Genomic DNA, 57,671 nt, shown 5'->3' with positions numbered 1-57,671 from the left:
GGCCGCACCTTGCTCGATGGCGTGCACCTGTGCCAGTCGTACCTGCAGCTGCGCGGCATGCCGGAGCAGTGCATCGTCAGCGAAAGCGCCTTGCAGAACGGGGAAGTGGCGGACATCGTCGGCCAGCTGGAAAGCCAGCGCGCGCACGTACTGGGCTTGCCCGACGCGCTGTACCATGCGGTGAGCCAGGTCGAGCATGGCGTGGGCGTGATGTTCCTCGTCGAGACGCCGGAACGGGTCGTCACGGCACCGCTGAGCGTGTCGGCCGTGCTGCTCGATAATCTGCAAGACCCGGGCAACGTGGGCTCGATCCTGCGCAGCGCCGCCGCTGCCGGCATTACGCAGGTGTACTGCAGCGCCGGCACGGCCTTCTGCTGGTCGCCGAAAGTGCTGCGCGCGGCCATGGGCGCGCACTTCGTGCTCGACATCTTTGAGAACGTCGACCTGGCCGCGCTCGTTGCCGGCGCCAAGGTGGCCACTCTCGCCACCAGCGGCTACGCCACCCAGCGATTGTACGATGTCGACCTGCGTCAGCCGGTCGCCTGGCTGTTTGGCCATGAAGGGCAGGGCGTGGCCGACGATCTGCTGTCGATGGCGACGCACCAGGTGGTCATTCCCCACCTGGGACAGATCGAATCGCTGAACGTGGCCGCCTGCGCCGCCGTCTGCTTCTTCGAGCAGCTGCGCCAGGGCCAGTCCTGACACTTTCCAACCAATGCCCGCCATGCCTGATCATCCAGTTCTGCCTTTGCTCGCCGACGGCGCCGCACGTGACGAGGCCTGGTGGCGTCAGGCCGCCGCCTTTTATCCCGCGCCGCCGGACGCCATCGTCAATCTCGAACATGGCTATTTCGGCGCCATGGCGGCGCCCGTGCAAGCGGCCTTCGAGCAGGCGGTGCGCTATGTCAATGCGCAATTGAGTCCTTTTGTGCGCGGCGAATTCACGCACATGCGCGTCGATCTTTTACGCCAGCGCCTGGCCGCGCTGATCCATGCGGAGCCGCACGAGATCCTGCTCACGCGCAGCGGCACCGAGTCCATGCAAGTGCTGATCACGCAGTATCACGGCCTGGCGCCCGGTGATACCGTGCTGTGGAGCAATCTCGATTATCCGGCCACGCGCACGGCCATGCGCTGGCTGGCGCAGCGCCGTGGCGTCACCAGTACGCAAGTCACATTGCGCTTGCCGATCAGCGACGACGAGATCATCGCCCGCTATGCTGCGGCCATGCGCCAGGCCGTCAAACCGAAATTGCTGCTGCTGTCGCAGGTAACGCCGGCCAATGGCCAGCAGTTGCCGGTGCGCGCGTTGATTGCGCTGGCGCGCGAACACCGCATCGACGTCGTGCTCGATAGTGCCCATGCGCTGGGGCAGGTGGCGGTCGATGTGCGGGCGATGGATGTCGATTTTGCCGGTTTTAATTTACATAAATGGCTGGGTGCTCCGTCCGGACTGGGCTTTGTGTATATCCGCGCCGCGCAGCTGCACAAGATCGAGCCGCATTTCGGAGACGACGATTATCCACTGGACGATATCCGCAGTCGCCTGCACATGGGCATGCCGCCGATCAGCGCCATCCTTGCCGCGCCTGCCGCGTTGGACTTTCATGAGCGCCTGGGCGGCACGCCGGCCAAGACCGCACGCCTGGCCTGGCTGCGCAATTACTGGGTCAGCCGCGTCGCGCAATTGCCCGGCGTACGCTTGCTGTCGCCGCAGGACGCGGTGCACGGCACGGCGCTGGTGGCCTTTGCCGTCGACGGCATGAGCGCGCGCCAGCTGCAACAGGCCTTGCTGCAGCGCTTCGAGGTCTTTACCGTGCAGCGCAATATCGGCGACACCGACATCGTGCGCGCGACGGTGGCAGTCACTACCACCACCGCTGAATTGGACCGGTTGGTGGCCGCGTTGACGGAACTTTCGAGAGAAACGAACGCCTGACAAAACCGTAGCGAGCGGACGCGCAGCAGGTTTAGTCAAGTGTTCTAGTCTAGTATTCGCGGCGGTTCGGCTTAATCTCTTGCAAGATCGTCGTGGAAATCTCCTCGATCGATTTGGTGGTTGAGGAGAGCCAGTGGATACCCTCGCGTTTCATCATTTTTTCCGCCTCGTTGACCTCGTAACGGCAATTTTCGATGGCCGCATACTTGCTTCCAGCGCGTCTTTCGTTGCGTATTTCCGACAAACGTTCGGGCGTAATGCTTAATCCGAAAATTTTATTCTTAAATTCCAGCAGGGCGGACGGCAGCTTGTCTCGTTCGAAATCGTCGGGAATCAGCGGATAGTTGGCCGCCTTGATACCGTATTGCATGGCCAGATACAGGCTGGTCGGGGTCTTGCCAGAGCGCGAAACACCCACCAGAATGACATCGGCCGAGGACAGGTTCTTGTGCGACTGGCCATCGTCGTGCGCCAGCGAATAGTTGATCGCCTCGATGCGGTTCTTATACTCCTCGCTGTCGACGATATTGTGCGAGCGACCGATGGTGTGGGTCGACATCACGCCCAGTTCCTGCTCCAGCGGGGCGACAAAGGTCTGAATCAGGTCCATGTGCATGCCGCTGGACTTGCGAATTACGGCCGACAGATCGTTCTTCACCAGGGTGGAGAAAATGATCGGCCGCTGGCCATCGGTGGCGAAGGCTTCGTTGATCTTGCGCGCCGCCTCGTAGGCCTTGTCCATGGTATCGATGAAGGGCAGGCGGATCTGGCGGAAACGCAGATCGAACTGCGTCAGCACCGAGTGGCCGAAGGTCTCGGCGGTGATGCCGGTGCCGTCGGAAACAAAGAAGACGGTGCGGGCCGCGGAGGGCAGAGGGGGGCGTGGATCTTGTGTCATGGGTTTTCGGATCAAGATTGTGCGTCGTCAATTTGCGCCGCACAAGGTAAAATGGTTGCAACGGTATGATTGTGCTGCACGACGCCAAGAATAACAAGAAGACTGTCTGTGCGCCTCGCGTAAAGATTTCTATCATCAGTAAGGGTGTCATTATGACCAACGCAGTATCGCAACAGCAGGAAGACAAGGACGCGGTGTATGTTGCCTCGTTCGAGCATTTGCGCATGACGGATGTCGAATCCGTCGGCGGCAAGAACGCCTCCCTGGGCGAAATGATCAGCCAGCTGGCGGAAGCCGGCGTGCGCGTGCCCGGTGGCTTTGCCACCACGGCGCAGGCCTTCCGCGATTTCCTGTCGTATAGCGCCAATGGCGGCTTGCCGCTGGCCGAACGCATCGCCCAGCGCCTCGTAGGGCTGAACATCGATGACGTGCGCGCGCTGGCGCAAGCCGGTGCCGAGATCCGTCAGTGGATCGTGGAAACGCCATTCCAGCCACGCCTGGCCGCTGAAATCGACCAGTTCTACGCCAAGTTGGTGGCCGATTCCGAGACCGAAATGTCGTTTGCCGTGCGCTCTTCGGCCACGGCGGAAGACTTGCCGGACGCGTCTTTTGCTGGTCAGCAAGAAACCTTCCTGAACGTGGTTGGCATTGACAACGTGCTCGACGCCATGAAACAGGTGTTTGCGTCGCTGTACAACGACCGCGCCATCTCGTATCGCGTGCACAAGGGTTTTACGCACGCTGAAGTGGCCTTGTCGGCCGGCGTGCAACGCATGGTGCGTTCCGACCTGGGCGCGGCCGGCGTGATGTTTACCATCGATACCGAGTCGGGCTTCAAGGATGTGGTGTTCGTCACCTCCAGCTATGGCCTGGGCGAAACCGTGGTGCAGGGCGCCGTCAATCCCGACGAATTCTATGTGCACAAGCCGATGCTGGAAAAAGGCAAGTCGCCTGTGATCCGCCGCAATATCGGCTCAAAACTGCTGAAGATGGAATTTACGAACGAAGCGAAAGCTGGCCGTTCTGTGAAAACCGTCGACGTGCCGGTCGAAATGCGCAACCGCTACTCGCTGAACGACAGCGAAGTGGTGGAGCTGGCCAAATACGCCGTCATCATCGAGAACCACTACGGCCGTCCCATGGACATCGAGTGGGGCAAGGATGGCCGCGACGGCAAGCTGTACATCTTGCAGGCGCGTCCTGAAACCGTCAAGTCGCAGCAAAAGGCGACCGACGTGCAGGAACGCTTCAAGCTGAAAAGCACGGGCACCGTGTTGACGTCCGGCCGCGCCATCGGCCAGAAGATCGGCGCCGGCCCTGTGCGCGTGATCCACGACCCGGCCGACATGGAGCGCGTGCAGCCAGGCGACGTGCTCGTGGCCGACATGACGGACCCGAACTGGGAACCGGTCATGAAGCGCGCTGCGGCCATCGTCACCAACCGTGGCGGCCGTACTTGCCACGCTGCAATTATTGCGCGTGAACTGGGCGTTCCAGCCGTCGTCGGCTGCGGCAATGCCACCGACGTGCTGAAAGACGGCACCTTTGTGACCGTGGTGTGCTCGGAAGGCGACGAAGGCAAGATCTACGACGGCTTGCTGGAAACGGAAGTATCGGAGGTGTCGCGCGGCGAATTGCCGAAGCTCGACACCAAGATCATGCTTAACGTGGGCAACCCGCAACTGGCGTTCGACTTCCAGTCAGTGCCGAATGCCGGCGTGGGCCTGGCGCGCCTGGAATTCATCATCAATAACAATATTGGTGTGCACCCGCGCGCGATCCTGGAATACCCGAACATCGATGCCGACCTGAAAAAAGCCGTGGAATCGGTGGCGCGTGGCCATGCTTCGCCGAAAGCGTTTTATATCGACAAGCTGGCTGAAGGCATCGCCACCATCGCCGCCGCATTCTGGCCGAAAAAAGTCATTGTGCGCCTGTCCGACTTCAAGTCGAACGAGTACAAGAAGCTGATCGGCGGTTCGCGCTACGAGCCGGACGAGGAAAACCCGATGCTGGGCTTCCGCGGCGCGGCGCGCTACCTGTCGGCCGACTTCTCCGAAGCGTTCAACATGGAATGCGAAGCGATGAAGCGCGTACGCAACGACATGGGCCTGACGAACGTGGAAATCATGGTGCCATTCGTGCGCACCTTGGGTCAGGCTGAGAAAGTCATCGACCTGCTGGCGAAAAATGGGCTGAAGCGCGGTGAAAACGACTTGCGCGTCATCATGATGTGCGAAGTGCCGTCGAACGCCATCCTGGCCGACCAGTTCCTCGACCATTTTGACGGTTTCTCGATCGGTTCGAACGACCTGACCCAGCTGACCCTGGGCCTGGACCGCGATTCCGGGATGGAATTGCTGGCCGCCGACTTCGACGAGCGCGATCCTGCCGTGAAAGCCCTGCTGTCGCTGGCCATCAAGGCTTGCCTGGCGCGCGGCAAGTACATCGGCATTTGCGGCCAGGGTCCTTCGGATCACCCCGACTTCGCCGTCTGGCTGATGGAGCAGGGCATCGAATCGATGTCCCTGAATCCCGACTCAGTGATCGACACCTGGCAGAAGCTCGCTGCGCTGAAAGCGTAAGCATCTTTCTTACCCTCTGAAAACCCGCTGCCGCTCACCTGGCAGCGGGTTTTTTTACGCCTGCCATGCGGCGCACGGCAATATTCGATGGGCTTGCGCCAGATCAGCTAAAATGATTCCACCAATACATTGAAACGGGAGTTCTCATGGCAAGCAAGAAACCGAGCAAAGTTGCAAAGATCGACATCGGCATTTCCGAGGCGGATCGCGCGAAGATCGCGGAAGGCCTGTCCGGCCTGCTGGCCGACAGCTACACTTTGTACCTGATGACCCATAATTTTCATTGGAACGTCAAGGGTCCGATGTTCAACACCCTGCACCTGATGTTCATGACGCAATATACGGAGCAGTGGGGCGCGCTGGACCTGATCGCCGAGCGCATTCGCGCCCTCGGTTATCCGGCGCCGGGCACCTACAAGGAATTCGTCAAGCTCGCCTCGATCAAGGAAATCGACGGCGTGCCGCCGGCGCTCGACATGGTCAGTCACCTGGTGTCGGCACAGGAAGCGACTGCGCGCACGGCGCGTCGTTTGTTCCCGCTGCTGGAAAAAGCCAATGACCAGCCGACGGCCGATCTGATCACGCAGCGTCTCGATTTGCATGAAAAGACGGCGTGGATGCTGCGCAGCCTGCTGGAAGAATAAATGCAGGGCCGGCGGCGCTAATTCGCCCCCCTGGCTATTGACGTCATCAGGAATTGCGTTAGACTGCTTGTATATAGGTGTTTGGTAAGAAGAATATCAGGCTGTACTGCGCATTAAACCCCGTCGCTTATATAGGCTGCGGGGTTTTTTATTTTTGGAATCGCAAGAATGGAGGCATCATGGCTGAATGGGTAGGCTGGTTCGTGGCAGCTGGCGCGGTATTGATCCTGGAACTGTTTACCGGCACGTTTTATCTGCTGATGATCGCCATCGGTATCAGTGCCGGAGGACTGGTGGCGCTGGCGGGCGGCAATGGCAGCTGGCAGGCTGTGACGGCCGCCATGGTCGGCGTGGCGGCCACGCTGTTATTGCGGCGCAGCCGTTTTGGCAAGGCGGCGCGGCGCGATGTGGCGCAGGATCCGAATGTGAATCTGGATATCGGTCAAAGCGTGGCGGTCGCGCATTGGGTCGATGGCACGGCGCGCGTGATGTATCGCGGCGCCTTGTGGGACGTGGAGCTGATTCCCGGCAGCGATGCGCAGGCCGGTCATTACACCATACGTGCCGTGCGTGGCAGCCGTTTGATTGTTGGATAACCTGGAGAATAAATTATGGAAGTAAGCATCGGAAGCATGTCGCTGATCTTGTTATTGCTGGCACTGGTATTTGTCTTCAAGACGGTCAATGTGGTGCCGCAGCAGCATGCCTGGGTGGTGGAGCGCCTGGGCAAGTTCCATGCGGTATTGGGGCCTGGCCTGAATATCGTTGTGCCTTTCGTTGACCGCATTGCTTACAAGCACGTGCTCAAGGAAATTCCACTCGACGTGCCGCCGCAGGTGTGCATTACGCGTGACAATACGCAATTACAGGTCGATGGCATTCTGTATTTCCAGATTACCGATGCCATGCGTGCTTCGTATGGCTCGTCGAATTATATTGCCGCCATTACGCAACTGGCGCAAACGACCTTGCGTTCGGTCATCGGCAAAATGGAACTCGACAAGACATTTGAAGAACGCGACCATATTAATACGGCCATCGTAAATGCTATCGATGAATCGGCGGCGAATTGGGGTGTCAAGGTATTGCGTTATGAAATCAAGGATTTGACGCCGCCGAAGGAAATTTTGCATGCGATGCAGGCGCAGATTACGGCCGAGCGCGAGAAGCGCGCCCTGATTGCTGCCTCGGAAGGGCGTAAGCAAGAGCAGATTAATATCGCCACTGGCGAGCGGGAGGCGGCGATTGCCCGTTCGGAAGGCGAGAAGCAGGCCTCGATCAACCGCGCCGAAGGCCAGGCTACGGCCATCGTCGCGCTGGCGCAAGCCAGTGCCGAAGCGCTGCGCCAGGTGGGCGCCGCCATCCGCGAGCCAGGCGGTGAGGATGCCGTCAATCTGAAAGTGGCCGAGCAATATGTGGGCGCGTTCGCGCAATTGGCGAAAACGAATAACTCGATTATTGTGCCGGCCAATCTGGGCGATATGAGTGGTTTGATCGCCACAGCGATGCAGGTGGTGAAATCGCAGAAGCCGAAAGGCAGCGTAGCGATGCCCTGATTAACTGACTGGCTGGGTGAATAGCAAGCCTGTAGCAAGGTTTCGTCAATACTGCCCGCTGTATAGCGGGCAGTTTGCATTTGCGTTGCCCCGATTATCTGGCGGCGGCAGGGCTGGAGTATCGGCGGCTGAATGAATTATGTTGAAAATATTTTCTTCATGCTATGCTATGCGCACTTTAGGGAATATGTGCTGCCATGTGGTGCTTATTTCATTGACTGGCGTGACATCTGCCGCGCAGGATCCAGGATAGTGTTTACAGGCGATGCGCGATAGGCGATAGTATTGGCTCCATGTATATTTTGAATTGCAATTTATAATTACTATAAATTGCAATAAAGCAGAAAGTACTGCAAAATAAATACAGCCGATGGCGCTGTATTGAATCGCAGCCGCACAAAGCAGTGGCGCTTGCGCAAACAGTCCGTGCGCGATGCCCTCTCCCCGTGATTGGAAGCTTGTAGTGCTTGAAAGCCAGGGAAGCAGGGTTTTTGGTAAAAGAATTGTAAAAAACAATCAAATCTTAAGAAAAATCACCTCAGTCGCGTTACAATTGGATAGAATTTAACTGTTCAGTTATATTTTTCAACTCACACAAGGAAATATCATGGATCTGTCGAGCTTATCCCTGTCCGAACTGCGCACCTTGCAGGACGACATCAAGAAGCAAATGAAGAAACGCGAACAGGATGATCTGTCCAAAGCGCGTGAGCAAATCCTGGCCATTGCCCAGAGCGTCGGCGTTTCCGTAAAAGACTTGGTTGGTACAGGGATTCGCGCTAAAACGGGCACAGTCGCAGTGCGCTATCGCAATCCGGACGATGCGACGCAGCAATGGACTGGCCGTGGCCGTCAACCGAAATGGGTCAAAGAGTGGACCGATTCGGGCAAGTCGCGCGATCTGTTGAAGGTGTAATACACCGTTCATTCGGATGCTTGTCCTGTGGAGTGGTGCAGGTGCAGTACAAGGCAGCATGCAAGCATCCGGAACTTTCCTGATTTATCGTCTTTGGCCAGACAGGCAAAGCTGATTCATTCGCTTATCTCCACGGTATTTTCACTAATACTCGTCTTGTTCCCGCCGTATCTCTTCCTTTCCCTGTTTTCATCCCGCCGCGCCAGGCTTTTTCCGCTTGCCGCAGATAGTGGCAAAATAAAACCCGGCATATAGCCGGGTTGTTGGTACGGTCGCAGCACGCTGCGCGCAGTGCCAGATCAGCGACGGTGCGACTTCATTGCCGCCTGGACTTCGCGCGCGCCATCGCGGTCGCGCTCTGCGGCTCGCTTGTCATGCTGCTTCTTGCCCTTGGCCAAGCCGATTTCGCATTTCACGCGGCCGCCCTTGTAATGCAGGTTGAGCGGCACCAGCGTATAGCCGGAGCGCTCCACCTTGCCGATCAGTTTATCCATTTCCGTACGGTGCAGCAGCAGCTTGCGCGTGCGTACGGCTTCCGGGTGGATATGGGTGGAGGCGGTCGGCAGGGCGCTAATATGCGCGCCGAACAGGAAGAGTTCGTCGCCGCGGACGACAACGTAGGCTTCCTTGATTTGTACGCGAGCGTCGCGGATGGCTTTGACTTCCCAGCCTTCCAGCACGATGCCCGCTTCGTAGCGATCCTCGATAAAGTAGTCGTGGAAGGCTTTTCTGTTGTCTGCTATGGTCATGAGATGGTAAATGTGCGCGGGTCGGTTAAACTACTGTCTCGCGCAAGCGCGATAAAATCACTATATCCAACATCATAGCAAATGGTTCTTCAATGGCAGTAGTACATAAATCAGTTTTTCTCGGCTATAGCGCCGAACAAATGTTCGCGCTGGTGGCGGCGGTGGAGGATTATCCCAAATTCCTGCCCTGGTGCGGTGCGGTCGAGGTTCGCGAGAGAGGCGAGAACACGGTTGTCGCCAGCGTGGGCATACATTACCACGGCGTGCGCCAAAGCTTCACCACGTCCAACGAGAACGCGCCTTTCACCTCCATCAAGATGAAGCTGGTGGACGGTCCTTTCAAGACCCTCGACGGCGTGTGGACCTTCAAGGCCCTGCGTGAAGGTGCCTGCAAGATCGAACTGGACTTGCACTATGAGTTTTCCAGCCGCGTGCTTGAACAGATCATCGGCCCCGTCTTCGGCATGATCGCCAACAGCATGGTCGATTCTTTCTGTAAGCGCGCGGAGACTGTGTATGGCTGAAGCGGGCATCATGGTGCAGGTTTGCCACGCGCTGCCGGATAGTACGTTCCTGCGCTCCTTGCGTGTGCCTGCAGGTACCACCATCGAGCAGGCGGTGGCGCAGAGCTGCTTGCTGCAGGCCATCCCCGGCATCGACCTGGGCATCAATATGGTGGGCATCTATGGCAAGAAGAAGCCGCTCGATACCGTATTGCACGAGCATGACCGGGTGGAAGTGTACCGGCCCTTGCAGGCGGACCCGAAGGAGGCGCGCCGGCGCCGCGCCAGCGGCAAGTCGGCGAAGGGCTGAGCCGGCAGGGCGCCGGCGTGGCCGCTGTCTGGCGAGTGCGATCTTTTGCTATTTTCAAATATCTTTTCTATGCTGCAAGGACGGAGGGCGCTTTTGCTTTTAGCCACAACAAACACGCATGCATGCGGGTTCCAGTCGTTTTGCCATTTGCATGGGCGAAACGTGGGCGAAAAAGCTAAGCGACCCCTGCCTTTAGCCCATCTGTCATGGTGCGGTATTGATCTGGTAACACACCACCTTCTTGCTCAACCCAGCAGCCGTAAGTTCTCGTCATCATGGTCGTATCGGTATATCCCATTTGCTTCGCTACGTACATCGCGTTGGCCTCCGTCGAGAGCAACGTCGACGCGAACGTTGAACCCTGCCCAGTCGATCGATTCCCAGCGTAGCGCGATGTATTCGCTCGGGCGCATGCCCTTGTAGAAGGCAAACTGAAAGACGTTCCTGGCTCGGCCCTGGGCAGCATCGAGGATGAGCCATCCATGGCAGAACTGACATGGATCGATCGAAACGTGCGATGAAGAGCCGGCAATGAGCAAAATTCGAGCACCGCTCAGCATCGAGCAACTGAAGGAAATCCAGGCACGCAACACGTCGCCCGACGTGCTCGCGCTGCTGTGGGAGGTGTGCGGCGCCTGCGTAAAATTGCAGCGACGGCTGACGAGTTGGATCGCAGCCTGGGGCCGACTGGCGGTGGAGTGGGGATGATCCGTGATAGGGCCAGGCGGCGAGCCGCGCTAAGCAGCCTTGGCGATTTCCTTGAGGAACTCGACAAAGCTGTCCGCATGGCGCTCAAAACGCCATGCCCCTGCGCCGTGCTCGGCCGTATAGACGGGCGCGTCGCCATTTTCAATTGCGGAGAGATCCAGGCAATACGGATCGGCACCCGCATCGGCAATCACCACATAGTGGGCTGGCCAGTCGGCGATGACTTCTTGGTCGACGGTATTGTAGGAGTACCCGTGCTGCGCCTTGATCAGCCCCGCCGCGCCATACAGATTCAGGCCCTGGAAATACCGCTTGCTGTCGATATACACGCGCAGCGGCGAATAGCGGGCCAGGAAGCGCTGGTATTGTTCAGGCAAGGTCCAGCGCTGGTCGATGGCTGCCAGGTCGGCATTATCCGCAATGACCAGCCAGTTCGACGGGCTGGCCAGGTCCTGGTCTTTCTTGCGCTCGGCCGCCAGCTTTTTCTCCAGTTTTGCAGCCGCTTTTTCCAGTGCCGTACGTGGATCGTCCAGCGACGCATGCGTGGCCGGTGGCGCAACTCCCGCGCCGTCCGGGTAGCCGGCGCGCTGCCAGGCAAGCACATCATCGAGCCTCAGGCTCTCGGCTTTCCAGTAGTCGGGAACGGCTGGCAAGCCGGCGTCAAATGGCTGGCGGCTCAGCACGGCCAGGCTTTTCACGGCCTTGGACTTCGCCACCAGGGGCAGGGTAGCAGAGTTGGCGAGTCCCACCACGGTCTCGTAAGCATCCTTGCCCTGGCTTTTCATTAGGCCATCGATGCCCCAGTAGGCAAGCTCCGGCATTGTGACGGCCCATGTAAAAAAGTCTTTCATCTCCTGCGGTTGCATTAGGCCCACGATGGAGTTGACCAGTGAGCTGCGCCAGTGCAGCAACTGGCCTTCGCGCGCATAAGCGCTCAGTATCTCCAGTACCGCCAGCCGGTCGGTTTCGCCGTGTTTCTTGATCAGTCTGTCCTTGAGCGTGGCAAACTTGCTGCCATCGGCTTCGTCGAATAGTTTGCGGTGCAGTGCTGCCAGTGGTGTGATCGCCATCGTGTTCCTGATTATTCTGTGTTGTCTGCTGATTTTACAAGTAAAGTGATTATTCAAAAGAATGGTGTTTAAAAGTCAATATCATCTGCGTTCGATATGCATGCCTGCACAGAGACGTTGCAATGATCTGATAGTGCAGGCAGATAGAACTGGTAGGATGATGGCTGCAAGTTTGTGCCTCATTGCCGTCCTTTGAAAAAGCCTTATCTTATTGTTGTCCTTCGGGGTTCGCTGGACGTTGCGGCACCTCAGTAAGCAGTCAGCGCGCTGCGCGAAATAGGCTCGAAAACGAGGGCGAATTTTGGGCGAAAACGTAGACTTTTCCAGACATTTAGAGAGAAGTGAAAATGGCATTCCTACTATGTCTACAGAGGTTTGTGAATGTTTAAGACAGGAATCAAGAATTTCTGTATAATCTGCTTTTGCGCCAATAGGAAATGCTATGCGTCTACTTCAAAAAGCACTCACATTCGATGACGTGCTGCTCGTCCCAGCCTACTCCAACGTTCTACCCGCCGATACGTCCCTCAAAACTCGCCTGACCCGCAATATCACCCTGAATATTCCCTTGCTGTCCGCAGCCATGGATACGGTGACGGAAGCACGCCTGGCGATCGCGATGGCCCAGGAAGGTGGCATCGGCATTATCCACAAGAATTTGAATCCGAAGGACCAGGCACGTGAAGTGGCCCGCGTAAAACGTTTCGAAGCTGGCGTGCTGCGTGATCCGATCACGATTCCGCCAGAAATGAAAATCCGCGACGTGATCGCGCTGACGGAACAATACGGCATCAGCGGTTTCCCCGTCGTCAAGGGTAAGGAAGTCGTCGGCATCATCACCAACCGCGATTTGCGCTTTGAAAAGGAACTCGACGCCGAAGCCTCCGCCAAGATGACTCCGCGCGAGAAACTCGTGGTCGTCAATGAAGATGCCGATACGGCCGAAGCCAAGCGCCTGATGAACAAGCACCGTCTCGAGCGCGTGCTGGTCGTCAACGACGCCTTCGAATTGCGCGGCCTGATCACCGTCAAGGATATCCAGAAGTCGACTTCCCACCCGTTCGCGTCGAAAGACAGCCAGGGCAAGCTGCTGGTCGGCGCCGCCGTCGGCGTCGGTGCCAAGGATGAAGAGCGCATCGACCTGCTGGTCGCCGCCGGCGTCGACGTGCTGGTGGTCGACACGGCCCACGGCCACTCGCAAGGCATCCTGGACCGCGTACGCTGGATCAAGACCAAGTATCCGCAAGTGGAAGTGATTGGCGGCAATATCGCTACCGCAGCCGCTGCCAAGGCGCTGGTGGAATACGGCGCCGATGCGGTCAAGGTCGGCATCGGTCCTGGCTCGATCTGCACAACGCGTATCGTCGCCGGTGTAGGCGTACCGCAAATCACGGCCATCTCGAATGTCGCCGAAGCATTGGAAGGCACGGGTGTGCCATGTATCGCCGACGGCGGTATCCGTTACTCGGGCGATATCTCGAAGGCGCTGGCAGCCGGTGCTTCCACCGTGATGATGGGTTCCATGTTTGCCGGCACGGAAGAAGCGCCAGGCGAAGTGATCCTGTACCAGGGCCGCAGCTACAAATCGTACCGCGGCATGGGTTCGCTGGGTGCGATGTCCGATGGTTCGGCAGATCGTTACTTCCAGGACGCCACCATGAAGGCCGACAAGTTCGTACCTGAAGGTATCGAAGGCCGCGTGGCCTACAAAGGCAGCGTGCTGGCGATCATCTTCCAGTTGGTGGGCGGCGTGCGTCAATCGATGGGTTACTGCGGTTGCGCCACCATCGACGAACTGCGCGAAAAGGCGGAATTCGTGGAAATCACTTCGGCCGGCATGCGCGAGTCGCATGTCCATGATGTGCAGATCACGAAAGAAGCGCCAAACTACCGTTCAGAGTAATTAGCGACAGACCAGACCGGCGCCTAGTGCGCCGGTTTTGTAATGACCTCAGATAAAGTCCCCATCATGCATTCTAAAATCCTCATTCTCGATTTCGGTTCCCAAGTCACCCAGTTGATCGCCCGCCGTGTGCGCGATTCCGGCGTGTTTTCCGAAGTCTTCCCGTATGACGTCAGCGACGAATTCGTGCGCAACTATGGCGCCGCCGGCGTGATCCTGTCGGGCAGCCACAACTCCACCCTGGACGGCGACTCGCCGCGCGCGCCGCAAGCCGTGTTCGAGCTGGGCGTACCGGTACTGGGCATCTGCTACGGCATGCAAACCATGGCGGCCCAACTGGGCGGCAAGGTGGAAAACGGCCTGGTGCGCGAATTCGGCTACGCCGAAGTACGCGCCCGCAGCCACACCAAGTTGCTCAACGGTATTGCCGACTTCGTCACCGACGAAGGTCACGGCATGCTGAAAGTGTGGATGAGCCATGGCGACAAAGTGCTGGAAATGCCGCCAGGCTTCAAGCTGATGGGCAACACCCCGAGCTGCCCGATCGCCGCCATGGCTGACGAAGAGCGCCAGTTCTACGGCGTGCAATTCCACCCGGAAGTGACGCACACGGTGCAGGGCAAGGCCATGATCGGTCGTTTCGTGCATGAAATCTGCGGCTGCAAATCGGACTGGAATATGCCCGATTACATCAGCGAAGCGGTGGAGAAAATCCGCGCGCAAGTGGGCACCGATGACGTCATCCTGGGCCTGTCTGGCGGCGTCGATTCCTCGGTGGCCGCTGCCCTGATCCACCGCGCCATCGGCGACCAGCTGACGTGCGTCTTTGTCGACCACGGCCTGCTGCGCCTGGACGAAGGCAAGATGGTGATGGACATGTTCGCCAAGAACCTGGGCGTGAAAGTCATCCGCGTCGATGCGGAAGAGCAGTTCATGGGCCACTTGGCCGGCGTCACCGACCCCGAGCAAAAGCGCAAGATCATCGGCCGCGAATTCGTCGAAGTGTTCCAGGTCGAGTCTGGCAAGCTGGTCAACGCCAAATGGCTGGCGCAAGGCACGATTTACCCGGACGTCATCGAATCGGCCGGTAAAGGCAAGAAAGGCCAGACCATCAAGAGCCACCACAACGTGGGCGGCTTGCCGGACACCATGAAGCTCAAATTGCTCGAACCCTTGCGCGAACTGTTCAAGGACGAAGTGCGTAAGCTCGGCGTGGCCCTGGGCTTGCCGCATGACATGGTCTACCGCCACCCGTTCCCGGGCCCGGGCCTGGGCGTGCGCATCCTCGGCGAAGTCAAGAAAGACTACGCCGACCTGCTGCGCCGCGCCGACGCCATCTTCATTGAAGAACTGCGCAACACGCCATACGAATTCGTTGCCGGCCAGGCCGTCGATCCGGATGCGCTGCCAGCGAACTGGTACGAAGCCACCAGCCAGGCCTTCGCCGTATTCCTGCCCGTCAAATCGGTGGGCGTGATGGGCGATGGCCGCACCTACGAATACGTGGTGGCCCTGCGCGCCGTGCAGACGCAAGACTTCATGACGGCCCACTGGGCGCATCTGCCGCACAGCCTGCTGGGCAAGGTGTCGAACCGCATCATCAATGAAGTGCGCGGCATCAACCGCGTCGTCTACGATATCTCGGGCAAGCCGCCAGCGACCATCGAGTGGGAGTAAGTTTCCAAAAGGAAACTTTGTATGCTGAAATGATTGAGTAAGCTAAAGCCCTGTTTTTACAGGGCTTTTTTTATGCCATCGATGCCGGCTCCATTGCCTGTTCTGCTGCCACAAGACGGCGCAGCTTTTTACTAGTGGTAATTCGATAGATGAAAGACAGTTACCAAAGCAGTAAAGTTCTCAAGAAATAAATATAGTTGCCGAATAGAAATAATCAATTTATAATTTCCTTACGTAAATAATTACTTAAGGCAACATATGCACCTGCGCTTGACGCCATGGTGCGGTGTATTTTTGTTCAGCGGCACCTTGTGTGCCGCCGTGTCCGCGCAGACCCGTCCCGACATCGCACCGCCCCCTTCCAATACGCCTGGCAGCAGCCAGCGCGACGATGCCAGCCAAGAATTAATCCGCCAGCAAGAACGTGAGCGCCTCTTGCGCCAGCAGCAGGAGCGTAATCCCGACGTGCGTCTGCTCGAGGCGCCCGCAGCCGTCTCCGCCAATCGCCTGCCCACGGGCGAATCGCCGTGCTTTACCATTAATCACCTGGAATTGCGGGGCGAGGACGCCGCGCAGTTTCAATGGGCGCTGGCGGCCGCCGGCCGCGATGACTTGGGAGCGCCTGACTCTGCGCTGGGGCGCTGCCTCGGCACGCAGGCCATCAATGTACTGATGGGAAGGCTGCAAAATGCCATCATCGCGCGCGGCTATGTCACGACGCGCGTGCTGGCCGAACCGCAGGATTTGAGCCGTGGCACGCTGGCCTTGACACTGATACCGGGGCGCATCCGGCAGATCGCCTTTGCGCCCGGCACCAATGCCCGCGCCACCTGGTGGAATGCCGTGCCGGCGCGGCCGGGCGACTTGCTCAATGTGCGCGATACGGAACAGGCACTGGAAAACTTCAAGCGCGTGCCGACGGCCGAAGCCGATATCCAGATCATGCCGGCCGAGGGCGGCAACGCGAAGCCGGGCGAGAGCGACCTGCAGATCCAGTGGAAACAGGGCTTGCCATTCCGCCTGGCGCTGGGCCTCGACGATGGCGGTTCGCGCTCGACCGGCAAGCTGCAGGGCAGCGTAACCCTGTCGTATGACCACTGGCTGACCCTGAACGACCTGTTCTACCTGAGCCTGAACCAGAACGTCGATGGCAACCACCACGGTCCGCGCGGCACGGGCGGCATGGTGGCCCATTATTCGATTCCCTACGCCTACTGGTTGCTGGCCTTCACGGCCAGCGACAGCCATTACCACCAGTCCGTGGCCGGCATCAGCCAGGACTACAACTACAGCGGCGCCAGCCAGAATCGCGAAGTGAAACTGTCGCGCCTGGTCTACCGCGATGCGTCGCGCAAGACCACAGTATCCCTGCGCGGCTGGCAGCGCGCCGCGCAAAACTCCATCGATGACACGGAAGTGGAAGTGCAGCGCCGCCGCATGGCCGGTTGGGAACTCGGCATCGGCCACCGTGAATTCATGGGCCAGGCCACGTTTGACGTCAACCTGCAATACCGGCGCGGCACGGGCGCAATGGATGCGCTGGCCGCGCCCGAGGAAGCATTTGGCGAAGGCACCTCGCGCTTCAAGCTGATCCTGGCCGATGCGGCCGTATCGGCACCGTTTACGCTGGCCGGCCAGCCGCTGCGCTACTCGGGCAACTGGCGCATGCAGCACAACCGCACTCCGCTGGTGCCGCAGGACCGCTTTGCCATCGGTGGGCGCTATACCGTGCGCGGCTATGACGGCGAAAGCAGCCTGTCGGCCGAACGGGGCTGGCTGCTGCGCAATGAAGTCGGCGTGCCGCTGGGCAGCAGCGGCCAGGAAGCGTATGCGGGGCTCGACCATGGCGAAGTGGCCGGGCCATCCGCCGCCTGGCTGATCGCGCGCAACCTGACGGGCGCTTTTGTCGGCCTGCGCGGCCAGTGGCTGGGCGTGCAATACGACGCCTTTGTCGGCTGGCCCGTGCGCAAGCCCGAGCTGTTCCGCACGGCCAGTCATACGGCCGGCTTCAGCCTGAACGCCAGCTATTAAAAAATTCCGATGTGAAACGCCGCCATCCGCCAGCCGTTCTCTTCTCCCCTTATCGCATTAATTGATTGTCATTAGGACATTTCATGAACAAGAACCTGTACCGCATCATCTTCAATAAACGCCGTGGCCAACTGATGGTCGTCGCCGAAAACGCTTCTTCGCAAGGCAAGGCGGCCAAGGGCGAGGGCAGCTTGACGAATGGCGTGTTTGGTGGTGATGGGAGCGGGCTAAATGGCAGATTGCGGCCGCTGGCGTTGGCCGTGTTCGGCGCGCTGGGCATGGTGAGCTTTGTCGCCGGCCCGGCCATGGGGCAGATCGTGGCCGACCCGAATGAGCCGGGCCGCCAGCGCCCGACCGTGGTGCAAAGCGCGAATGGCGTGACGCAGGTGAATATCCAGACGCCGAGTGCGGCGGGCATCTCGCGCAATACCTACAGCCAGTTCGACGTGACGGCGAATGGCGCCATCCTGAACAATAGCCGCGGCAATGTGCAGACGCAGACGGGCGGCTGGGTGCAGGGCAATCCGTGGCTGGCGGGCGGCAGTGCGCGCGTCATCCTCAACGAGGTCAATTCGGCCAATCCTAGCCAGCTACGCGGCTATGTCGAGGTGGCGGGCCAGCGGGCCGAAGTCGTCATCGCCAATCCGGCCGGCGTGGCCATTGACGGCGGCGGTTTCATCAATGCCAGCCGGGTCACGCTGACGACGGGCACGCCTATCCTCAACGGCGGCAACCTGGACGGCTACATGGTGCAGCGCGGCGTGGTCAGCATCAACGGGCGCGGCCTGGACACGTCGCTGAGCGACTACACGGCCATCCTGGCGCGCGCTGCGCAAATCAATGGTGGCATCTGGGCACAGGAATTGAAAGTGGTGACGGGCGCGAATCAGATCGATGCGGTGCATGGCGTGGCGGGCGCTGCGTCTGGCGTGGGGCCGGCCCCAGCCTACGCGCTGGACGTGGCGCAACTGGGCGGCATGTATGCGGGCAAGATCACCCTGGTCGGCACGGAAGCGGGCCTGGGCGTGCGCAACGCGGGCGTAATGGCGGCCACGGCGGGCAACCTGGTGCTGCAATCGAACGGTTGGCTGAGCAACAATGGCAACATCCAGTCGGCAGGTAGCGGCAGCCAGACCAGCATCGCCGTCACGGGCGACGTGGCCAACAGCGGTACCGTGTATGCGGGCGGCGACAGCCAGGTGCAGGCGCAGGGCAATATTGCCAACAGCGGTGTGATTGCGGCCCAGGGCAATGTCCAGGTGCAAGCCACAGGCGCGGCAGCGCGCATCGATGCCACCGCTGGTTCCGTGCTTGCGGCAGGCTTGAATCTGGACAATACCTTGGCCGCCAGCGGCAAGTTGAGCGTTTCTGCCGGCGACACCATTGCCGTGCATGGCACGGCGGTCGCGGGCGGCGACAGCAGTCTGTCGGCGCGCCAGCTGGACCTTGCTGGGGCGCAGGTTTCTGGTGGGAACGTCAGCCTGGGTGCCAGCGCCGGCGACCTCGACGCCAGCCGCGCGCAGGTCAGTGCACGCGAGCGCCTGCAGTTGGACGCGGCGCAGACCGTGCGCAGCGATGCAGCGCAGCTGACTGGCCAGCAGCTGGACGTGACTGCGCATGACTTGTCGAACGTGGGCGGCCAGATCACACAGCTGGGTGCCGGCGACCTGTCAATTCAATTGCCGGGAGCTTTGGACAATACGCGCGGCGTCATCGCCACGAATAGCCACGCCTTGCGCCTGCATGCTGCCAGCCTGAGTAATCAGGATGGGCAGATCCAGCATGCGGGCACGGGCGCGCTGGAGATTGGCGCAGCGCACATCAACTTGCAGCGCAGCAGCATCATCAGCAATGGCGCCTTGGCGCTGACGGGAGAGCAGGTCGACCACCGCAATGCCCGTACGCTGGCGGCGAAATTAAGTATCAATGCCGGTAGCTTGGACAACCGGGGCGGCAGCCTGGCACAGACTGGCCAGGGGGTAACTGGCGTGCAGGTGCGTGACGGGCTGGATAACCGGGATGGCGCGCTGGGAAGCAATGGCACGATGACTGTGCAGGCAGCCGGCGTGCAAAACCAGAAAGGCCGCATCGTCGCCAGCGGCGATCTGGCACTGTCCACAGGCGTGCTGAACAACACCGAGGCGACCCTGGCCGCAGGCGGGGCACTGCGCCTCGATACTGGCGACGTCGACAATACGCGCGGCCAGATCCAAGCAGTGGGCGGCGACGCCAGCCTGTCCGTGGCAAAGCTGAACAATACGGCCGGCAGCATGTTTGCTGGTGGCAACCTCGCCACCCAGGCTCGTGAAGTGCTGAACAGCGGCAACCTGTACGCGGCCGGCAGCCAGGCACTGCAGGTGAGCGGCGCCGTCAGCAACAGCGGCGTCATTGCCGCGCAGGGCGATAACCGCGTCAATGCCAGCCGCATCGACAGCACGGCCGGCAGTCTGCTGGGCGCGGGCATCCGCGCCGACGGCAGCCTGGCTGGCAGCGGCCAGCTGCAACTGACGACCACGCAAGCGATCGTGGCCCATGGCCAGAATCTGGCCGCCGGCAAGACCAGCATGCACGCCGCCGTCATCGACCTGAGCGGCAGCCAGACGGGCGGTGCGGCGATCTCCCTGAATGCCAGCGCCGGCAATGTCGTCACCGATGGCGCGCTGGTGACGACCAGCGGCTTGCTGTCCGTGACGGCGGCCGGCAGCGGCCAGGTCCTGTCGAACGTGCGCGGCACCCTGAGCGCGGGGCAGCTGGACCTGACAACAGGATCGCTCGACAACCGCGGCGGCACCCTGATTCAGACGGGCAATGGCGACACGGCATTGCAAGGCAGTACCCTGGACAACACGGGCGGGCGTATCGCCGTCAACAGCGCCAACCTGGCGCTGCATGCCGACAAGGTGACTAACCGCGACGGCAGCATCGACCACGCGGGCACGGGCAGCCTGCGCATCGACGCGGCGCGTTTCGATGACGAGCGGGGCAAGGTGACGGGCAATGGTTTAGTTGATATCCAGGCGGAAACGCTCGATCATCGTCATGCCGTTACTTCCGGGCAGCAGGTAGCCTTGCAGGCCAGCCAGCTGGACAATAGCGACGGTACCCTGCAGCAGACGGGAGCGGGGCAGATGCGTGTGGATGTGGCGCAGACGCTGGACAATACGCGTGGCAACATCGCCGGCAATGGCGGCCTGCAAGTACAGGCGGGCGTGCTGGACAACAGCAAGGGCCGCATCACCTCCGCTGCCTCGGCGGACATTACTAGCAAGGGCGCGCTGAAGAATACGGATGGCGTGATCGCCGCCACGCAAGATCTACAGGCGGCAGGTATTGGAATCGACAACACCCGAGGCGTATTGCAGGCGGACAATTTACGTCTCGATGCGGCGACCTTGCTGAACCAGCAGGGGAGGGTCAGCGCCGGCATGGACCTGACGGCGAAAGTCAGCAGTGAGCTGAACAATACCGGCCTGATGTATGCAGGCCGTAACCAGCAATTGACGGTGGGTGGAGTGCTCAACAACACGGGGTCGATTGCCTCCGTCAACAACACCCATATTTTCGCCGGCAAAGTGAACAGCAGCGGCTTGCTGGGTGCCGGTGTGCAAGCCGATGGCAGCCTGGGCACGGCGGGCGACCTGACCATCAATGCCGATGGCGTCTTGCAGGCGAGCGGGCAGAACCTGGCGGCTGGCAGCGCCATGCTGACGGGCGATTCCATTGATCTGTCTGGCAGCCAGACGGGCGCGGCAAACATCGGCATCACTGCGCGCGGTGGTGACGTGCTGGCCAACAAGGCGGTCATCTCGGCCAGTAATCTGCTGGCCATTACCGCCAACGCGAATAACGCCCAGTCGTTGGTGAATACCCAGGGCCAGCTGGTAGCAGGGCAGTTGCAGTTGAATGTGGCCAACCTGAACAACGCCAGCGGTGAGATCGTGCAGACGGGCGCGGGCAACACCGTCATCACCACAGGCAAGCTGGACAACACGGCTGGCCGCATTGCCGTCAATAGCAATAATCTTGCCTTGAATGCGACGGTCTTAACAAATATCAATGGCAAGCTGGAGCATGCAGGCGCCGGTATTCTGGCGATTGATGCGGGCCAGTTCAATAACCAATACGGCAAGATCACGGGCAATGGCAAGGTGGACATTACCGCTGCTGCGCTGGACCACCGCAATGCCACCACGGTTGCTAGGCAACTGAGCGTCAACGCTGGCAGCCTGGACAACCGCGCCGGCAGCCTGACGCAGGCGGGAACCGGACTGATGACGGTAACGGCCACGGGCCAGATCGACAACACGGGCGGCAAAATCGAGGGCAATGGTGATGCACTGGTGAAAGCCGGTACCTTGCTGAACAACACGGGTCGCATCGTGGCGGTGCGCGACGCGGAGTTGAACGTGGACAGCCTGGACAACACAGACGGCACGGTCGCGGCAGGGCGTCATTTGGGATTGAGCGGTGGCGATATCGACAATACCAAAGGGCAATTGCAGGCTGTCGCTGGCGATGCGACCTTGAAGGTTGGCAAGCTGAACAACACCGCGGGCAGCGTGTTTGCCGGCGCCAACCTGAACGCCACCTTGGCTAGCCTGAACAATACCGGCAGCCTGTATGCGGCCGGAAATCAAACCCTGAACGCCAGCGGCGCCATCGTCAACACGGGCGTGATCGCGGCACAGGGCAACACCAGCCTGACAGCCAACAGTCTCGACAGCGGCGCAAGCAGTCTGATCGGCGCGGGCATCAAGGCCGATGGCAGCTTGGGCACGGCTGGAGACCTGACAGTAACCACCGCGCAAGCGCTGGCCGCGCATGGCCAGGTTCTGGCTGCAGGTAGCGCCAATTTGACCGGTGCCACGCTCGATATCGGCGGCAGCCAGACCAGCGGCGCGAACATCGGCCTGACGGCAACACAGGGCGACGTCAGCACGAACAAGGCAGTCATCACGACGTCGGGCACCTTGAACGTCGCGACCAGCGCCACCCTGCACAACACGGATGGTACCTTGCAGGCGGGCCAGCTCGATCTGCACGTAGGCAATCTGGACAACGCCAAAGGCACGGTACTGCAAACTGGGACGGGTAATACCATCCTCCAGACCAACAATCTGGATAACACGGCAGGGCGAATCGCCGTCAACAGCGGCAATCTGACTCTCGATGCGACTACGCTGATGAACCGCGATGGCAAGATCGAGCATGCGGGTGCGGGCATCCTGGCGCTGCAGGCGGGCGTGCTGGACAACAGTAAGGGCCGTATCACGTCCGCTGCGGCTGCGACCGTCATCAGCAAGGGCGCACTGAACAATATCGACGGCGTGATTGCCGCGACTGCCGACTTGCATGTTGGTGGTGTGAATATCGACAACACGCGCGGCGTCTTGCAGGCGGACAATTTGCGTCTGGATGCTGTGACCTTGCTGAACCAGCAGGGCACGGTCAGCGCCGGCAAGGACCTGACGGCGAAAGTGAGCGGTGACCTGAACAATGCCGGCCTGCTGTATGCAGGCCGCAACCAGCAATTGACGGTGGGCGGCGTGCTCAACAACACGGGTTCCATTGCCTCCGTCAACAACACCCATATTACCGCCGGCAAAGTCACCAGCAGCGGCTTGCTGGGGGCGGGCATCAAAGCCGATGGCAGCCTGGGCACGGCGGGCGACTTGACCATCAACGCGGATGGTGTCTTGCAGGCAAACGGCCAAAATCTGGCGGCGGGCAGTGCGGTCTTGGCAGGTGCGTCGGTCAATCTGTCTGGCAGCCAGACGGGCGGCTCAACTATTGCGATCACCGCACGTGATGGCGATGTGCTGACGAACAAGGCGTTGATTTCCGCCAGCAACGTGCTGGCCATCACGGCCAATGCAAACAATGCCCAGGCGCTGGTGAATACCCAGGGTCAGTTGGTGGGTGGTCAGTTGCAATTGAATGTGGCCAACCTGAACAACGCCAGCGGCGACATCGTGCAGACGGGCATGGGCGACACCGTCATCACCACTGGCAAGCTGGACAACACGGCTGGCCGCATCGCCGTCAACAGCGCTAACCTGGCCCTGAACGCGACGGTGTTGACGAACATCAATGGCAAGCTGGAGCACGCAGGTGCGGGCGTTCTGTCCATCAACGCAGGCCAGTTCAACAACCAGCACGGCAAGATCACGGGCAATGGCAAGGTGGACATTACCGCTGCCGCGCTGGACCACCGCAATGCCACCACGGTTGCTAGGCAACTGAGCGTCAACGCTGGCAGCCTGGACAACCGCGCCGGCAGCCTGACGCAGGCGGGAACCGGACTGATGACGGTAACGGCCACGGGCCAGATCGACAACACGGGCGGCAAAATCGAGGGCAATGGTGATGCGCTGGTGAAAGCCGGTACCTTGCTGAACAACACGGGTCGCATCGTGGCGGTGCGCGACGCGGAGTTGAACGTGGACAGCCTGGACAACACAGACGGCACGGTCGCGGCAGGGCGTCATTTGGCGTTGACCGGTGGTGATGTCGACAATACCAAAGGGCAATTGCAGGCTGTCGCTGGCGATGCGACCTTGAAGGTTGGCAAGCTGAACAACACCGCGGGCAGCGTGTTTGCCGGCGCCAACCTGAACGCCACCTTGGCTAGCCTGAACAATACCGGCAGCCTGTATGCGGCCGGAAATCAAACCCTGAACGCCAGCGGCGCCATCGTCAACACGGGCGTGATCGCGGCACAGGGCAACACCAGCCTGACAGCCAACAGTCTCGACAGCGGCGCAAGCAGTCTGATCGGCGCGGGCATCAAGGCCGATGGCAGCTTGGGCACGGCTGGAGACCTGACAGTAACCACCGCGCAAGCGCTGGCCGCGCATGGCCAGGTTCTGGCGGCAGGCAATGCCAATCTGACCGGCGCCACGCTCGATATCGGCGGTAGCCAGACCAGCGCCGCCAATATCGGCCTGACGGCAACACAGGGCGACGTCAGCACGAACAAGGCCTTGGTGGCGACGCCGGGCACCTTGAACGTCACGACCGGCGCCACCCTGCACAACACGGAAGGTACCTTGCAGGCGGGCCAGCTTGACCTGCACGTGGGCAATCTCGATAACGCCAAAGGCACTGTCTTGCAGACGGGGACTGGCGACACAAGCATCGTCACCGGCAATCTGGACAACACTGCCGGACGCATCGCCGTCAACAGCAAGGACTTGAATATCGATGCCGTCACGGTCACGAACCAGGATGGCAAGATCGAGCATGCAGGTACGGGCTTGCTGAGTCTGCAAGCGGGCGTGCTGGACAACAGCAAGGGCCGCATCACGTCCGCTGCGTCGGCGGACATTGTCAGCAAGGGTGTACTGAACAATACCGATGGCGTGATTGCCGCCACGAATGATCTGCAAGTCGGTGGTATCAGTGTCGACAACACGCGCGGAGTGTTGCAAGCGGACAATTTACGTCTTGATGTTGCGTCCTTGCTGAACCAGCAGGGCACGGTCAGCGCCGGCAAGGACCTGACGGCGAAAGTGAGCGGTGACCTGAACAATGTCGGCCTGCTGTATGCAGGCCGCAACCAGCAATTGACGGTGGGCGGCGTGCTCAACAACACGGGTTCCATTGCCTCCGTCAACAACACCCATATTACCGCCGGCAAAGTCACCAGCAGCGGCCTGCTGGGCGCCGGTGTGAAAGCCGATGGCAGCCTGGGCACGGTAGGCGATCTCACCATCAACGCGGATGGCGTCTTGCAGGCGAGCGGCCAAAACCTGGCGGCGGGCAGTGCGGTCTTGGCAGGTGCGTCGGTCAATCTGTCTGGCAGCCAGACGGGAGGCTCAAATATTGCGATCACCGCACGTGATGGCGATGTACTGACGAACAAGGCGGTGATTTCCGCCAGCAACGTGCTGGCCATCACGGCCAATGCAAACAACGCCCAGTCGCTGGTGAATACCCAGGGGCAGCTGGTGGCCGGTCAGTTGCAATTGAACGTCGCCAATCTGAACAACGCCAGCGGCGACATCGTGCAGACGGGCACGGGCGACACCGTCATCACCACGGGCAAGCTGGACAACACAGCCGGCCGCATCGCCGTCAACAGCGCCAACCTGGCCCTCAACGCCACCGTCTTGACGAACGTCAATGGCAAGCTGGAGCACGCAGGTGCCGGCATCCTGGCCATCAACGCGGGCCAGTTCAATAACCAGTTTGGCAAGATCACAGGCAATGGCAAGCTTGATATCACGGCGGCGGCCTTCGACCACCGCAATGCCACCACCATCGCCAATCAGCTGACGGTCAACGCAGGCAGCCTGGATAACCGCGCCGGCAACCTGGCGCAAACGGGTAGCGGCTTGATGAGCATCAATGCGACCGGCTTGCTGGACAACACGGGTGGCAAGATTGAAGGCAATGGCGATGCGCTGGTGAAAGCAGTTACCTTGCTGAACAAAACGGGCCGCATCGTGGCGGCGCAGGATACCGAGCTAAACATCGGCAGCCTGGACAACACCGATGGCACGATCGCGGCAGGCCGCAATCTGGCATTGAGCGGTGGCGACATCGATAATACCAAGGGCCAGCTGCAAGCCGTGGCGGGCGATGCGACCTTGAAGGTTGGCAAGCTGAACAACACTGCCGGCAGCGTGTTTGCCGGCGCCAACCTGAATGCCACGCTGGCCACTCTGAATAATACCGGCAGCTTGTACGCGGCCGGAAATCAAACCCTGAACACCAGCGGCGCCGTCGTGAACACGGGCGTGATCGCGGCGCAGGGCAATACCAGCCTGACAGCCAACAGCTTCGACAGCGGCGCAAGCAGCCTGATCGGTGCAGGCATGCAGGCCGATGGCAAGCTGGGCACGGTTGGCGACTTGGCGATCAGTACCGCGCAAGCCCTGGCCGCGCACGGGCAGAACTTGGCAGCGGGCAGCGCCAATCTCACCGGTGCCAATGTGGACCTCTCCGGCAGCCAGACCAGTGCGACCAGCATTGACCTGACGGCAGCACTGGGCGACATCAGCACACAGAAGGCCGTGGTCAGCACGCCTGGCGCCTTGACGATCCATGCGCAAGACAGCTTGCGCAATACGGAGGGGCAACTCAGTGCCGGCCAACTCGATCTGCATGTGGGTAACCTGGACAATACCAAGGGCACATTGATACAGACGGGCACCGGCGACACCGTCATCCAGACGGGCAAGCTGGACAACAGCGCCGGGCGCATCGCCGTCAATAGCAATGACCTGACCCTGGGCGCGGCCACCTTGACGAATGCGGGCGGCAAGATCGAGCATGCGGGTGCTGGTACTCTGGCCATCACGGCGGCGAGCTTGCAGGGCGCCGGCGGCAGCATCATCGGCAATGGCGCCGTTGATCTGAAGGCAGGCTTGTTCGACCACACCAACGCGACCACCACGGGCCGGTCCCTGAGCGTGCAGGCAGACAGCCTGAGCAACCGGGGTGGCCATTTGCTGCAGACGGGCGCGGGCGGCATGACGATCGCCGTCACAGGGCTGCTCGACAATACGAGTGGTGAAATCGCCGGCAATGGCGTGTTGTCGGTGCAGACCGGCAGCCTGGACAATACAAAGGGCAAGATTACCTCGGCAACGTCCGCCGACATCGTCAGCACTGGCGCACTCGTCAATGCCGATGGCGTGATCGCGGCGACGACTGATTTGCACCTGGGCGGCGCTATCGACAATACGCGCGGCTTGTTGCAGGCGGGCACTGGCGCCTTGAGCCTGGACGCGGCCAGCGTGCGCAATGCGCAGGGCACGCTCAGCGCGGGCACGGACATCACGGCCAAGGTCGTCGGCGACGTGCTCAACGCTGGCGTGCTGTATGCCGGACGCAACCAGTCCCTGGACATCGGCGGCTTGCTGAGCAATACAGGTAGCCTGGCTGCCCTGGGCAATACGACGATCACGGCGGGTAGCCTGGGCGGCAACGGGTTATTGGCGGCAGGCATGCGCGCCGATGGCAGCTTTGCCTCGGCTGGCGATCTGACGGTGACGGCCCGTGGCGCCTTGCAGGCCGGTGGCCAGAACATGGCGGCCGGCCAGCTGCAACTGACGGGCGCATCGGTTGACGTGGGCGGCAGCCAGACCAGCGCGGCTAACATCGGCTTGACGGCCTTGACGGGCAGTGTGACGACCAGCAAGGCGGTCGTGTCGACCAATGGCTTGCTGGCCATCACGGCGAATGCTGCCAACGGGCAGGCACTCGTCAACCAGGGCGGCAGCCTGAGCGCCGGGCAACTGTCTCTGCGCGTTGCCAACCTGGACAATACCAAGGGCACCTTGATACAGACGGGCGCTGGCGACACGGTCATCGAAACGGGCAAGCTGGACAATACGGGCGGGCGCATCGCCGTCAACAGCGCCAACCTGCGCCTGCAGGCGGGCGACTTGACGAATGTGGATGGCAAGATCGAACATGCGGGCAAGGGTGTGCTGGACATTCGCGCCACGAATCTGTACGGCCAGCGTGGCCAGCTCACGGGCAATGGCGCGCTGCAGATGGCGGCCAATTACATCGATCACCGCAACGCCAGCCTGCTGGCGCAGCAGGTGAGCGTCTCCGCGGGCATCCTCGACAATCGTCAGGGGCAGATCACGCAGCTGGGCACGAGTGCGGCAACAGTGCTGGCCAGCACGCGCCTGGACAATAGCGGCGGCAAGATCGAGGCGAACGGCAATGTGCGCGTGGAAACGGGCGAATTGCTCAACGAGCATGGTCGTATTGCGTCCGCGCAAGATGTTAGTGTGGCGGCGACGGGCAAGCTGGACAATACCAGCGGCGTGATCATTGCCGGGCGCGATTTGACCGTGGCTGGCGGCAAGGTGGACAATACCCTGGGCCAGCTGCAAGCGGCGGGCGGCAATGCGCAATTGACGATGGACGAGTTGCTCAATGCACAGGGCAGCATCGTTGCCAGCGGCAATCTGACGACGACGGCGGGCAGCGTGCGCAACAGCGGCAGCCTGTTTGCTGGTGCAGAACAGGTGCTCAGCGTGACGGGCGCGCTGGAGAATACCGGCGTGATTCTGGCCCAGGGCAACAATACGATCAGTGCCAATAGCGTCAACAGCGGCGCGGCCAGCCTGATCGGCGCGGGTGTGAAGGCCGATGGCAGCTTGCAGACGAGCGGCAATCTGCACGTCACGGCGCAGCAGGCGCTGGGCGCCCACGGGCAGGTGCTGGCGGCAGGCAATGCCGTCTTGAGCGGCGGCAGTGTCGACCTCAGCGGCAGCCGCAGCAGTGCCGGCAATATCAGCCTGACGGCCAGCTTGGGAGACGTCAGCACCAGCGGCGCCGTGGTCACCACGCCGGGCGCCCTGACGATCAACACCGGTGCGAATAGCCAGACGTGGAACAACCAGCGCGGCGATATCAGCGCCGGCCAACTGGCCGTCACAGCCGGCAACCTGAACAACCAGCAAGGCAGCATCGTGCAGACGGGTGTCGGTAATACCGTCATCGAGCTTACATCGCCAGCGGGCGTGCTGGACAACACGGGCGGCCGCATCGCCGTCAACAGCGCCAATTTGAGCCTGAAGGCAGGCACGTTGACGAACACGGATGGCAAGATCGAACATGCTGGCAGCGGCACCTTGAACCTGCAAGCGAACCAGCTGAACGATCTGCGTGGACAGATCACGGGCAATGGCGCGCTGGTCGTCACAGCCAATGTCATCGACCACCGCAACGCCAGCACCGTCGCACAGCAAATAAGCGTGACGGGCGTGACCCTGGACAATGCCGGCGGCAACCTGACGCAGCTGGGCAAAGGCGATACCAGTATTCAACTGACGACCAGTCTGGACAATCACGGCGGCACGATCGCCAGCAATGGCAACACGACGATTGTTGCACCGAGCCTCAACAACCAGGGCGGCAAGCTGCAGGCGGCTGGTACCGCCAATCTGACGGTGACGGCAAACAACGTGCTGGACAATAGCCTTGGCGGCGCCATCGCCGGCGGCGGCAATGTCGTGTTGGGCGCGGGCAGCCTGCTGAACCAGGGCGGCAGCGCCACGGCGGGCGGGCAGCTGACGGCGAATGTGGCGCAGGCATTGAACAATGCGGGCGGCTTGCTGGCTGCCACGGGCAACGTGACCGTGAACGCGGCCAGCGTCGACAACAGCGCCGGCGGCAAGCTGGCCTCGGTACAGGGCCAACTGCAGGTGATCTCTACGGGCGCCACCGTCAACAATGGCGGCACCATGCAAGCGGGTGGCGACATCATCCTGCGCAATAGCGGCCTGTCGAACGTGCAGGGCACCATTGCGGGCGCGAACGTCACGCTCGACACGCGTGGCCAGTTGTTCAACAACACGCAGGGCACCCTGGCGGGCACGGGAACCGTCAACTTGCAGACCGGCATCCTGAACAATGATGGCGGCTTGCTACAGTCGGGTGGCGCCATGAACATCGATACGCACGGCAACGCTTTACTCAACACCAATGCCGGCGCGTACGCGGTGCGCCATCCCGGCAGTGCCGGCGGCATCAGCAGCGGCGCCGGCCTCAGCCTGCAAACGGGCAGCTGGAACAATGCGGGCGGCTACCTGGGCGCGGCCGGCAACATCACGGGCAGCGTGGGCCAGCTGGATAACCGTGGCGGCCAGGTCGTCGGCAAGTCGGCGCTGGACCTGACCCTGAGCGGCTTGCAGAACCAGGGCGGACAAATCCAGGTGCTGGGTAATATCGGCCTGAACGCGGGTGGCGGCAGCGTCAACAACCAGCAAGGCTTGATCCGTTCCGGCGCTGCCGTCACCGTGACGGGCGGCGCAATCGACAATGCCAATACCCTGGGCGCGAACCAGGGTATTGAAGGCGTGCATGTGACCTTGAACAGCGCCAATGTCAGCAATGTGCAGGGCGCGGTGCGCGCCGATGGCAACCTGGCGATCAACAGCGCGGGCAGTATCAACAACACACTGGGCATGCTCAGCGCCGGCAGCACGCTGTCGCTGCAGGATAACGGCCCCGGCCGTGGCTTGGCCATCACCAACACGGGCGGCACCATCATCGGCGGCCAGCGCACCGACATCCGCGCGGGCAGCCTGAGCGGTGACGGCAAGGTGCTGTCGCAGAAAGACCTGGCGCTGGACCTGGCCGGCAACTTTACGCTGAACGCAGGCGCCGAGATCATGGCCAACGGCAATGCGGATATCGCCATCGGCGGATTGCTGACCAATGCAGGGAAAATCCAGGCACGCAGCACCCTGAACCTGGGCGCCGCCAATTTCGATAACACGGCCACGGGCGACATCAACGCGGGCACGACGCGCGTCAACGTCGGCGGCGTACTGAACAACCAGGGCGTGATCGACGGCATCAGCACACAACTGAACGTCGGCACGCTGAACAACGTCGGCACGGGCCGCATCTATGGCGACCATCTGAGCATAGCCGGCGGCACCGTCAACAACGATGTGGAAGGTGGCGTGGCGGCCACCATCGCGGCGCGCAGCCGCCTCGATATCGGCGTCACGACGCTCAACAACCGCGAACACGGCCTGATCTTCAGCGGCGGCGATATGGCCATCGGCGGCTATCTGGACGGCAACCGCATCGCCACGGGCTGGGCGGGAACGGTGACGAATGCCAGCGCGACGATTGAGGCGTTGGGGAACCTGGACCTGGCGGCGAATCAATTCCGAAATTTAAATACGCATTTCAGGATCGAAACGCTCGATAGCGGGACTGTAAGCGTCAGAGAGTATGGGAGCCTGCCTTCCGGAGGAGACCAGCGCTTTCACTATGAAGGCGGAAACCTTGTTGATGCTAAGGGGATAGTACAAAAAGAGTACGTCATATACAGACTGACCCGTACCTCACGTACGGAGACCGTGGTGGATACCGATCCGGCGAAGCTGGTGGCTGGCGGCAACGTGACGATACGGTCCAGCGATGCGCGCAACGAGCAAAGCCATGTCATAGCGGGTGGGAGGCTGTTCATGGAGGGGGCTGCGCTCGTTAATCCGCAAGTTGATCTGCATACCTACTCGAAGGAGACGGGAACGTCCGAGAATGTATTGTATTTGCCATCGAGCGCCTGGGGCGGTTATGTTCAAAAACCGATGGGAGAAAGTCCCTTGACTCCGGTCGAGCATAGCTCGGTGAATCCTGTAACACAGATTTATCAGAAAACCACCTATACCTCGCCATCGTCGACAGGCGTGAACGGCGTCAACGGCGGCACCAGTGCTGCGGGTGCCGCTAGTGCCAACGTGACTTTGACGACCGTAAACAAGACGTCGGGAGCCATTGCCGGCGTCAATGCTGCTGCAGGCAGCGGCGCCGCGGCAGCCAGCGGCACAGGGGCATTGAACGGCGCCAGCGGGACAGGCAATGCGGGGCAGGCGGGCAATGTCGGCGCGCTCAGCGGTTCAGCTGTCTCCGGCGCCACCGGTGCGGGCGGACAAACAGCCACGTCGGGCATCGACGCTGGCCGTGCCACGGTGGGCGTCAACGGCAAGAGCGCGGACGCCGTTGCCGCGCAAGGCACGCAAGATGGCAGTGGCCGGATTGGGAATGCGGGCACGACAACCGGGCACGGCGCGGTACAAGGCGGTTTCACAGGCGCGGCCACGGGCAGCGGCGCCGCCAGCACGGTTGATTCCGCACTGCTGGCGCGCGAGGCGCACGGCGGTCCGGTGGCGGTCGGTGGCGGCAGCGGCTTGCAAGGCAGTGGAGGTCTTGGCAGAGCGGGCCAGGCAGCAGGGCATGGCGGAGTGCAAGATCGCGGCGTTGATGCCGTCAGCGGAGTGGCTGGCGCCGGCAAGGTGGATGCGGGCTTGCTGGCTAAAAATGCGCAAGCCGCTGCTGCAGCGGTAGGCGGCAGCAGCGGCTTGCAGGGTAGCGAGCGTGCCGGCAGTGCTGGCCAGGCGCTCAGCCTGGGGGATGTCAAGCAGGTACTTGCGGCCGGTGCCACGGGGCCGGGCACGGCCACACAGTCGGGCATGGCCGCAGCGAATGGCGCCACTGTTTCACACTCCACCGGTGGAGCGGCGCCGGTGGCCGGCGCCGGTGGCGCGTCCGCCGGACGCATGACGGTCATCGGTCAGGTTGCATTGGCGAATCCTTCCGGCCGCGCACAGGTCGTGCGCACCACCTCGCCGTCCACGCAAATTCCTAATGCCAGCCTGTTCAGGACAAGTCCCGGACCTTCATCACGATTCCTGGTTGAAACGGATCCGCGTTTTGCCAATTACAAGGATTGGACCGGTTCGGATTACCTGACCAGCAAGGTCCAGCTCGATCCAACGGTGACGCAAAAGCGCCTGGGCGACGGTTTTTACGAGCAACGCCTGGTGCGCGAGCAGATCGCGGAATTGACGGGGCAGCGCTTTACTGGCGATTATTCCAACGATGACCATCAGTATCGCGGGCTGATGGATGCCGGCGCCGCCTTTGCCCAGACCTGGGACCTGCGCCCTGGCCTGGCGCTGACGCCGGCACAGATGGCGGCGTTGACCAGTGACATCGTCTGGCTGGTGGAACAGGATGTGACCTTGGCCGATGGCTCCACGCAAAAGGTGCTCGTGCCGCAAGTCTACGTGCGCGTGCGGGAAGATGACCTTGATGGCGCAGGCAGTCTGTTGGCAGGCAAAGAGGTCGATATCCGGTTGTCGGGCGATCTGGTGAATGGCGGCACCATTGCCGGGCGAGAAGTCGTATTGTTGAATGCCGAGAATGTCAGCAATTTGGGTGGCCGTGTCGGTGCCAATAACGTCGGCATCGCGGCGCACAACGACTTGAATAATATCGGCGGCACCATCTCGGCCAATAGTGCTCTGCAGGCGAGTGCCGGACGCGACATTAATATTTCCACCAGTACGCTGGATGACGGGCGCTATCTGGGGCGCGTGGCGGGTCTGTATGTCAACGGCGATGCCACCAGTGGCGGCAGTCTGGTGCTGTCTGCGGGAAGGGATGTCAGTATCGCCGGCGGTATTGTCAGCAATACCAATCAGGGCGGCGTCACGGCAATCTCTGCCGGGCGCGACCTGAGCGTGGAGACAGTGGTTGCCACCTCCGGTAGCGGCTTGTCAGCCAAGCGTATCGAGCAGCAGGCAGGCGAAGTGCAAGGCGACAAAGTGGCGCTGATCGCCGGTAATGACATCAATAACCACGGCGGCAGTATCGTGGCCGAATCCCAACTGCTGGCCAGCGCCGGCCGCGATATCAATGTGGTGAGCACCACCGTCAGCAACGCCAGCCAGAGATGGACGGGCAACACATCGACCAGTAGCACCATCGGCACAACGGCAGGCATGTACGTGACGGGTACAGACGAAGGCGCCGCCCTCATCGTTCAGGCCGGGCGCGATGTGACGGTGATGGGTGGCGTCATCGCCAATGCGGGCGTGGACGGCCAGACCAGCGTGATTGCAGGCAATAATCTGACCTTGAATACCGTCACCGTCACCTCCACCCACAATGAGATACGCAACGCCGACAATTACAGCAAGCAGAGCAAGACCAGCGAAGTAGGCAGCCAGATCATGGGCGCCGGCAATGTCAATTTGCAGGCGGGCCATGATTTGACGGCGCGCGCGGCGGACGTGCAGGCGCAGGGAACGTTGGGCCTGGTGGCGGGCAATGACATCAGCCTAGTCAATGGTTTCCAGAACGAAGTGACCGATGTCGCCAGCAAGTCGACGAAGAGCGGCTTCTGGAACAAGACCACGACGACCAAGCACGACGTGGTCAATACCACCACGGCAATCGGCACATCGCTTGGCGGCAGCAGCGTGACGGTGCAGGCTGGGAACGATCTGCAGGTGACTGGTTCGAGCATCTTGAGCGATGATGCGACGCGATTACTCGCGGGTAACAACATCACGATCGACGCTGCCACCAATACCGTGTACGAGCTGCACCACTCCAGCACCAAAAAAAGCGGTTTCATGAGCAGCGGCGGCATCGGCTTCAGCTACGGCACCAAGACCACGACAGTGGATCAGGAGCGTGACGCCACCTTGCAAAGCGGCGAAGCGCGCAGCTCGATCGGCGCCACGGGCGGTGCGTTGACGATGGTCGCCGGCAATAACGTGACGATAGGCGGCAGCGATATTCTTGCTGCCACCGATCTTGATATCATTGGCAAGAGCGTCACCATCAAGCCGGGGCAGGACAATGAGAAGGGCAAGTTCGAAGTCAAGACCACGCAGGATGGCTTGACCCTGGCCTTGGGCGGCAGCGTGATCAGCGCCATCCAGACCCTGCAAACCATGAGCACGGCGGCCAGCACGGCCAAGGATGGCCGCGTCACGGCCATGGCGGCGGCGACCGCGGCCATGGCGGCGAACGCTGCGGCCAAGGACATGATGAAGGAAGGCGGGCCAAGTATCAGCATCAGCCTGACGGCGGGCCATTCGGAAAGCATACAGACGCAAACAACGGCCAGCACCACGAACAGCGGCAGCGTGTTGACGGGCAACAATATCAACATCACGGCCATGGGCGGCGGCAAGGATAGCAACATTAATATCCTGGGCAGCGACCTGAATGCGAAGAACGATATCCGCCTGCATGCCGACAACAACGTCAATCTGCTGGCCGCGCAGGATACGGAAAGCCAGCATAGCAAGAGTTCAAGCATGAGCGCAGCGGCTGGCGTGGCGGCCAGCGTCAGCAGCAAGGGTATGTCTTTCGGCTTCACAGCCAGCGTCAGCGGCAGCAAGGGCCATGAGGATGGCGATGGCACGACACAACTCAATACGCATGTGAATGCGGGTGACAAGCTGGTCATCAGCAGCGGCGGCGACACGAACATCAAGGGCGCCGTGGCCAGCGCCAACCAGGTGATTGCCGACATCAAGGGTAATCTGAACCTGGAAAGCCTGCAGGACACGGCCAAGTTCGACAGCAAGAACCAGAGTTTCTCCGCCAGCGGCACGGTCGGCTATGGCGCCAGTTTCAGCGCCAGCTATAGCCAGAGCAACATGCACAACGACTACGCCAGCGTGCAGGAGCAAAGCGGCATCAAGGCGGGCGACGGCGGCTTCCAGATCAAGGTGGGTGGCAATACCGACTTGAAGGGCGCCGTCATCAGCGCCACGGAGGCAGGCAAGCTTGACAGCAGCCTGATTACGTCGACTTTGACGCACAGCGATATCGCCAATCATGCGATTTCTAAAGGTAGTAGCGTAGGCGTGTCGGGAGGAATGTCGTTCGCAGGCACGGGGCCTAAGAACGATAACCTCACCAACGTCGGCGGCGAGAAGGATGCCAAAACCGCAGGCTTGCCTATTATCGTGGGGACTAGCGAAAATGCCAGTAGCACCACGCGCAGCGGCATCAGCGGCGGCATACTCGTCATCACCGATGATGCGGCCCAGCGCGCGGCCACGAGTAAGGGAGCGGAAGAAGCTATCGCGGGTGTGAACCGCGATGTGACGACCGGAGTGGATAGCAGCGGCAAGATCGGCAATAATTTCGACAAGGCCAAGCTGCAGGCAACGATGGATGTAACGGCGGCGTTTGCGGCGGCGGCAGCAAATGAGGTGGAGGAGTACGCCAAGGACAAGCTGGCGGAAGCATTTAGTTTGAAGGATGCAGCGTTTCGTGAGCCTGACGAGACGAAAAGAAAAGAAATGTTGCTCCAAGCAGCAAAGATTGAAAGCGATTGGGCTGAGGGGGGCACTTCCCGGCTGCTGGCCTCCACGGCGATTGGCGCACTGAGCGGTGGTTTGACTGGGGCAGCAGTGAATGCGGCTGGCACCAGTGCATCCGGCTTATTGAATCGTCCAAAATTGCCGGATTCTTTCAAGTCGTTGTCATTAGAGCAGCAGGCCCAAATTGGGTATATAGGAGCTGAGTTAGGCCTCAATGCGTTTAGTTCACCTGATGAATATAAAGTATTGAAGGAAGTGACTGATCTGCAGCACGACCCTTCATTGCAAGATATTTCGCCCGCTGAAAAACTGCGCCGAGTAGACAATTATTTGAGTTTACGAGGGGCAACAGCTGAACAAATTGCGGATATCCATGAGTCTTATGTGCGGGCAGGCTTCATTAAAAATCCTAATGTAGAGGTACACACTGTTCCTGCTTCGGACGTTTCGAATGAAAATTTATCAGATGCGAGCAGTGCGATGCCAGACGCATTCTTGCTATCTCGATATCTCGACAAAGGTTCCCAGCATGTCGGTTCTGTAGTCGAAGAATTTGGTAATTTTATTGAGAGTAAGCCAGCCGCGAAACTTGCCTTGGAAGGGGCGGACTTCATGGCCGGACCTGTGATCTTTGGTGTCAAGCGGGTTCCCGTAGTAGAAAAAATGATCGACAAGGTGACAGGGGAAATGACTGATCTCCTTGCTGGAGGATTTGAGAGAGCAGGTTACGTAGGCAGCGATGTTCAACATGGCGCCAATGGCACTACTGTTATACTGTCGGTTGGCATCGGTGGTATTGTTGGTGCAGTAAAAAAACTGGGGAAATCCATTGATTTTTCGCATAATCCTGCTCAGGTAGCAGAGCGAACTATTGAAACTACTCCCATTCCTATAAAAAATGCGGAATTGATAGGCGCGGATGGACAAGTCATAGCGCGCCAGAATCCGTTGACTAATGCATGGGAGCCGAGTGTACCTGCCTTGTCGAAGGGTGGCGCAAATACCGCAGTAGAGAGCGTCGGAACAGGACCCAATAGAATATATTCGGCTCGTGAATTGCTTCGGCGTGTTGAAGAGCCTGGCCCGTTCCATAATTTCCCAGAAACCCTGAATACCGAAATTTTCAACGGAACAAAAACGACAATTAGCGATAAGTACACGCTTTATACAAAAGAAGGAACATTGAAGTTGCCGGGTGAGCCTATCTACGGACCGACTCAAATACGATTTGGAGATAAATTTAACAATCCAAGCGGTCAACGGATCCGGGAAATTATCGATTACACACCTGCTCGTATAGTAGAAGGGACCTATGAATTGGGAGTACGACCATCGGCCTCCGGTAATACCGAGGTAATTACGCATCGCTTCTTCAGACCTAAAGATCCACAATGACAATCAAATTTAATGAGTTTTTCAGTCAGCATGAATTTCATGCCGAAGCGATATCCGGTGATGAAGATGCCGACAAAATTGCTACTTTTTGTTATCCTGGGGCCATTCCTGAAGCGTGGGTCCCAGGGATTGCTATTCGCGTAAGGGACATCACAGGAGGTAGCTGGATTGGCTATTTCTTGCAGGGTAAGGAATCTCCTAATGGCGCAGAGCTTTGCTGTGCTCATCCAGGCGGCAAGCATATAGTTGTTGTGTCACGTGGCACCCCGTACATTGTGAGCGCAGCAGATCCAAGAAACTGGCAAGAAATTCCTATCCGGCCCGTCTTAGGGTATTGCGTTGCTGCAGACGAAGGTGTTTTGCTTTTATATGACTACACGAAGGTTATGGGGCTATGCGCGAATGGAAATGCCTGGTCGACACGATCGCTTTCGTGGGACGGGCTCAGGTCAGTGCGCGTCGTCAACGGAGCAGTAGAAGGTGAAGGATGGGATGCACCAACGTCCGCTTATGTGCCATTCCGCGTTGATATAAAGACAGGTGAGAGTACGGGTGGGGCCTCACCGCCGCATTGAAATCACGGGGAGGGGTCAATCACGGGGAGGGGTCCGGGGAGGGGTCAGGTCCGGCATTCGTACACGATCTCAGCTTTGGTCGTCTCGATCTGCAGCAGGTTGCGCTTTATTAAATGCCAATACGGATCGACTGACTGTCCTGCTTGAGACGTGAAAAGCTGCGGCGATGTGAGACATGGTAAAAGCGGTCGATAGATAATAGATAAGCGCGTGCCATTGCCTCGTCTCTGTTGCTATAGAGGGCTTGATATTGTACTAATGACAGGGTAGGGCCGGGGTCTAGGGCCGGGGTCAGGTCCGGCATTCGTACACGATCTCAGCCTTGGTCGTCTCGATCTGCAGCAGGTTGCGCTTTACTAAATGCCGATACGGCTCGACTGACTGTCCTGCTCGAGACGTGAAAAGCGGACGCGATGTGGGACATGGTAAAAGCGGTCGATAGATAAGCGCGTGCCATCGCCTCGTCTCTGTCGCTACAGCGCGCCCGAAACTGCGCTAATGACAGAGGGCCGGGGTCAGGTCCACCATTCGTACACGATCTCAGCCTTGGTCGTCTCGATCTGCAGCAGGTTGCGCTTTACTAAATGCCGATACGGCTCAACTAACGGAGGCCGGGGTCAGGTCCGCCATTCGTACACGATCTCAGCCTTGGTCGTCTCGATCTGCAGCAGGTTGCGCTTTACTAAATGCCAATACGGCTCGACTGACTGTCCTGCTTGAGACGTGAAAAGCGGCGGCGATGTGAGACATGGTAAAGGCGGTCGATAGATAAGCGCGTGCCATTGCCTCGTCTCTGTTGCTATAGAGGGCTTGATATTGTACTAATGACAGCGTGATGGCGCGGCGCTGCAACCTTGGCGTATCTTTGAATGCATCAGAACGCTGTGATTGTTGATGTGCTGAAATGAAGGCGTCATCGCCCAGAAGAATCTGGTGGCAGGTACGAGCAAGCGGACTAGTTTCTCCCATCCCGGCCCCGACAAACCGGTAATAAGCAGGAACTGCCTCGTCGCGGGTAGCGCCAAACTGACTCAAGAGCCAGTCACGTGCCAACCAGCACGGAGGTGCCGCGTCGTCCAAAAAGTAGCGATGACTGCTCCAGTACCAGTCATCGGGTGATACGACCATGTGCGCCCGGACTGGATTTAGGACGATGTAGCGGGCCAATTCCAACAGATACTTTTCTTTCTGCACCAAGATAGCTTTGTAGCGACCTTGCAATACGTGTCCAACAAGCTTGTGACGCCGATTGAAATGCTGGCTATATAAGCCGTTCAGTTGGCGCATGCCCTGCGACAGATTCGCCTCGACCGTTTCAACGAGCAGATGATAATGATTGCTCATCTGGCAGAAACTGTGCACGATAAAATGGTGCCGCTCGCATACCAAGGCTAGCACTTCTTGCCAGGCAAGACGATCGGTATCGTCCCGGTAAATGGCGCCACGCCGGTCGCCGCGCGAAGTAACGTGGTAGAGGGCACCGGCAAACTCAAGGCGTAGTGGTCGGGTCATGCGGTAGATGGTAGCTGAGCTATGCTCTTTGGCAATGAGATTACGCAGAGGTTTGAAGACTGGGCATGGTTGAGGCCGTGTCGGAATGGCGGACCTGACCCTGCCTCCGTGACCCTGCCTCCGTGACCCTGCCTCCCGCGGAATTGATTTCAAGACAGTTAACCCAAAAATACCAAAGGATTATTTCGGAGTGGGCTATGGATATTAGTGATAAAGAAAAAAAATATGATGAATTTATTTCCTTGGGCGCGAAAGAATGCTTGAATTTTGCAAGGGCTAATTTTAAATGCAAACTCAACTGGAGTCGAGTGGCGGAAAGCGCTGAAGTTATTGCAGCAAATTTTATTGTTGGTGAGAAAATATTTGACGAGGGGCTTGAATGGATAAGATTGGCGGTTTATTTATTTGAGCGAATTGCTGATGAAGTAAAAAATGATAAAGAAGTAGTTGAAAAAAATATCGTTTCTAGCATTCTAAATAGGTGTCTTGCCATTAGGACTTGGGGGGCGAAGCAAGGTGACTCTGTCAGAGATATAAAGGATTTACTGAGAAATTTTAAACTTCTTGTAACAGTATCGCCTCAGGAAATTTTAAAAAATGAGGGTATTCCATTCAGCAATGAATTTAGAATGGTATTTTTGCTAATGAGGTTTTTTGATCCATTATTAAAAAAGGATGAACTACGTGAAGAATTAGAAGAAATTTTTCAGTATAAAAGTGCCATGGAAACAGTTCGAGAGAGAAATGGTATGCGAAAACTCATATCGTAAAGAAGTGGTTCCGTGGTTTTAGTGATGGAGGGGCGGGGGCAGGTGCCAATCCACCCAAGTTAAGGAGCAAGCCTGCGCAATTGCTGGCAAATCAATGAAATAGTGCTTGACGTGGCACTGGCTTTGCGCGGCCGCCGCCTTGCTGACCTCTCTTTTTTCGACAGCGGCAAGGCGGCGGCCAATGAAGGTCTTTTGATCTTCATTGGCCTTTCATGTCGCTCGCGTCCTTGCTGTCCGATTTCTCCGACCATCTTCAATCCGACCAGTTCCGTCTTACCGCCCGCCATCCTGATCATCCGACAGCGTTTCAACGACGCCGCAAACTGCCGCTACCGTCCTTGGTGGCGCTCATGCTCACCGGCATGCGCAAGAGCGTGCAAACCGAACTTGATGAATTCTTTGGCCATCTGCAACAGCAGGCGCAACTGACGCACCAGGTGAGCGCCCAGGCTTTCGCTCAGGCACGCTCGAAACTTGCTACCACTGCCATGCCAGAGCTTAACGACTGGCTCATTGCTCAAGCACAGCAGCATGGCTACCTGCCGCGCTGGCACGGTTTCAGGCTGGTCGCCGCTGACGCCTCGACCGTTCGCTTTGGCTTGCGCGCCAGCCATGTCAAACGTGCCGCCGCGGGCCGGGGTCAGGTCCGCCATTTGTACACGATCTCAGCTTTGGCCATCTCTATCTGTGGCAAGTTGCGCTTTAATAAATGCCAATACGGCTCGACTAACTGTCCTGCTGTAGACGTGAAAAGCGGCGGCGATGTGGGGCATGGTAAAAGCGGCTGCCAGATAAGCGGTGCAATCGCCTCGTCCTTTTCGCTGTAGTGCGGGCCGGGGTCAGGTCCGCCATTTGTACACGATCTCAGCTTTAGTCATCTCTATTTGCGGCAAGTTGCGCTTTATTAAATGCCGATACGGCCCGACTGACTGTCTTGCTCGAGACGTGAAAAGCGGCGGCGATGTGGGACATTGTAAAAGCGGTAGACAGATAAGCGCGTGCCATTGCCTCGTCTCTGTCGCTATAGCGGACCTGATATTGTGCGAGTGACAGTGTGATCGCGCGGCGCTGCTGCCTTGGCGTATCTTTGAATGCACCGGAACGCTGCGATTGCTGATGTGCCGAAACGAAGGCGTCATCGCCCAGAAGCATCTGGTGGCAGGTATGGATGAGCGGACTAGTTTCGCCCATCCCGGCCACGACAAACCGAGAATAGTTGGCGACCGCCTCGGCGCGCGTGGCGCCAAACTGGCTCAAGAGCCAGTCACGCGTCAACCAGCATGGAGGCATTGCATCGTCCAAAACGTAGTGATGGCTGCTCCAGTACCAGTCGTCGGGTGATGTCACCATGTGCGCCCGGACTGGATTCAAGGCGATGTAGCGGGCCAATTCCAGCAGATAGTTTTCTTTCTGCACCAAGATGGCTTTGTAGCGGCCTTGAAATACGTGCCCGACAAGCTTATGGCGTCGATTGAAATGCTGGGTATAAACGCCATTGAGTTGGCGCATGCCCTGCGAGAGATTCGCCTCGACTGTTTCAACGAGCAGATGATAATGATTGCTCATCTGGCAGAAACTGTGCACGACAAAATGATGCCGTTCACACACAAGTTCCAATACTTCTTGCCAAGCAAGGCGATCAGTATCGTCCCGATAAATTGCGCCACGCCGGTCGCCCCGCGAAGTAACGTGGTAGAGGGCACCGGCGAACTCAAGTCTTAGTGGTCGCGTCATGCGGTAGACGATACCTGAGCTATGTGCATTGGCGCTGAGATTGCGCAGAGGTTTGCACATTGATATGGCTGAGGTCGTGTCGGAATGGCGGACCTGACCCCCATCCGTGCAGAGGTCGTGTCGGAATGGCGGACCTGACCCCCATCCGTGCATTGATATGGCTGAGGTCGTGTCGGAATGGCGGACCTGACCCCCATCCGTGTGTGACCCCCATCCGTGTGTGACCCCCATCCGTGTGCATCCGTGCAAATAATTCGGAAAATACCAATAAGAATCTGGAGATTGATACCAAGCCGGTCAAGGAAATAGAATCAGGAAAAAAAGGTGAGTGGAACAAGGAATTGAATAAACCTCAGCCAAATACCGTTTATGTGGTGGATTCAAATCATACCTATCGTACGGATGAATTTTCACGCGTTGTCCATGTCGAGGGTGAGCTTACCTTGAACAAGCACGATAGGAATGGATATCAGCAGTGCAAGGCAGGCAAGTGTGGCGTTGCTGGTGATGAAGGTGGGCATCTGATTGGCGCACAATTCGATGGTGTAGGGGAGAAAATTAACCTTGTGCCAATGGACTCGAGTTTGAATCAAGGTCAATGGAAAGCCATGGAGCAGACATGGGCTGCTGCGTTAAAAGATGGAAAGAAAGTAAGTGTTGATATTCGACCTAAGTATATGGGTGATGGCGCTAGACCCACTGCATTTATGGTAGAATATAGTGTTGGTAATAAGGTGTTTAAGCGCGTTTTTGAGAATAATGCAAAGGGGTGATAAATGGAATCAAAGGATATTGAAATATCTAAGGAAATTGGACAATGTTTATATAATGTCGCTCCAGAGGATGCAAAAATAATTTTGATGATTGCGGCCCTTTCTCCCGAAGGTGATGTCAGTCAGTTTGAATTTTATTCGAACAACGGAGTTAATGAGAGTGAGTTTTCTATCGGTGATTCGGATACGATGAAAATCCATTACTTGGCTACCGCACATCAGAAATTCATGGTTGCTAATAATCAGCCTGCATGGACACGTTGCGAATTTACGGTAAATGTTGAAGCCAGTAAATTTTCTATGCAACTGGGTTATGAGGAGAATTCATTTAGAGATGGTTCGTTGCGATAATCGATAGGTGAATTTTCATCGGCATGGTGAGGTTTCGTCGAAATGGCGAAGCCTCATTCCGTCCGTAAAATTGTTACTGATCCTGGGTGCCGCAGCACCGGGGCAGCCCAGGCCACCGCACTCACGCCGTCTACCCCAGGCTAGTCAGGCGAGCCAGGGTCTCCTGCGCATTCATGCTCTTGGCCAGCGAAACGGCAGTCATGCCGCGGCTGTCCACGGCATCGATGCGGGCGCCGTGTTGCAGCAGCAGGTCGAGGATGGCCAGGCGGTTGAACATGGCGGCCATCATCAACGGTGTCTTGCCGTCCGGACTGTTGCCTTCTACCTTGGCGCCGTGCTGGAGCAGCAGCTCGGCGATGTCCAGGTAACCCTTGTAGGCTACGCCGGCCAGCGGCGTCTGGCCCTGGTCGTTGGGGACGTTGGCGTCGGCGCCCGCTTCGAGCAGCAGGCGCGACGTTTCCAGGCGGCCGTGGTAGCTGGCCAGCATGATCAGGCTGTCGCCTTTTTCGTTGCGGAAGTTGACCGGCACGCCCTGGGTAACCATGGCGCCCAGTTGCTGCGTATCGCCTTCGCGCACCAGGGCAAACAGGCCCTGGATGAATTCCAGCGTTTCGGCATCCATCGTTGCCGGAAGTGTGCGTGCATCGGTGTTCATCGTGTTCTTTCTGCGAAGGTGGGTTATGCCTGTAGTCTACTATGCGGCCGGCGCCAGCGCCTTTTGCCGCGCAGCCAACGCCGCGCCGATGAAGAGGGCGATGGCCGAGGCGATCAATCCCCGCTCCAGTCCGGCCGGGCCGTCGGCGATCCAGCCGACCACGATAGGGCCGACAATCTGGCCCAGCGCGAATACCGTCGTGTAGGCGCTGATGCCGGCCGTCCAGGATTGCTGCGGCAGGTTATGCCGCACCAGGGCCGTGGTCGAGGCCACTACCGACAGGAACACGGCGCCGAAGACCAGTCCGGAGAGGAACACGACGGGCACAAAGCTGGTCAGCGCGGGCAGGATGGTCACCACGCCCAGCACGCCATTTAATATCGCCAGCGATTCGCCGCCCTTGTAGCGGTCCAGCATGCGTGCCCAGATGCGCGACGACGCCACTACCGCCAGACCCAGCAAGGTATAGAACATGGTGATCAAGGTCGGCGGCATGCCTTGTTGCTTGAGCAGGGCGATGACGAAGGTCATGTAGCCGATGTAGCCAACGCCAAACATGAAGTAGCCGGCCAGACTGGGGGCGAAATCACGCCAGGCGAAGCGCCGTGGCGTATCGAGCGCACGCGGCGCTTCGCCGATCGCCTTCGCCGGCACGGCCATGATGGCGGTGCCGGCCAGACACGCGATGCCCAGTGCCAGCCACGGCCATTGCCAAGCATGCGCGGTGCCGTGCTCCTGGGCGGCGGCCAGCGCCGCCGGCACCAGCAGGGCCGACAGCGCGATGCCGAAGCCCGTGCCGCCGTAATACAGGCCGATGTAAAAGCCGGCGCGCTGGCTGTGCATGGAACCGAGCCGCGCTGCCAGCACGCCGCCGGCGATGAACATGAAGGCGCTGGCCACGCCCGCGCACACGCGCTGCAGGAATAGGGTAGTCGTGTCGCTGACCAGGCCTGACATCAGCATGAAGATGCTGGCCAGCACGGAACCGATGATCAGCAAGCGCCACACGCCCAGGCGGCGCATCAGCGCCGGCGTGGCCAGGGCGCCGAGAAAATAGCCGAGCGCATTGAAGGTGTTCATGGCCCCGGCCAGCAGGTAAGACCAGCCCAGGTCGTCACGCATGGGCGGCAGCAGCAAGCCGTAGGAAAAGCGCGACAGGCCCAGGGCGACGGCCGCGCCCAGCGAGAGCGCCAGCGCCGTGGCCAGCGGATGGGCCGGGGAATGATCGTGTGTCGGCATGGCCTGGAGACCCGTCTATGTGCAAACGTGCAATGGAGTTGGCGCCGGGATGGGGCACGTCGGCGGGCGAGGTCTGTGAGGGACAGTGGCAGCGGCGCTGACTACACGCTTTTTTTACTACCAAGTTAACGAATCTGACCTGGGAAGTCAAGTAGGGCCAGGCCTCAACAGCACTGGCAATCATGCAATCCTTGCCATCGTTACTTTTGGAGAGAATTGTGAGACATGCAATATCATATAATTGCAATTGGGAAATTAACTTGCCTAAAATTAATTTTGCAGGTTGCTCCTGATCATCCACATCATAAGGGCACTATGAACAAGAATAAACCCGGCGCATTGTTGATTGCAGCGCTGATTGGCGCGGCTTTGGCTGGCTGCGCTTCCGAATCCTCGCAAGCCTTGGCTGTTCCCACGGTTGCCAGCGCAGCCCGTCCCTACGTTGGTCCACGCACCCTGATCGCTGTCGGTAAATTCGACAATCGCTCGAACTTCATGCGCGGCATCTTTTCCGATGGCGTCGACCGCCTGGGCAGCCAGTCGAAAACGATCCTGATTGCGCACCTGCAGACATCCAACCGTTTCAATGTGCTCGACCGCGACAACATGGCCGAGCTCAAACAAGAAGCCGAATTCAAGAAGCAGGGCCAGAATATCAAGGGCGCCGATTTCGTCGTCACGGGCGACGTGACCGAATTCGGCCGCAAGGAAGTGGGCGACAAGCAATTGTTCGGCATCATGGGCCGCGGCAAGACGCAAGTGGCATATGCCAAGGTCACCTTGAACGTCGTCAATATCGCCACCTCGGAAGTCGTGTACTCGGCCGGCGGCGCCGGCGAATACAGCCTGTCGAACCGTGAAGTGCTGGGTTTTGGCGGCACCGCCAGCTATGACGCCACCCTCAACGGCAAAGTCCTGGACCTGGCCATGCGCGAAGCGGTCGAGCGCCTGGTGGCCGGTGTCGAAGCGGGCGCACTGCGCAAACAATAAGGTATCCCATGAAAACAATGATGAACAAGGGCGCTGCCCTGCTGGCGCTGCTCGCCTGTGCCGCACTGACCGGTTGCGCCACGCAATCGAAGACCCTGTATCAATGGGAAGGTTACCAGCCGCAAGTGTACGAATACCTGAAGGGCGAAAGTCCGGAGCAGCAGATTGCCGCCATGGAAAAAGATCTGCAAGTGATCGCTGCGAAGGGCAACCATGCGCCGCCGGGTTTCCATGCCCACCTGGGCATGCTGTACTCGATCGCGGGTAAGCCGGAGCAGGTCGCCGCGCAATTCGAAGACGAGAAAAAACTCTTCCCGGAATCGACGCCGTACATGGACTTCCTGTTGGGTAAATTGAAAAAAGGCGAGAAATTATGATGTCGCGTATGTTGAAAATGGCCCTGTGCCTGGGTCCCGCCATCTTCATGGTCGGTTGCGCCACCAAGCAGGCCGCCTATGACTATACGGCCTTCAAGGCGGCCAAGCCGCGTTCGATCGTGGTCTTGCCGCCGTTGAACAACTCGCCGGAAGTCAATGCCGGCAACAGCGTCTACGCGCAAGTGACCTATCCGCTGGCCGAAGCAGGCTACTACGTGCTGCCGGTGGCCGTGGTCGGTGAAACCTTCAAGCAGAACGGCTTGACGAATGCCGCCGATATCCACGGCGTCGATGCGAAAAAGCTCAACGAGATCTTTGGCGCCGATGCGGGCCTGTACGTGACGATTTCCAAGTACGGCACGACCTATGCCGTGATCGACAGCGTGACGGTGGTGTCGGTCGATGCCAAGCTGGTCGACCTGAAGACGGGAGCCTTGCTGTGGCAGGGCGCGGCCAGCGCATCGAGCAATGAAGGCAATAACAGCGGTGGCGGCGGGCTGGTCGGCATGCTGGTGACGGCGGCCGTCAAGCAGATCATCAACACCAGCACCGATGCCAGCCATCCGCTGGCCGGCACGGCCAATGCGCGCATGCTGTCGGCCGGCGTGCCGAATGGCTTGCTGTACGGCCCCCGTTCGGAACGCTACCTGGCGCAGTAATCGTCACGTAACACCCCGCACAGGCCCTGCATTCGCCAGGGCCTGTTGCTTTGTGTGCCTGCTACCACCGAATCGTTCGTCTACGACCATCAAATCCGGATCGACGTGCACAGCTATGGCGCCGACGACATGAAGATTACGTGGAGTGCCAGTCCTGGTGCCGGGGCACGTGCTTGCTGACGTGGCTGGCGCAAGCCGGCTTTCCCCAGCCACGTTAAGATAGCGGTATTTTCTGGACTGTGAGGGGCCTGCGTGCGCGTGTTGCTGGTGGAAGACGATCCGATGATCGGGGAAAGCCTGGTCGAGGGCTTGCGCGGCGAATGCTATGCCGTGGACTGGGTGCGCGACGGCCACGATGCGGAGCTGGCGCTGGCCGGTTTCGCCTACGACCTGATGCTGCTGGACCTGGGCTTGCCCGGCAAGGAGGGCATGGATGTGCTGCGCGCCATGCGTGCGCGGGGCGCCGACTTGCCCGTGCTGATCATCACGGCGCGCGACGGCACGCCTGCCCGCGTCGAGGGCCTCGACAGCGGCGCCGACGATTACCTGGTGAAACCGTTCGACCTCGATGAGCTGCTGGCGCGCATCCGCGCGCTGCTGCGGCGCAGGGTCAGCCGTTCGCGCTCCGTCATCGAGCATGGCGCGCTGATCCTGGACCTGGCCAGCCACGACGTCACGTTTGACGGGAAACAGATCAAGCTGGCGCCGCGCGAGTTTTCCGTGCTGCGCGCCTTGCTCGACCATCCGGGCAAGGTGGTGTCGAAGCGCCAGCTGGGCGAGAAGCTGTACGGCTGGGATAGCGAAGTGGAAAGCAATACCGTCGACGTGTATGTGTATCAGCTGCGCAAGAAGTTCGGCGCGGACAGTATCCAGACCGTGCGCGGCGTGGGCTACAAGATGCGGATGGCATCTTGCTGACCATCCGCCGCCAGTTGCTGCTCGGTTTGCTGGCAGCCACCTTGCTGTGCGTGCTTGGCGCGGGCATTTCGCTGTTCCGCTCGTTACTGGAAGAAACCAATGAACTGGCCGATTTGCAGCTGCGCCAGCTGGCCGTGGCCTTGCCCGACGAGTTCGAGCCGCAGGCGGGCCTGGCCGCCGCGCAAGACCCGGAAGAAGCGTTCGTGCTGCAGGCGTGGGACGAGGACGGGCAGCCATTGCCCGTCCTGCAGGGCCAGCCGGCACTGCCGCGCTATGCGCTGGCCGGCTTTGCCGATGTCGTGCTGCACGGCGAGGACTGGCGCCTGTACGGCGAGACGCGGCGCGGCCGCTACGTGCAGGTGGCGCAGGCGCAGGCCGTGCGCGACCAGCTGGCCTGGCAGATGAGCAGGCGGGCCGGCGCACCCCTGCTGGTGTTCGCGCTGATCCTGGCGCTACTGATCGTTGCCGTAGTAGGGCGCGCGCTGGCGCCGTTGCACCGGCTGGCCGAATCGGTGGCGGGCCGTTCGCCGGACGCCTTGACGCCGCTGGCCGCCGACGACATGCCGCCCGAGCTGCGGCCCGTGGCGCAGGCGCTCAACAGCTTGATGGGCCAGTTCGAGGCGGCGCTGACGGCGCAGCGCACCTTTGTTGCCGACGCCGCGCATGAACTGCGCTCGCCGCTGACGGCGCTGAAATTGCAGTTGCAGGTGGCCGAACGGGCCGGCAGCGAGGAAGAACGCCGCGTGGCGCTGGCGCGGCTGCATGAGCGGCTGGACCGCAGCACGCACCTCGTGCGTCAGCTATTGAGTCTGGCGCGCCATGAAACGGCGCTGGCGGCCAGCCAGCTGCACACGGTGGACCTGGGCCAATTGCTGGAAGCGGCCGTGGCCGATCACAGCGCGCTGGCCGACAGCCGCGCAATCGACCTGGGCGTGGTGGAAACGTTGCAGGCCAGGGTGCTGGTGCAGGCCGATCCCGACGGTTTGCAGGTGTTGCTGAATAATCTGATCGACAACGCCTTGCGCTACACGCAGCAGGGCGGCAGGGTCGATTTGCAGGCGGCACTGGAAGATGGCCGGCCCCTGCTGCGCGTGTCCGACAACGGCCCCGGCGTGCCGCAGCACTACCATGCGCGCCTGTTCGACCGCTTCTTCCGGCCCGACGGCAACGACGCCTGGGGCTGCGGCTTGGGCCTATCCATCGTGCGTCATATCGCCGAGCACCACCACGCCGAGATCGCGCTGGACGATGGGGAAGCGGGACGGGGCCTGCAAGTGACGGTGCGCTTCCCGCAAGTGGCCTGAACGGTCAAAAAAAAGCGGATGCCGGTGAGGGCATCCGCTTTTCAATCACGGGCGAGGCGCTTACGCCAGCTCGGTGATGAATTGCTCGCGCGCAGGGCGTACTTTTTTCAGGTCCACCAGCCAATCGCCTTCGTCGGCGCGGTAGCCGAGCGGCAGCATGACGACGGAACGCAGGCCCTTTTCGCGCAGGTTCAAGATGTCATCGACCTTGGCCGGGTCAAAGCCTTCCATCGGCGTCGAATCGACTTTTTCCTGCGCCGCGGCAATCAGGGCCGTGCCCACGCCGATATACGCCTGGCGCGCCGCGTGCTGGTAGTTGGTTTCCGCATCGCGCTGCGGATACGTGGCCAGGATTTGCTGGCGGTACGCTTCCCAGCCTTCATTTTTGAAGCCGCGCACGGTGTTGACCAGGTCAAACATCTTGTTGATGCGTTCGACCGTGTAATTGTCCCACGCGGCAAACACCAGCAGATGCGAAGCGTCCGTCACTTGCGACTGGTTCCACGCATGCGGCTTGATCTGCTCGCGCAGGGCAGCATTCGTCACGACGAACACTTCATACGGGTGCAGCCCGCTGGAGCTGGCCGTCAGGCGCACGGCTTCCAGGATGCGCTCGACCTTGTCTTGCGGCACCGTTTTCGTCGGGTCCATCTTCTTGGTGGCATAGCGCCATTGCAGTGTTTCGAGCAAATCGGACATGTAAATCCCTTTCAAAATGAATAGTTCAGATTGGAAATGATAGCGGATTCAGGCATTTCAAGTGCAAAGGGGCAAAGAACCTGTATTGCTTACCCAAGTTAGCGTACTCAAGTTAGCGCACTCCAGCACGGTTGTCTACAGGCCAAGCATGACAAGCTCATGTTGCGGGTAGCGCGCGCCCTGCACGCTAGCGGGCGCGATGGCGGCCAGCTCGGTTTCGCTCAGCTTGATCTGCGCGGCAGCCACATTCTCTTCCAGGTGCGCCAGGCTGCGGGCGCCGGGAATCGGCACGATGCCGTCGCCTTGCGCCAGCAGCCAGGCCAGGGCCAGTTGTGCCGCCGTGGCGCCGCGCGCCGCCGCCAGGCGTTGCAGTTCGGCCACCATGTTCGCGTTGGCCGCCATCGCCTCACGCCCGCCATGCGTTCACGCCCTGGCCATGGGGCAAGATCTTGAAGCCGAACTTGGTGGCCACGCTGACCTTGACCTTGCCGCGCAGCGCCTTCAAGGCGCGGCCCACCAGTTCCTCGTTGGCGTAGGGGTATCGATCAGGGTGACACCCAGCTCCACGGCGCGGTGCAGCACGCGCAGCGATGCTGCCTCGTCCGCGCCGCCGTAGGCAAAGCTCATGCCCATGCAGCCCAGGCCGATGGGAGCGACGCGCAAGCCGGAGTTGCCCAGTGTTCTGTGTTCCATTGTCATTCCTCGTCAAAAAAGATGCAATGAGTATGGACGAAGCAACAGCATGCGATAAGATGCCTTATCTTGTATGTATTACTGAAAATGGCTCATGAATTTTTTCCTCAATAATGGCTGATCTGAATGAATTGACGGCCTTTGCCGCCGTTGCCCGGCTGCGCAGCTTTCGCAAGGCGGCCCTTGAGCGTGGCGTGTCCGCTTCTGCTCTCAGCCATGCGCTGCGCGTGCTGGAAGAGCGCCTGGGCGTGCGCTTGTTGAACCGCACCACGCGCAGCGTCACGCCGACCGAGGCGGGGCAGCAGTTGCTGGCGCGCCTGACGCCGGCCATGCGCGAAATTGAGGATGCCTTGCTCGACCTGAGCACCTTGCAGGATGTGCCCGCAGGCAAGCTGCGCTTGAACGTGCCGCGCCCGGCCGCCCGGCTGCTGCTGGCGCCCATGCTGGCCGGTTTTGTCGCGCGCTATCCGCGCGTGCAGGTGGAACTGGTCACCGATGACGGCATGATCGATATCGTGCGCGACGGTTTTGACGCGGGCATCCGTTTTGGCGAACAGGTGGCGGCCGACATGATCGCCGTGCCCGTGGGCGCGCCGCAACCGTTCGTGGTGGTGGCGTCGCCCGCCTACCTGGCGGCGCATGGTGCGCCGGTCACGCCGCGCGCGCTGCTCGAGCATGCCTGCATAGGCCGGCGTTTTCCCAGCGGACGCCAGTATGCGTGGGAGTTCGAACTGGAGGGGGAAGCCGTCAGCATCGCCGTCGGCGGCCCGCTGGTGTTCGATGACGATGAGCTGATGCTGCGCGCGGCCCGCGATGGCGCGGGACTGGCGTATGTGTACGAAGCCGATGCGCGCGCCGATATCGCGGTGGGGCGCCTGGTGTGCGTGCTGGAGCACTGCCTGCCGCCGCCGCCCGGTTACTTCCTGTACTACCCAAGCCGGCGGCAGATGCCGGCTGTATTGCGCGCCTTTGCCGATATGCTGCGCGCGCCGCCGACATAGTCAGCCGACGGGCGGTAACGCGCCATGCTCGACCGGCCACTTGACGGTAAATAAGCTTCCCCCGAGGCTGCCGCCCGCCTTGCCACGCGTGCAGACCGCGCTGCCACCATGCGCGCGCGCGATGGCTTCGACCACGGCCAGGCCCAGGCCGCTGCCCGCGTTCAAGTCGACCTTGGTGCTGTCGCCGCGGCGGAACGCTTCGAACACATGCGGCGCCAGTTCGTCGGCAATGCCGGGGCCCGCATCCTCGACGCTGAGGTAGTACTGGCCGGCCTGCACGCGGGTGCGCACGCGCAGCAGGCCCGGATGCGCGTAGCGGCGCGCGTTGTCGAGCAGGGCAAGCACGATTTGCCGGATGCGCGCCGCATCGCAGCAGACGGGATGGTCGGACAGGTGCAATTGCAGGGTAAAGCCGGCCGCTTCCATGTCCGGCGCCAGCAGGCGGCCCACTTCCTCGATTTCCAGGGTCAGGTCCGTCCAGGCCATGCGCAGCTGCATGTAGCCGCTGTCGGCCAGGCTCAGGGTGCGCAAGTCCTCGATCAGGCGGCCCAGGTCCTCGACTTGCGACAGCAGGCTGGAAAACGGCACTTCCTCGGGCTTGAAGACGCCATCGACGACGCCTTGCAAGGTGCCGCGCAAGATCGTCACGGGCGTGCGCAGTTCGTGCGCGATGGCCGCATTCCATGTCTCGCTTTCCTTGGCCGTCCGCTGCAGGCGCTCGGCCATGCTGTTGAAGTCATCGACCAGCATGGCCGTCTCGCCCAGGCTGCGGTCGCCAGCGAAGGCGCGCGCGGACAGGTCGCCATGCGCCACGCGGCGCACGCTGTCCATCACGGAATTGATCGGCTTCAATATGCGCGCGGCCAGCTTGATGGCGAAAAACGCGGCCAGCAGCAAGCCGAAGATGGTGATGGCGAAGATCCACAGCCACTCGACGGTGCTGGGCGACCAGTCGTCCGGCTCGGACAGCATGCCGGGGTCGATCTTGAAGGCAACGGCAAAGAAGATCCATGAGCCCATCCAGATGAGCAGGATGCTGCTGACCATCAGCACGGACATCGACAGCACGATCTGCCGGTTCAGGCCCGTGAAGCGCATCAGAGCTCGCTTTCCAGCCGGTAGCCCACGCCGCGCAGGCTGGCCGGCATGTTCATGACGCCCGCTTCTTCGAGCTTCTTGCGCAGCTTGCTGACGTGGCTGTCCACCGTGCGTTCCATCGAATTGCTCTCGGGCATGCACGACTCCAGCAGTTCCAATCGGCTGCAGACGCGCCGTGGCGTGCGCGCCAGGTGCGCCAGCAAGCGGAACTCCGTCAGGGTCAGGCTCAAAGGTACGGGCACGCCGTCGCGCAACACGCTGGCTACATACGTTTCCTGGTCGATCTCGATGGGACCGCAGCGCAGGCGCTGGCCGCCCACCGGGTGGTGGCGCACGCGCGAGCGGCGCAGCACGGCCGCCACGCGCGCCACCACTTCGGCCGGATTGAAGGGCTTGATGATGTAGTCGTCGGCGCCCACGCGCAAGGCGGCCAGTTTATCCGCATCTTGGTCGCGCGCCGTCAGCATGATGACGGGCGTCTCGCCGCGCCGCCGCACTTCCGTCAGCACGCCCCAGCCATCGACACGGGGCATTTGCACGTCGAGCAGCAGCAGGTCCGGCGCCAGCGCCAGGTGCTGGTTCAGCGCTTCCTGGCCATCGTGCGCAAAGGCCGTGCGATAGCCGTCGCGCTCCAGGTAACCGGCGAGGATGCGGGCGATTTGCGGTTCATCTTCGGCGATCAGGACGAGGGCGGTAGGCGGCGTGGTGGCAAGAAAAGAGGGTTGGCTGGCGCTGTGATGATAGTTCATCTAAATAGTCTAGCATTCTTCTTTCTCTCCATCGAATCTCCACATTTCTTTGACGAAATATCCACCTTGGCCTTTTATGCTGCGCTTATCTGTCGACCGGACCGCCGGTTGGGATCTGCCATAGAAAAGACCATGCATCCGAGCCACCTCTCCAAGAAAAACATGTTGATCGCCGCGGCACTGCTCAGCCTTGCCGCCTGTTCCAAACCCGCGCCGCAAGAAGGCGCCGCGCCGCCCGCCGCCGTCACGGTGCTCAAGCTGCAAGCGGCCTCCGTGGTCCTCAGCGATGAATTGCCGGGTCGCGTGGCGGCCTTCCGCACGGCCGACATCCGCCCGCAGGTGGGCGGCATCGTGCTGCGCCGCCAGTTCGAGCAGGGCGCCGAAGTGCATGCGGGGCAGAAGCTGTTCCAGCTCAACCCGGCGCCGTTCCAGGCGGACGTCGATTCGGCCGCCGCCGCCCTGCAGCATGCGGTGGCCACGGCGAAGCGCGCCAGCAGCCAGGCCGATCGCCTCAAACCGCTGGTGGAAGCGGACGCCATCAGCCGCCAGGCGTATGACGATGCCGTGGCCCAGCGCGAGCAAGCCGTGGCCACCGTGGCGCAGGCGCGGGCCAGCCTGGCGCGCCGCCGCCTGGACCTGGCCTTTGCCAGCATCGAGGCGCCGATTGCCGGACGCATCGGCTCCGAACTGGTGACGGAAGGCGCGCTGGTGGGTTTGGCGGACGCGGCGCCGATGGCGCGCATCCAGCAGATCGACAAGGTGTATGTCGACGTGCGCCAGCCGGCCGCCGCGCTGGCGGCGCTGCAAGCCTCAGGCAACGAAGGCGCGGACAAGCTGCCCGTGACCATCCTCGGCGCGGATGGTCAGCCGCATCCCGTCACGGGGCGCATTCTGTTTTCCGGCATCAGCGTCGATGCGGGCACGGGCGACGCCGTCATCCGCGTGCTGGTCGACAATCCGCAGCGCCAGCTGCTGCCGGGCATGTTTGTGCGCGCCCGCATTGCCCGCGCCGTGCAGCCGAATGGCGTGCTCGTGCCGCAGCAAGCCGTCTTGCACAGCAGCGGCGGCCTGGCCCAGGCCTGGGTGCTCGATGGCACGCACAAAGCCAGCCTGAAACCAATTACCGTGGGCGACGTGGTCGAGCACCAGTATGTGGTCAACGGCGGTTTGAAAGCCGGCGACACCGTCGTCATCGAAGGCCAGGAACGCCTGCAGCCGGGCGCCACCGCCGCACCGCAGCCTTGGAAGCGCGCCGCCGCCGTTGCCACCGCAGCTCCCGTCAGCGCCGTGCGCTGATCCGTATTTGTTGAAAGTTTAATGACATGCCTCAATTTTTCATTAACCGCCCCGTCTTTGCGTGGGTGGTGGCGGTCTTCATCGTCCTGTTCGGACTGATCGCCATACCGCAATTGCCGATTGCGCGTTTTCCTTCCGTGGCGCCGCCCAGCGTCAGTATCAGCGCCAACTACCCTGGCGCCACGCCGCAAACCATGAACGATTCCGTGGTGGGCCTGATTGAACGCGAACTGTCGGGCGTCAAGCACCTGCTGTATTTCGAGTCGTCCACCGATACCTCGGGTTCGGCCTCGATCACCGTCACTTTCCAGCCCGGCACCAATCCGGAAATGGCACAGGTGGATGTGCAGAACCGTTTGAAAGCCATCGAGCCGCGCCTGCCGCAAGCCGTGCGGCAAAATGGCTTGACGGTGGAATCGGCGTCGTCGGGCTTTTTGATGATCGTCAGTTTGATTTCCGACAATGGCCAGCATGATGAAGTGGCGCTGGGTGACTACCTGGCGCGCAATGTGACGGAAGAACTGCGCCGCATTCCCGGCGTGGGCAAGGTGCAGCTGTTCGGCTCCGAGCGGGCCATGCGCATCTGGGTCGATCCGGCCAAGCTGGTGTCGTACAACATCGCCATGGGAGAGCTGACAGCCGCCATCGCGCAGCAAAATGCGCAGATCGCGCCGGGCCGCCTCGGCGATTCTCCCGCCGTGGAAGGCCAGCGCGTCACCATCCCGCTGACGGTGCAGGGCCAGCTGCAAACACCGGCCGAATTTGCCGCCATCGTGCTGCGCGCGAACGCGGACGGCTCGAAAGTGACCATCGGCGACGTGGCGCGCGTGTCCTTGGGCGCGCAAAGCTTCAATTTCAGTATCCGCGAAAACGGGCAAGCCGCGTCGGGCGCCGCCATCATGCTGTCGCCGGGCGCCAACGCCGTGCAGACGGCCAGCGCCGTGCGCGCGCGCATGGCCGAACTGGCGCACACCATGCCGGCCGGGATCAAGTACTCGGTGCCGTTCGATACGGCGCCATTCGTGAAAATCTCGATTGAAAAGGTCATCGTCACCCTGTTAGAGGCGATGGTGCTGGTCTTCCTCGTCATGTATCTGTTCCTGCAAAAGATACGCTACACCCTGATTCCCGCCATCGTCGCGCCGATTGCCCTGATGGGCACCTTCACGGTCATGCTGCTGGCCGGCTATTCCATCAACGTGCTGACCATGTTCGGCATGGTGCTGGCCATCGGCATCATCGTCGACGACGCCATCGTCGTGGTGGAAGCGGTGGAGCGCTTGATGGCCACCGAAGGCTTGTCGCCGAAGGAAGCGACGTCGAAAGCCATGCGCGAAATCACGGGCGCCGTCGTCGGCATCACCCTGGTGCTGACGGCCGTGTTCATTCCGATGGCGCTGGCCAGTGGCTCCGTGGGCGCGATCTACCGCCAGTTCACGCTGGCCATGGCCGTGTCGATTTTGTTTTCGGCGTTTTTGGCGCTGACCCTGACGCCGGCCCTGTGCGCCACCATGTTGAAACCCATCGGACCGCACGACCACGACAAGAAGGGCTTCTTCCTGTGGTTCGACCGCCAGTTCGAACGCATGACGGCGCGCTATGAAAAGGGCGTGGTGGCGATGCTGAAGCGTGCAGGGCGCTCGATGGTGGTGTATGGCGCCATCGTCGCGGTGCTGGGCGTGGCCTTCATGCAACTGCCGTCGGCCTTCTTGCCCGAGGAAGATCAGGGCTACTTCATCACCTCGATCCAGCTGCCGTCCGACGCGACCATGGAGCGCACGCTCGATGTCGTCAAATTGTACGAGCAGCACGTGGCCACGCGGCCCGGCATTGAAGTGAATCAATCGATCCTCGGCTTCAGCTTTTCCGGCGCAGGGCCGAATGCGGGCCTGGCGTTCACCATGCTGAAGGACTGGAAACAGCGCAACGGCGCCACGGCGCAGGAAGAAGTGGCGCTGGCGCAGGCCGCCATGTCGCAGGCGAAGGAGGGCGTGATCATGAGCCTGATGCCGCCCGCCATCGATGAACTGGGTAACTCGTCCGGCTTTTCCATGCGCCTGCAAGACCGCGCCAACCAGGGCATCGCCGCCCTGCAGGCGGCGCAGAACCAGTTGCTGGGCCTGGCCGCGCAAAGCAGCAAGGTGGCGGGCGTGTATCCGGACGGCTTGCCGCCCGGCGCCAGCGTGCGCCTCGATATCGACCGCACCAAGGCCGAGGCGCTGGGCGTGTCATTTACCGCCATTGCCGACATGCTGACGGCGGCCATGGGCTCGACCTATATCAACGATTTCCCGAATGCTGGCCGCATGCAGCAAGTGATCATCCAGGCCGATGCGCCGTCGCGTATGCAGTTGACCGATGTGCTGGCCTTGCGCATCCGCAATAACGCGGGCGGCATGGTGGCCTTGGGCGAGCTGGTGCGCCCCGTGTGGAGCGAATCGCCGCTGCAGCTGGTGCGCTATCAGGGCTATCCGGCGGCGCGCATTTCCGGCAGCGCGGCGCCCGGCGTATCGAGCGGCGACGCCATGCTGGAAATGGAACGGCTGGTGAAACAGCTGCCGCCCGGCTTCGCGCTGGCGTGGACGGGCCAGTCGCTGCAAGAGAAGGAATCGGCGTCGCAAGCGCCCATGCTGATGGCGCTGTCGATGCTGGTGGTGTTCCTCGTGCTGGCGGCCCTGTATGAAAGCTGGAGCATTCCCGTCTCCGTGATGCTGGTGGTGCCGCTGGGTTTGCTGGGCGCCGTACTGGCCGTGATGCTGCGCGGCATGCCGAACGAT

General features: G+C 60.5%; 39 protein-coding genes (2 of these 39 running past the window's edge). 27 read left to right on the top strand and 12 right to left on the bottom strand.

Annotated elements, in window-relative coordinates; all coding sequences use genetic code 11:
• Positions 1-702, top strand: partial view of a TrmH family RNA methyltransferase gene (locus tag ACQ4W7_RS07445; protein ID WP_436529526.1) — the 3' portion only. Its footprint begins 84 nt before the window's first position; only the last 702 of its 786 coding nucleotides appear in the window; its start codon lies off the left edge, out of view; it ends in the stop codon at positions 700-702.
• A gap of 22 nt (positions 703-724) precedes the next feature.
• Positions 725-1,939, top strand: coding sequence for an aminotransferase class V-fold PLP-dependent enzyme (locus ACQ4W7_RS07440; protein WP_436529524.1), 1,215 nt, complete (start codon positions 725-727; stop codon positions 1,937-1,939).
• 49 nt (positions 1,940-1,988) lie between these two features.
• Here the strand turns inward: ACQ4W7_RS07440 and ppsR are convergent, their stop codons facing one another.
• Positions 1,989-2,837, bottom strand: a complete 849-nt coding sequence (gene ppsR, locus ACQ4W7_RS07435) for a posphoenolpyruvate synthetase regulatory kinase/phosphorylase PpsR (protein ID WP_436529522.1) — start codon at positions 2,835-2,837, stop codon at positions 1,989-1,991.
• 152 nt (positions 2,838-2,989) lie between these two features.
• On the opposite strand from ppsR, the gene ppsA reads away from it, so the two are divergent.
• From ppsA to ACQ4W7_RS07410, 5 genes are all read left to right on the top strand, one after another.
• A complete protein-coding gene (ppsA, locus tag ACQ4W7_RS07430) occupies positions 2,990-5,422 on the top strand; it encodes a phosphoenolpyruvate synthase (RefSeq protein WP_426072866.1) in 2,433 nt (810 codons plus the stop codon).
• A 146-nt stretch (positions 5,423-5,568) separates the two neighbouring features.
• Positions 5,569-6,066, top strand: coding sequence for a Dps family protein (locus ACQ4W7_RS07425; RefSeq protein WP_426072865.1), 498 nt, complete (start codon positions 5,569-5,571; stop codon positions 6,064-6,066).
• A gap of 179 nt (positions 6,067-6,245) precedes the next feature.
• Positions 6,246-6,662 (top strand): NfeD family protein, encoded by a 417-nt coding sequence (locus tag ACQ4W7_RS07420; protein ID WP_426072864.1) that lies wholly within the window; start codon positions 6,246-6,248, stop codon positions 6,660-6,662.
• Positions 6,663-6,677: 15 nt separating this feature from the next.
• Positions 6,678-7,622, top strand: a complete 945-nt coding sequence (locus tag ACQ4W7_RS07415) for an SPFH domain-containing protein (protein ID WP_426072863.1) — start codon at positions 6,678-6,680, stop codon at positions 7,620-7,622.
• A 607-nt stretch (positions 7,623-8,229) separates the two neighbouring features.
• Positions 8,230-8,538: an H-NS histone family protein gene (locus tag ACQ4W7_RS07410; RefSeq protein ID WP_010397665.1), complete on the top strand. Its 309-nt coding sequence runs from the start codon at positions 8,230-8,232 to the stop codon at positions 8,536-8,538.
• 299 nt (positions 8,539-8,837) lie between these two features.
• Here ACQ4W7_RS07410 and smpB read toward each other — a convergent pair whose 3' ends face one another.
• Positions 8,838-9,287 (bottom strand): SsrA-binding protein SmpB, encoded by a 450-nt coding sequence (smpB, locus tag ACQ4W7_RS07405; protein ID WP_034752217.1) that lies wholly within the window; start codon positions 9,285-9,287, stop codon positions 8,838-8,840.
• A 92-nt stretch (positions 9,288-9,379) separates the two neighbouring features.
• Here smpB and ACQ4W7_RS07400 point away from each other — a divergent pair, with 92 nt between their 5' ends.
• From ACQ4W7_RS07400 to ACQ4W7_RS07390, 3 genes are all read left to right on the top strand, one after another.
• Positions 9,380-9,811, top strand: a complete 432-nt coding sequence (locus ACQ4W7_RS07400; RefSeq protein WP_436529519.1) for a type II toxin-antitoxin system RatA family toxin — start codon at positions 9,380-9,382, stop codon at positions 9,809-9,811.
• Positions 9,804-10,100 carry an RnfH family protein gene (locus ACQ4W7_RS07395; protein WP_436529517.1) on the top strand — a complete coding sequence of 99 codons (297 nt, stop codon included), beginning with the start codon at positions 9,804-9,806 and terminating at the stop codon, positions 10,098-10,100. Before ACQ4W7_RS07400 ends, ACQ4W7_RS07395 begins: the two co-directional genes overlap by 8 nt.
• Positions 10,101-10,631: 531 nt before the next feature.
• Positions 10,632-10,808: a hypothetical protein gene (locus tag ACQ4W7_RS07390; RefSeq protein WP_436529515.1), complete on the top strand. Its 177-nt coding sequence runs from the start codon at positions 10,632-10,634 to the stop codon at positions 10,806-10,808.
• Between the two features lie 29 nt (positions 10,809-10,837).
• On the opposite strand, the gene ACQ4W7_RS07385 is transcribed toward ACQ4W7_RS07390, so the two are convergent.
• Positions 10,838-11,878 carry an SMI1/KNR4 family protein gene (locus ACQ4W7_RS07385; protein ID WP_436529513.1) on the bottom strand — a complete coding sequence of 347 codons (1,041 nt, stop codon included), beginning with the start codon at positions 11,876-11,878 and terminating at the stop codon, positions 10,838-10,840.
• 442 nt (positions 11,879-12,320) lie between these two features.
• On the opposite strand from ACQ4W7_RS07385, the gene guaB reads away from it, so the two are divergent.
• From guaB to ACQ4W7_RS07360, 5 genes are all read left to right on the top strand, one after another.
• A complete protein-coding gene (gene guaB / locus ACQ4W7_RS07380) occupies positions 12,321-13,781 on the top strand; it encodes an IMP dehydrogenase (RefSeq protein ID WP_426075121.1) in 1,461 nt (486 codons plus the stop codon).
• 66 nt (positions 13,782-13,847) lie between these two features.
• Positions 13,848-15,458 carry a glutamine-hydrolyzing GMP synthase gene (guaA, locus tag ACQ4W7_RS07375; RefSeq protein WP_426075120.1) on the top strand — a complete coding sequence of 537 codons (1,611 nt, stop codon included), beginning with the start codon at positions 13,848-13,850 and terminating at the stop codon, positions 15,456-15,458.
• Between the two features lie 258 nt (positions 15,459-15,716).
• On the top strand, positions 15,717-17,489 hold the full coding sequence (locus ACQ4W7_RS07370) for a ShlB/FhaC/HecB family hemolysin secretion/activation protein (RefSeq protein WP_436529511.1): 1,773 nt from the start codon (positions 15,717-15,719) through the stop codon (positions 17,487-17,489).
• A gap of 83 nt (positions 17,490-17,572) precedes the next feature.
• Positions 17,573-37,501: a two-partner secretion domain-containing protein gene (locus ACQ4W7_RS07365; protein ID WP_436529509.1), complete on the top strand. Its 19,929-nt coding sequence runs from the start codon at positions 17,573-17,575 to the stop codon at positions 37,499-37,501.
• Positions 37,498-38,076: a hypothetical protein gene (locus ACQ4W7_RS07360; RefSeq protein ID WP_436529507.1), complete on the top strand. Its 579-nt coding sequence runs from the start codon at positions 37,498-37,500 to the stop codon at positions 38,074-38,076. The genes ACQ4W7_RS07365 and ACQ4W7_RS07360 overlap by 4 nt, the downstream gene beginning before the upstream one ends.
• A 642-nt stretch (positions 38,077-38,718) precedes the next feature.
• Here ACQ4W7_RS07360 and ACQ4W7_RS07355 read toward each other — a convergent pair.
• Positions 38,719-39,588, bottom strand: a complete 870-nt coding sequence (locus ACQ4W7_RS07355; protein ID WP_436529505.1) for a transposase — start codon at positions 39,586-39,588, stop codon at positions 38,719-38,721.
• Positions 39,589-39,785: 197 nt separating this feature from the next.
• Here ACQ4W7_RS07355 and ACQ4W7_RS07350 point away from each other — a divergent pair, with 197 nt between their 5' ends.
• Positions 39,786-40,358, top strand: coding sequence for a hypothetical protein (locus ACQ4W7_RS07350; protein WP_436529503.1), 573 nt, complete (start codon positions 39,786-39,788; stop codon positions 40,356-40,358).
• 212 nt (positions 40,359-40,570) lie between these two features.
• Positions 40,571-41,185: a hypothetical protein gene (locus tag ACQ4W7_RS07345; protein WP_436529501.1), complete on the top strand. Its 615-nt coding sequence runs from the start codon at positions 40,571-40,573 to the stop codon at positions 41,183-41,185.
• Positions 41,186-41,228: 43 nt separating this feature from the next.
• Here ACQ4W7_RS07345 and ACQ4W7_RS07340 read toward each other — a convergent pair whose 3' ends face one another.
• On the bottom strand, positions 41,229-42,152 hold the full coding sequence (locus tag ACQ4W7_RS07340; RefSeq protein WP_436529499.1) for a transposase: 924 nt from the start codon (positions 42,150-42,152) through the stop codon (positions 41,229-41,231).
• 173 nt (positions 42,153-42,325) lie between these two features.
• On the opposite strand from ACQ4W7_RS07340, the gene ACQ4W7_RS07335 reads away from it, so the two are divergent.
• Both ACQ4W7_RS07335 and ACQ4W7_RS07330 read left to right on the top strand, forming a co-directional pair.
• Entirely contained in the window at positions 42,326-42,865 is a 540-nt protein-coding gene (locus ACQ4W7_RS07335; RefSeq protein ID WP_436529497.1) for a DNA/RNA non-specific endonuclease, read from the top strand.
• Between the two features lie 3 nt (positions 42,866-42,868).
• Complete coding sequence (locus tag ACQ4W7_RS07330) at positions 42,869-43,216, top strand: hypothetical protein (protein ID WP_436529495.1); 348 nt, start codon at positions 42,869-42,871, stop codon at positions 43,214-43,216.
• A 130-nt stretch (positions 43,217-43,346) separates the two neighbouring features.
• Here ACQ4W7_RS07330 and ACQ4W7_RS07325 read toward each other — a convergent pair whose 3' ends face one another.
• On the bottom strand, positions 43,347-43,871 hold the full coding sequence (locus ACQ4W7_RS07325; protein ID WP_436529493.1) for an ankyrin repeat domain-containing protein: 525 nt from the start codon (positions 43,869-43,871) through the stop codon (positions 43,347-43,349).
• 39 nt (positions 43,872-43,910) lie between these two features.
• Positions 43,911-45,110: a YbfB/YjiJ family MFS transporter gene (locus ACQ4W7_RS07320; protein ID WP_436529491.1), complete on the bottom strand. Its 1,200-nt coding sequence runs from the start codon at positions 45,108-45,110 to the stop codon at positions 43,911-43,913.
• Between the two features lie 315 nt (positions 45,111-45,425).
• Between ACQ4W7_RS07320 and ACQ4W7_RS07315 the strand changes: the two genes are divergently transcribed.
• From ACQ4W7_RS07315 to ACQ4W7_RS07295, 5 genes are all read left to right on the top strand, one after another.
• Positions 45,426-46,100 (top strand): CsgG/HfaB family protein, encoded by a 675-nt coding sequence (locus tag ACQ4W7_RS07315; RefSeq protein ID WP_071077629.1) that lies wholly within the window; start codon positions 45,426-45,428, stop codon positions 46,098-46,100.
• A gap of 8 nt (positions 46,101-46,108) precedes the next feature.
• On the top strand, positions 46,109-46,477 hold the full coding sequence (locus ACQ4W7_RS07310) for a DUF4810 domain-containing protein (RefSeq protein ID WP_426074342.1): 369 nt from the start codon (positions 46,109-46,111) through the stop codon (positions 46,475-46,477).
• On the top strand, positions 46,474-47,136 hold the full coding sequence (locus ACQ4W7_RS07305) for a DUF799 domain-containing protein (RefSeq protein ID WP_034788080.1): 663 nt from the start codon (positions 46,474-46,476) through the stop codon (positions 47,134-47,136). The genes ACQ4W7_RS07310 and ACQ4W7_RS07305 overlap by 4 nt, the downstream gene beginning before the upstream one ends.
• Before the next feature lie 252 nt (positions 47,137-47,388).
• Positions 47,389-48,054, top strand: a complete 666-nt coding sequence (locus tag ACQ4W7_RS07300; RefSeq protein ID WP_436529488.1) for a response regulator — start codon at positions 47,389-47,391, stop codon at positions 48,052-48,054.
• Positions 48,048-49,358, top strand: coding sequence for an ATP-binding protein (locus ACQ4W7_RS07295; RefSeq protein WP_436529486.1), 1,311 nt, complete (start codon positions 48,048-48,050; stop codon positions 49,356-49,358). Before ACQ4W7_RS07300 ends, ACQ4W7_RS07295 begins: the two co-directional genes overlap by 7 nt.
• 60 nt (positions 49,359-49,418) lie before the next feature.
• Here the strand turns inward: ACQ4W7_RS07295 and ACQ4W7_RS07290 are convergent, their stop codons facing one another.
• From ACQ4W7_RS07290 to ACQ4W7_RS07280, 3 genes are all read right to left on the bottom strand, one after another.
• Positions 49,419-50,057 carry an NAD(P)H-dependent oxidoreductase gene (locus tag ACQ4W7_RS07290; protein WP_426074345.1) on the bottom strand — a complete coding sequence of 213 codons (639 nt, stop codon included), beginning with the start codon at positions 50,055-50,057 and terminating at the stop codon, positions 49,419-49,421.
• A gap of 135 nt (positions 50,058-50,192) precedes the next feature.
• Complete coding sequence (locus ACQ4W7_RS07285) at positions 50,193-50,459, bottom strand: aldo/keto reductase (RefSeq protein ID WP_436529483.1); 267 nt, start codon at positions 50,457-50,459, stop codon at positions 50,193-50,195.
• A gap of 99 nt (positions 50,460-50,558) precedes the next feature.
• Positions 50,559-50,750: a hypothetical protein gene (locus ACQ4W7_RS07280; protein ID WP_436529481.1), complete on the bottom strand. Its 192-nt coding sequence runs from the start codon at positions 50,748-50,750 to the stop codon at positions 50,559-50,561.
• 113 nt (positions 50,751-50,863) lie between these two features.
• Between ACQ4W7_RS07280 and ACQ4W7_RS07275 the strand changes: the two genes are divergently transcribed.
• Positions 50,864-51,751: a LysR family transcriptional regulator gene (locus ACQ4W7_RS07275; protein ID WP_436529479.1), complete on the top strand. Its 888-nt coding sequence runs from the start codon at positions 50,864-50,866 to the stop codon at positions 51,749-51,751.
• On the opposite strand, the gene ACQ4W7_RS07270 is transcribed toward ACQ4W7_RS07275, so the two are convergent.
• The gene (locus tag ACQ4W7_RS07270) at positions 51,752-52,849 is read right to left on the bottom strand and encodes an ATP-binding protein (protein ID WP_426074349.1); all 1,098 of its coding nucleotides are present in this window, start codon (positions 52,847-52,849) and stop codon (positions 51,752-51,754) included.
• Entirely contained in the window at positions 52,849-53,598 is a 750-nt protein-coding gene (locus ACQ4W7_RS07265) for a response regulator (protein ID WP_436529477.1), read from the bottom strand. The genes ACQ4W7_RS07270 and ACQ4W7_RS07265 overlap by 1 nt, the downstream gene beginning before the upstream one ends.
• Positions 53,599-53,730: 132 nt before the next feature.
• Between ACQ4W7_RS07265 and ACQ4W7_RS07260 the strand changes: the two genes are divergently transcribed.
• Positions 53,731-54,894, top strand: coding sequence for an efflux RND transporter periplasmic adaptor subunit (locus tag ACQ4W7_RS07260; RefSeq protein ID WP_436529475.1), 1,164 nt, complete (start codon positions 53,731-53,733; stop codon positions 54,892-54,894).
• A gap of 26 nt (positions 54,895-54,920) precedes the next feature.
• A protein-coding gene (locus tag ACQ4W7_RS07255; RefSeq protein WP_436529473.1) for a multidrug efflux RND transporter permease subunit crosses the window boundary here: on the top strand, positions 54,921-57,671 show its 5' portion. The gene runs 396 nt beyond the window's last position; 2,751 of the gene's 3,147 nt are visible here — the first part of the coding sequence; it begins with the start codon at positions 54,921-54,923; its stop codon lies beyond the right edge, outside the window.

The sequence above is a fragment of the Janthinobacterium algoris genome (genome assembly GCF_051380935.1).
Taxonomy (GTDB): Bacteria; Pseudomonadota; Gammaproteobacteria; order Burkholderiales; family Burkholderiaceae_D; genus Janthinobacterium.
The sequence above is the reverse complement of the archived record's forward strand: the minus strand, read 5'-3'. Positions and strand labels throughout refer to the sequence as shown.

Bases quoted from the DNA above. Each gene is read 5' to 3' on its own strand.
- ACQ4W7_RS07440 (WP_436529524.1), top strand. From the start codon at position 725: ATGCCTGATCATCCAGTTCTGCCTTTGCTCGCCGACGGCGCCGCACGT.
- ppsR (WP_436529522.1), bottom strand. From the start codon at position 2,837: ATGACACAAGATCCACGCCCCCCTCTGCCCTCCGCGGCCCGCACCGTC.
- ppsA (WP_426072866.1), top strand. From the start codon at position 2,990: ATGACCAACGCAGTATCGCAACAGCAGGAAGACAAGGACGCGGTGTAT.
- ACQ4W7_RS07425 (WP_426072865.1), top strand. From the start codon at position 5,569: ATGGCAAGCAAGAAACCGAGCAAAGTTGCAAAGATCGACATCGGCATT.
- ACQ4W7_RS07420 (WP_426072864.1), top strand. From the start codon at position 6,246: ATGGCTGAATGGGTAGGCTGGTTCGTGGCAGCTGGCGCGGTATTGATC.
- ACQ4W7_RS07415 (WP_426072863.1), top strand. From the start codon at position 6,678: ATGGAAGTAAGCATCGGAAGCATGTCGCTGATCTTGTTATTGCTGGCA.
- ACQ4W7_RS07410 (WP_010397665.1), top strand. From the start codon at position 8,230: ATGGATCTGTCGAGCTTATCCCTGTCCGAACTGCGCACCTTGCAGGAC.
- smpB (WP_034752217.1), bottom strand. From the start codon at position 9,287: ATGACCATAGCAGACAACAGAAAAGCCTTCCACGACTACTTTATCGAG.
- ACQ4W7_RS07400 (WP_436529519.1), top strand. From the start codon at position 9,380: ATGGCAGTAGTACATAAATCAGTTTTTCTCGGCTATAGCGCCGAACAA.
- ACQ4W7_RS07395 (WP_436529517.1), top strand. From the start codon at position 9,804: ATGGCTGAAGCGGGCATCATGGTGCAGGTTTGCCACGCGCTGCCGGAT.
- ACQ4W7_RS07390 (WP_436529515.1), top strand. From the start codon at position 10,632: ATGAGCAAAATTCGAGCACCGCTCAGCATCGAGCAACTGAAGGAAATC.
- ACQ4W7_RS07385 (WP_436529513.1), bottom strand. From the start codon at position 11,878: ATGGCGATCACACCACTGGCAGCACTGCACCGCAAACTATTCGACGAA.
- guaB (WP_426075121.1), top strand. From the start codon at position 12,321: ATGCGTCTACTTCAAAAAGCACTCACATTCGATGACGTGCTGCTCGTC.
- guaA (WP_426075120.1), top strand. From the start codon at position 13,848: ATGCATTCTAAAATCCTCATTCTCGATTTCGGTTCCCAAGTCACCCAG.
- ACQ4W7_RS07370 (WP_436529511.1), top strand. From the start codon at position 15,717: ATGCACCTGCGCTTGACGCCATGGTGCGGTGTATTTTTGTTCAGCGGC.
- ACQ4W7_RS07365 (WP_436529509.1), top strand. From the start codon at position 17,573: ATGAACAAGAACCTGTACCGCATCATCTTCAATAAACGCCGTGGCCAA.
- ACQ4W7_RS07360 (WP_436529507.1), top strand. From the start codon at position 37,498: ATGACAATCAAATTTAATGAGTTTTTCAGTCAGCATGAATTTCATGCC.
- ACQ4W7_RS07355 (WP_436529505.1), bottom strand. From the start codon at position 39,588: ATGACCCGACCACTACGCCTTGAGTTTGCCGGTGCCCTCTACCACGTT.
- ACQ4W7_RS07350 (WP_436529503.1), top strand. From the start codon at position 39,786: ATGGATATTAGTGATAAAGAAAAAAAATATGATGAATTTATTTCCTTG.
- ACQ4W7_RS07345 (WP_436529501.1), top strand. From the start codon at position 40,571: ATGTCGCTCGCGTCCTTGCTGTCCGATTTCTCCGACCATCTTCAATCC.
- ACQ4W7_RS07340 (WP_436529499.1), bottom strand. From the start codon at position 42,152: ATGTGCAAACCTCTGCGCAATCTCAGCGCCAATGCACATAGCTCAGGT.
- ACQ4W7_RS07330 (WP_436529495.1), top strand. From the start codon at position 42,869: ATGGAATCAAAGGATATTGAAATATCTAAGGAAATTGGACAATGTTTA.
- ACQ4W7_RS07325 (WP_436529493.1), bottom strand. From the start codon at position 43,871: ATGAACACCGATGCACGCACACTTCCGGCAACGATGGATGCCGAAACG.
- ACQ4W7_RS07320 (WP_436529491.1), bottom strand. From the start codon at position 45,110: ATGCCGACACACGATCATTCCCCGGCCCATCCGCTGGCCACGGCGCTG.
- ACQ4W7_RS07315 (WP_071077629.1), top strand. From the start codon at position 45,426: ATGAACAAGAATAAACCCGGCGCATTGTTGATTGCAGCGCTGATTGGC.
- ACQ4W7_RS07310 (WP_426074342.1), top strand. From the start codon at position 46,109: ATGAAAACAATGATGAACAAGGGCGCTGCCCTGCTGGCGCTGCTCGCC.
- ACQ4W7_RS07305 (WP_034788080.1), top strand. From the start codon at position 46,474: ATGATGTCGCGTATGTTGAAAATGGCCCTGTGCCTGGGTCCCGCCATC.
- ACQ4W7_RS07290 (WP_426074345.1), bottom strand. From the start codon at position 50,057: ATGTCCGATTTGCTCGAAACACTGCAATGGCGCTATGCCACCAAGAAG.
- ACQ4W7_RS07285 (WP_436529483.1), bottom strand. From the start codon at position 50,459: ATGGCGGCCAACGCGAACATGGTGGCCGAACTGCAACGCCTGGCGGCG.
- ACQ4W7_RS07280 (WP_436529481.1), bottom strand. From the start codon at position 50,750: ATGGAACACAGAACACTGGGCAACTCCGGCTTGCGCGTCGCTCCCATC.
- ACQ4W7_RS07275 (WP_436529479.1), top strand. From the start codon at position 50,864: ATGGCTGATCTGAATGAATTGACGGCCTTTGCCGCCGTTGCCCGGCTG.
- ACQ4W7_RS07270 (WP_426074349.1), bottom strand. From the start codon at position 52,849: ATGCGCTTCACGGGCCTGAACCGGCAGATCGTGCTGTCGATGTCCGTG.
- ACQ4W7_RS07265 (WP_436529477.1), bottom strand. From the start codon at position 53,598: ATGAACTATCATCACAGCGCCAGCCAACCCTCTTTTCTTGCCACCACG.
- ACQ4W7_RS07260 (WP_436529475.1), top strand. From the start codon at position 53,731: ATGCATCCGAGCCACCTCTCCAAGAAAAACATGTTGATCGCCGCGGCA.